The 57,671-nt window shown below is 50.0% G+C and carries 46 protein-coding genes and 1 pseudogene (1 of these 47 running past the window's edge); 20 read left to right on the top strand and 27 right to left on the bottom strand.

Translation table 11 applies throughout. The features are described from left to right. Nucleotides 1-574: the 5' portion of a response regulator gene (locus AC1RVX_RS23395; protein ID WP_493218991.1), read on the bottom strand. It extends 92 nt beyond the left edge of the window; the window shows 574 of its 666 coding nt (coding positions 1-574); its start codon is at nt 572-574; its stop codon lies beyond the left edge, outside the window. A 214-nt stretch (nt 575-788) separates the two neighbouring features. Between AC1RVX_RS23395 and AC1RVX_RS23390 the strand changes: the two genes are divergently transcribed. Both AC1RVX_RS23390 and AC1RVX_RS23385 read left to right on the top strand, forming a co-directional pair. Beyond that, a complete protein-coding gene (locus AC1RVX_RS23390) occupies nt 789-1,841 on the top strand; it encodes a YncE family protein (RefSeq protein WP_493218990.1) in 1,053 nt (350 codons plus the stop codon). After that, nucleotides 1,838-2,605, top strand: coding sequence for a hypothetical protein (locus tag AC1RVX_RS23385; protein WP_493218989.1), 768 nt, complete (start codon nt 1,838-1,840; stop codon nt 2,603-2,605). The genes AC1RVX_RS23390 and AC1RVX_RS23385 overlap by 4 nt, the downstream gene beginning before the upstream one ends. Before the next feature lie 83 nt (nt 2,606-2,688). Here the strand turns inward: AC1RVX_RS23385 and AC1RVX_RS23380 are convergent, their stop codons facing one another. The 8 genes from AC1RVX_RS23380 to AC1RVX_RS23345 form a co-directional block, all read right to left on the bottom strand. Further along, complete coding sequence (locus tag AC1RVX_RS23380) at nt 2,689-3,780, bottom strand: PstS family phosphate ABC transporter substrate-binding protein (RefSeq protein ID WP_493218988.1); 1,092 nt, start codon at nt 3,778-3,780, stop codon at nt 2,689-2,691. Nucleotides 3,781-3,795: 15 nt separating this feature from the next. After that, entirely contained in the window at nt 3,796-4,827 is a 1,032-nt protein-coding gene (locus AC1RVX_RS23375) for a PstS family phosphate ABC transporter substrate-binding protein (RefSeq protein ID WP_493218987.1), read from the bottom strand. Continuing rightward, nucleotides 4,824-5,849, bottom strand: coding sequence for a PstS family phosphate ABC transporter substrate-binding protein (locus AC1RVX_RS23370; RefSeq protein ID WP_493218986.1), 1,026 nt, complete (start codon nt 5,847-5,849; stop codon nt 4,824-4,826). Before AC1RVX_RS23370 ends, AC1RVX_RS23375 begins: the two co-directional genes overlap by 4 nt. Further along, nucleotides 5,849-8,755, bottom strand: coding sequence for a TonB-dependent receptor plug domain-containing protein (locus AC1RVX_RS23365; RefSeq protein WP_493218985.1), 2,907 nt, complete (start codon nt 8,753-8,755; stop codon nt 5,849-5,851). Before AC1RVX_RS23365 ends, AC1RVX_RS23370 begins: the two co-directional genes overlap by 1 nt. 656 nt (nt 8,756-9,411) lie before the next feature. Beyond that, nucleotides 9,412-9,504, bottom strand: a complete 93-nt coding sequence (locus tag AC1RVX_RS23360; protein ID WP_493218984.1) for a group II intron maturase-specific domain-containing protein — start codon at nt 9,502-9,504, stop codon at nt 9,412-9,414. A gap of 55 nt (nt 9,505-9,559) precedes the next feature. After that, nucleotides 9,560-10,039 (bottom strand): RNA-dependent RNA polymerase family protein, encoded by a 480-nt coding sequence (locus tag AC1RVX_RS23355; protein WP_493218983.1) that lies wholly within the window; start codon nt 10,037-10,039, stop codon nt 9,560-9,562. 203 nt (nt 10,040-10,242) lie between these two features. After that, complete coding sequence (locus tag AC1RVX_RS23350) at nt 10,243-11,274, bottom strand: isocitrate/isopropylmalate dehydrogenase family protein (RefSeq protein ID WP_493218982.1); 1,032 nt, start codon at nt 11,272-11,274, stop codon at nt 10,243-10,245. A gap of 77 nt (nt 11,275-11,351) precedes the next feature. Then, a complete protein-coding gene (locus AC1RVX_RS23345) occupies nt 11,352-12,704 on the bottom strand; it encodes a 2-hydroxycarboxylate transporter family protein (RefSeq protein WP_493218981.1) in 1,353 nt (450 codons plus the stop codon). 1,181 nt (nt 12,705-13,885) lie between these two features. Between AC1RVX_RS23345 and AC1RVX_RS23340 the strand changes: the two genes are divergently transcribed. Then, nucleotides 13,886-15,511 (top strand): methyl-accepting chemotaxis protein, encoded by a 1,626-nt coding sequence (locus AC1RVX_RS23340; protein WP_493218980.1) that lies wholly within the window; start codon nt 13,886-13,888, stop codon nt 15,509-15,511. A 205-nt stretch (nt 15,512-15,716) separates the two neighbouring features. Next, nucleotides 15,717-16,725, top strand: a pseudogene (gene istA / locus AC1RVX_RS23335) (IS21 family transposase); the annotation flags it as partial. A gap of 272 nt (nt 16,726-16,997) precedes the next feature. Here the strand turns inward: istA and AC1RVX_RS23330 are convergent. Further along, nucleotides 16,998-17,912: a LysR family transcriptional regulator gene (locus AC1RVX_RS23330; RefSeq protein ID WP_493218979.1), complete on the bottom strand. Its 915-nt coding sequence runs from the start codon at nt 17,910-17,912 to the stop codon at nt 16,998-17,000. Nucleotides 17,913-18,038: 126 nt separating this feature from the next. On the opposite strand from AC1RVX_RS23330, the gene AC1RVX_RS23325 reads away from it, so the two are divergent. Continuing rightward, complete coding sequence (locus AC1RVX_RS23325) at nt 18,039-18,791, top strand: SDR family oxidoreductase (protein WP_493218978.1); 753 nt, start codon at nt 18,039-18,041, stop codon at nt 18,789-18,791. Between the two features lie 94 nt (nt 18,792-18,885). Beyond that, entirely contained in the window at nt 18,886-19,557 is a 672-nt protein-coding gene (locus tag AC1RVX_RS23320; protein ID WP_493218977.1) for a glutathione S-transferase family protein, read from the top strand. 495 nt (nt 19,558-20,052) lie between these two features. Here AC1RVX_RS23320 and AC1RVX_RS23315 read toward each other — a convergent pair whose 3' ends face one another. The 9 genes from AC1RVX_RS23315 to AC1RVX_RS23275 form a co-directional block, all read right to left on the bottom strand. After that, nucleotides 20,053-20,214: a hypothetical protein gene (locus AC1RVX_RS23315; RefSeq protein WP_493218976.1), complete on the bottom strand. Its 162-nt coding sequence runs from the start codon at nt 20,212-20,214 to the stop codon at nt 20,053-20,055. 272 nt (nt 20,215-20,486) lie between these two features. Then, nucleotides 20,487-21,953, bottom strand: coding sequence for a ribonuclease G (rng, locus tag AC1RVX_RS23310; protein WP_493218975.1), 1,467 nt, complete (start codon nt 21,951-21,953; stop codon nt 20,487-20,489). 23 nt (nt 21,954-21,976) lie between these two features. Then, nucleotides 21,977-22,594, bottom strand: a complete 618-nt coding sequence (locus AC1RVX_RS23305; RefSeq protein ID WP_493218974.1) for a Maf family protein — start codon at nt 22,592-22,594, stop codon at nt 21,977-21,979. 23 nt (nt 22,595-22,617) lie between these two features. Next, entirely contained in the window at nt 22,618-23,088 is a 471-nt protein-coding gene (gene rlmH, locus AC1RVX_RS23300) for a 23S rRNA (pseudouridine(1915)-N(3))-methyltransferase RlmH (RefSeq protein ID WP_493218973.1), read from the bottom strand. Nucleotides 23,089-23,186: 98 nt separating this feature from the next. Further along, the gene (gene rsfS / locus AC1RVX_RS23295; RefSeq protein ID WP_493218972.1) at nt 23,187-23,933 is read right to left on the bottom strand and encodes a ribosome silencing factor; all 747 of its coding nucleotides are present in this window, start codon (nt 23,931-23,933) and stop codon (nt 23,187-23,189) included. A gap of 3 nt (nt 23,934-23,936) precedes the next feature. Further along, complete coding sequence (gene nadD, locus AC1RVX_RS23290) at nt 23,937-24,611, bottom strand: nicotinate (nicotinamide) nucleotide adenylyltransferase (protein WP_493218971.1); 675 nt, start codon at nt 24,609-24,611, stop codon at nt 23,937-23,939. Continuing rightward, nucleotides 24,602-25,501 carry an oxygen-dependent coproporphyrinogen oxidase gene (hemF, locus tag AC1RVX_RS23285; RefSeq protein WP_493218970.1) on the bottom strand — a complete coding sequence of 300 codons (900 nt, stop codon included), beginning with the start codon at nt 25,499-25,501 and terminating at the stop codon, nt 24,602-24,604. Before hemF ends, nadD begins: the two co-directional genes overlap by 10 nt. Nucleotides 25,502-25,611: 110 nt before the next feature. Continuing rightward, a complete protein-coding gene (purD, locus tag AC1RVX_RS23280; RefSeq protein WP_493218969.1) occupies nt 25,612-26,886 on the bottom strand; it encodes a phosphoribosylamine--glycine ligase in 1,275 nt (424 codons plus the stop codon). Between the two features lies 1 nt (nt 26,887). Further along, entirely contained in the window at nt 26,888-27,613 is a 726-nt protein-coding gene (locus AC1RVX_RS23275; protein ID WP_493218968.1) for a YebC/PmpR family DNA-binding transcriptional regulator, read from the bottom strand. Between the two features lie 130 nt (nt 27,614-27,743). Between AC1RVX_RS23275 and AC1RVX_RS23270 the strand changes: the two genes are divergently transcribed. Next, complete coding sequence (locus tag AC1RVX_RS23270) at nt 27,744-29,333, top strand: helicase HerA-like C-terminal domain-containing protein (protein WP_493218967.1); 1,590 nt, start codon at nt 27,744-27,746, stop codon at nt 29,331-29,333. A gap of 49 nt (nt 29,334-29,382) precedes the next feature. Here the strand turns inward: AC1RVX_RS23270 and AC1RVX_RS23265 are convergent, their stop codons facing one another. Next, nucleotides 29,383-29,547: a hypothetical protein gene (locus tag AC1RVX_RS23265; protein WP_493218966.1), complete on the bottom strand. Its 165-nt coding sequence runs from the start codon at nt 29,545-29,547 to the stop codon at nt 29,383-29,385. Nucleotides 29,548-29,785: 238 nt separating this feature from the next. Between AC1RVX_RS23265 and AC1RVX_RS23260 the strand changes: the two genes are divergently transcribed. The 4 genes from AC1RVX_RS23260 to AC1RVX_RS23245 all read left to right on the top strand — a co-directional run bounded on the left by AC1RVX_RS23260 (nt 29,786) and on the right by AC1RVX_RS23245 (nt 34,350). Beyond that, nucleotides 29,786-30,703: a DMT family transporter gene (locus AC1RVX_RS23260; protein WP_493218965.1), complete on the top strand. Its 918-nt coding sequence runs from the start codon at nt 29,786-29,788 to the stop codon at nt 30,701-30,703. Nucleotides 30,704-30,759: 56 nt separating this feature from the next. Further along, a complete protein-coding gene (locus AC1RVX_RS23255) occupies nt 30,760-31,734 on the top strand; it encodes a quinone oxidoreductase family protein (protein ID WP_493219083.1) in 975 nt (324 codons plus the stop codon). Between the two features lie 11 nt (nt 31,735-31,745). After that, on the top strand, nt 31,746-31,892 hold the full coding sequence (locus AC1RVX_RS23250; RefSeq protein ID WP_493218964.1) for a hypothetical protein: 147 nt from the start codon (nt 31,746-31,748) through the stop codon (nt 31,890-31,892). A gap of 184 nt (nt 31,893-32,076) precedes the next feature. After that, complete coding sequence (locus AC1RVX_RS23245; RefSeq protein ID WP_493218963.1) at nt 32,077-34,350, top strand: DUF1631 family protein; 2,274 nt, start codon at nt 32,077-32,079, stop codon at nt 34,348-34,350. Nucleotides 34,351-34,444: 94 nt separating this feature from the next. Here AC1RVX_RS23245 and AC1RVX_RS23240 read toward each other — a convergent pair whose 3' ends face one another. After that, on the bottom strand, nt 34,445-35,077 hold the full coding sequence (locus tag AC1RVX_RS23240; protein ID WP_493218962.1) for a DUF4136 domain-containing protein: 633 nt from the start codon (nt 35,075-35,077) through the stop codon (nt 34,445-34,447). Between the two features lie 312 nt (nt 35,078-35,389). Between AC1RVX_RS23240 and pepN the strand changes: the two genes are divergently transcribed. The 5 genes from pepN (at nt 35,390) to ribA (ending at nt 43,049) form a co-directional block, all read left to right on the top strand. Further along, nucleotides 35,390-38,068: an aminopeptidase N gene (gene pepN / locus AC1RVX_RS23235; RefSeq protein ID WP_493218961.1), complete on the top strand. Its 2,679-nt coding sequence runs from the start codon at nt 35,390-35,392 to the stop codon at nt 38,066-38,068. A gap of 164 nt (nt 38,069-38,232) precedes the next feature. Continuing rightward, complete coding sequence (locus AC1RVX_RS23230; RefSeq protein ID WP_493218960.1) at nt 38,233-39,234, top strand: class 1 fructose-bisphosphatase; 1,002 nt, start codon at nt 38,233-38,235, stop codon at nt 39,232-39,234. A 16-nt stretch (nt 39,235-39,250) separates the two neighbouring features. Next, nucleotides 39,251-39,565 (top strand): hypothetical protein, encoded by a 315-nt coding sequence (locus AC1RVX_RS23225; protein WP_493218959.1) that lies wholly within the window; start codon nt 39,251-39,253, stop codon nt 39,563-39,565. A gap of 668 nt (nt 39,566-40,233) precedes the next feature. Continuing rightward, nucleotides 40,234-42,111 carry a dihydroxy-acid dehydratase gene (gene ilvD, locus AC1RVX_RS23220; protein WP_493218958.1) on the top strand — a complete coding sequence of 626 codons (1,878 nt, stop codon included), beginning with the start codon at nt 40,234-40,236 and terminating at the stop codon, nt 42,109-42,111. 305 nt (nt 42,112-42,416) lie between these two features. Further along, the gene (ribA, locus tag AC1RVX_RS23215; protein WP_493218957.1) at nt 42,417-43,049 is read left to right on the top strand and encodes a GTP cyclohydrolase II; all 633 of its coding nucleotides are present in this window, start codon (nt 42,417-42,419) and stop codon (nt 43,047-43,049) included. Nucleotides 43,050-43,071: 22 nt separating this feature from the next. Here the strand turns inward: ribA and AC1RVX_RS23210 are convergent, their stop codons facing one another. The 4 genes from AC1RVX_RS23210 to zwf form a co-directional block, all read right to left on the bottom strand. Next, entirely contained in the window at nt 43,072-43,914 is an 843-nt protein-coding gene (locus tag AC1RVX_RS23210) for an HDOD domain-containing protein (protein WP_493218956.1), read from the bottom strand. A gap of 286 nt (nt 43,915-44,200) precedes the next feature. Next, on the bottom strand, nt 44,201-45,097 hold the full coding sequence (locus tag AC1RVX_RS23205) for an SIS domain-containing protein (RefSeq protein WP_493218955.1): 897 nt from the start codon (nt 45,095-45,097) through the stop codon (nt 44,201-44,203). Between the two features lie 12 nt (nt 45,098-45,109). After that, complete coding sequence (pgl, locus tag AC1RVX_RS23200; RefSeq protein ID WP_493218954.1) at nt 45,110-45,790, bottom strand: 6-phosphogluconolactonase; 681 nt, start codon at nt 45,788-45,790, stop codon at nt 45,110-45,112. Between the two features lie 8 nt (nt 45,791-45,798). Then, nucleotides 45,799-47,259, bottom strand: coding sequence for a glucose-6-phosphate dehydrogenase (zwf, locus tag AC1RVX_RS23195; RefSeq protein WP_493218953.1), 1,461 nt, complete (start codon nt 47,257-47,259; stop codon nt 45,799-45,801). A 287-nt stretch (nt 47,260-47,546) separates the two neighbouring features. Here zwf and edd point away from each other — a divergent pair, with 287 nt between their 5' ends. The 4 genes from edd (at nt 47,547) to ppc (ending at nt 54,818) form a co-directional block, all read left to right on the top strand. Next, entirely contained in the window at nt 47,547-49,388 is a 1,842-nt protein-coding gene (gene edd, locus AC1RVX_RS23190) for a phosphogluconate dehydratase (protein WP_493218952.1), read from the top strand. Nucleotides 49,389-49,431: 43 nt separating this feature from the next. Beyond that, nucleotides 49,432-50,085, top strand: a complete 654-nt coding sequence (gene eda, locus AC1RVX_RS23185; protein WP_493218951.1) for a bifunctional 4-hydroxy-2-oxoglutarate aldolase/2-dehydro-3-deoxy-phosphogluconate aldolase — start codon at nt 49,432-49,434, stop codon at nt 50,083-50,085. 98 nt (nt 50,086-50,183) lie between these two features. After that, nucleotides 50,184-51,818 carry a glucose-6-phosphate isomerase gene (gene pgi / locus AC1RVX_RS23180; protein ID WP_493218950.1) on the top strand — a complete coding sequence of 545 codons (1,635 nt, stop codon included), beginning with the start codon at nt 50,184-50,186 and terminating at the stop codon, nt 51,816-51,818. Between the two features lie 243 nt (nt 51,819-52,061). Next, complete coding sequence (gene ppc / locus AC1RVX_RS23175) at nt 52,062-54,818, top strand: phosphoenolpyruvate carboxylase (protein ID WP_493218949.1); 2,757 nt, start codon at nt 52,062-52,064, stop codon at nt 54,816-54,818. 79 nt (nt 54,819-54,897) lie between these two features. Here ppc and AC1RVX_RS23170 read toward each other — a convergent pair whose 3' ends face one another. Continuing rightward, on the bottom strand, nt 54,898-55,971 hold the full coding sequence (locus AC1RVX_RS23170; protein WP_493218948.1) for an ABC transporter substrate-binding protein: 1,074 nt from the start codon (nt 55,969-55,971) through the stop codon (nt 54,898-54,900). Between the two features lie 305 nt (nt 55,972-56,276). Continuing rightward, the gene (locus tag AC1RVX_RS23165) at nt 56,277-57,653 is read right to left on the bottom strand and encodes an MFS transporter (protein WP_493218947.1); all 1,377 of its coding nucleotides are present in this window, start codon (nt 57,651-57,653) and stop codon (nt 56,277-56,279) included. Nucleotides 57,654-57,671 lie beyond the last annotated feature (18 nt).

Genomic DNA, 57,671 nt, shown 5'->3' with positions numbered 1-57,671 from the left:
CATCGAGCAGGTTGGTGTCAACATCGTAGTGGGCATCCCATATCTTTTCGGCAATCAGGGTGCGTGGCAGGATGCGTCCGATGTTATGCATGAAGATTTCAAGTAATGCAAATTCCCGGCTGGTAAGGTCTATCGACTTACCGTTGACGTGAACAGTGTGCCCAAGGAGATCCAGTTTGATACCGCGATGTTCGAGCACGGTCTCTTTAGTTGTCGAGTGGCGCCTTAATAACGAGCGAACACGCGCCAATAATTCCTCTAAGCTGAAAGGCTTTGGCAAGTAATCATCTGCACCTATATCGAGACCCTTGATGCGATCTTCTACAGTATCGCGTGCACTGAGTATAAGCACAGGTTCGTTGAAACCAGCCTTGCGCCATTCTCTCAACAGATCAAGGCCGTCACCATCGGGCAGCCCCAAATCCAGTACGATGGCGTCATAACTGGTTTCACATAAAGCGTCACGGGCTGAGTTGCAAGTGCCTACCCAGTTTACAGTGTAAGTATGCTCGGACATGCCTTGCTTTAGAAACAAACCTAAACGTTGCTGGTCTTCGACGATCAAAATTTTCATATTGAAACCCCTTTAACACCACGCATAAAACATTTATTGCCGAATTACAGGATCACGACACCAGAATGGTTATCCAGATCGTCACACGTCAACCTGAAATCTTCCTGAATTTTACAGCGCTGAAAGATCATTCATACCACGTTCAGGTTGCCTTCAGGATCAATCACCATGATGCACTGAGACTTGTTATTTATCAAATCATAGGAGATCAACAATGTTTTTGCGACATTCCACAGTTTTTGGCTGTTCACTGGTGCTGTTTGGCTTTCTTGCCGGTCAGGCACATTGTGCGGAGCCACTACAAACCGTACTGCACTTAGACAATCGTGTCGAATTACCTGAATATACAGGTGATTTTGATCATTTCGCAGTGGATGTAAAGGGGAAGCGTCTTTTTTTGGCAGCTGAAGATCACGGAACGCTGGAAGTATTTGACCTTGTCTCAGGAAAACATCTGAAGACGATCAAAGGCGTCGAAACACCACACGGTATCCTTTATCTGGAAGACAGCAATCGACTTGTGGTAACTGACAGCGGTGCTGGCCACACCAAGATTTTTGACGCAAGTACATATCAACTTATAGGTTCTATAAAGCTTAAGCCTGGCGCTGATTCTATGGGCTACGACACCCTTACCAAGAACATGTACATAGTCACTGGTGGGAAAAATGGCAATCTCACGGATTCTTTTTTGGCAAAAGTAAATCCCCGCACCGGGAAGCAAGTCAGTGAATTGAAGTTTGATACTGACAAAGTGGAAGCGATGGCCATCGAAGAAACCGGCAAGCATCTATACATCAATGTAACTGGTAAGAATCACGTCGCGGTTGTCGATAAATCAAACTTGTCTATAGTCAAAACATGGCCCATTGCCGAAGGAAAAATGAATGCGGCAATGGCATTTGACGAAGTCAGTGAGCGCTTGTTTGTCGTTACACGTAAGCCCTATCAACTACTCATTTTGGATACTAAAACCGGTGCAACTGTTGCCAGCTTTGTTGCACCAGAACGTACAAACGAAGCGATTTTCGATAAACAGAATCGCCGCATTTATTTGGCTGGTGACGATTTCATTGGAGTATATCAACAAGACGATGCTGATCATTACCGCGAACTTGCGCGTGTGCCATCGGCCCATGGTGCCAAGACAGCTATTTTCGTACCTCAACTCAATCGTTTTTATGCGGCAATCTCCCCAGGGGAAGGGAAGACTGGTGCTGCATTGCTGAATTACAGTGTTGAACCACTCATTAAGGAAATGAAATGAAGGTGGCCAAACAGAACAACTACAAATGGCTGGGTTCATTGATGATGGTAATGGCTACAGGAATGTTAGCAGCGCCTGCCCACGCTTATCGTCCATTTGATGGCACGGATGCTGGTGTAGCAGAACCTGGCATATTCGAACTTGAGCTTGGCCCTCTGGGGTATGTCAAAAATGGTACAGACCGAACCCTGATCGTACCGTCTTTTGTTGCAAATTTCGGTTTCAACGGTAATACTGAAATTGTATTGGAAGGACGCATCAACCGTCTGTTAGGTGTAAACGATGTGAGATATCAAACCAGTCTCGGTGACACAGCACTTTCGGTCAAGCATCTATTCCGCGCAGGTAATTTGCAGGATGGTGGAAGCGGCGTCAGCATAGCCGCCGAATGCGGCGTGCTGTTACCTGAAATTCACGGCGTGTCAGGGAATGGGGCCACCTGTGCCGGGATAATATCTCATCGCTTCGATTTGGCCACAGTTCATCTCAATGCTGCACTGACGCGAACACGAGCACAGAATGAGGCGCGCTTCCTGGGTTTGATCATCGAGGGAGATGCTGAAGCAAAGGTCAGACCAGTGGCAGAAACATACATCGAAAGAGACAATTCCGGCGGGCACACTGGATCAGTGTTAGTGGGCATGATCTGGAAGCATAGTGAGGAGCTTTCCTTTGACGTCGCTCTGCGTCGTGCCAGTAGCAATGGAGAAAACATCAGTGAGTTGCGCGCGGGGCTCACCTGGAGTTACTCAATGCACAAATAAACGCAATAGCAAAACCTGACTATCGCTGGTTTGATGCAGTTGAAACCAGAGGTAGTCAGGTTTTATTTCCCCCCCAAAAAAAATTATTCTAATTTTTCCAATTGTTCACATACTGTCTGTGGGGGTAAAGGTAAGTAGTTGCCATTGATAGTGACTTCTTGTTGTCCTTCGCGACTTAAGACGTAACGCAAAAATTCTTTGAGTTTCGGTTCTATCGCTATCCCAGGCTTACGATTGAGGTAAATATACAAGTTACGCACTAACGGATAACTACGGTCTTGAAAACTTGCTTTGCTTGCTGTGATATATGGACCACCTTCCTGTGCGGCAAGTGCTAGTGCTTTTATGCCGGATATTTTTTTTGCCTGAGGAGCAATAGACCAGGCAATCCCATATTTGTTGTTGGCGAGTTCCTTGCCGAGCATATGCTGAAGCCCGCCTTCTTGCGTGAAATCATCATCCGAAATCATTTTGCTTCCCGTTTCTACGTATTCGCGCAAATTCGGATTCCATTTATCACTGTTTTTTAGTACTTTCAATTGAAAAAACCGCGCAGTCCCCGACGGCGCATGGCCGTAGGTTTGAATTGCCTTGTCGGCCCATTCACCAGACAAGCCTAATTGCCCCCAGGTCCGGATGTTTTGTTCGTCACTACGTTTGTCATTGAGGTTCCATTTGAAACCGCGCAAACTACCGTTGCGTTCGGCTCCGAAAATTCCATCCAATTGAGCTATCGTCAGGCGCGAAATGGGATTGTCACGATGAACATAAATCACGATTCCTGGTGACTTGCCGTCTACGTCATAGGTGCCAGATGCAACTGTAATATCAAGTGCGTGGTAACCGTATACTTCGAAGAAGGAAAGCAGCTCTGTAATTGCAGGTTCACCACCGTCAGGAGCAAGGTCAGTCTGGCCGGTGACCAATGCAGGAAATGCAGTGTCGCTGCTAGGCAAGGTATCTTGAAAATGTATATCAGGATGGTAATGGCGGAATTGTTCTTCCCATTTTTTTAAAACGCCACCTAATCCGAAACCATAATTACGAATGGTGCCAGAAACCTGTTGCTGCGGTTGGTATTTGGGCAGCTCATTTAGCAAGCATGTAGCGTGAACGGAACAATTTAAATGGAGTAATGTAAGAACCAGCGGTACTTTAAAGCTTAAAGAGGGCATGACGTCTCCACTGTATCAGTCCAGAGTTTTTAATCCATTGCGGATTTCTTTTATATTGAGAGGTAAAAAGGCCGCATCGTTAACAACGGCCTCCATGCCGTCTTTACTTAAAATGTAGCGTAGGAATTCTTCAACTTTTGGATCTACTTCGTGTCCCGGGGGGCGGTTAATGAATGCAGTGCTATAGCGCGTAAGTGGATAGTCGCGGCGCCATGCCATTTCCTTACTGGGGGCGAAGTAGGGCCCACCGTTCTTTTCTGCAAGAGAAATGCTTTTGACATTCGCATTTTCAAAAAGCACATTTGCAAATGCAATACCGTCAGGATCTTTAGCTAGTGCATTCAGGATATAGATGCCGGCATTAATCACATTACCGTCTGCAGTACGGCCATTGTCGAATTCGCGCAACTCTGGATTCCAACGATCACTTTCTTTGAGTACGGTGAGTCTGAAGAAACCCGCCATACCAGTGTCGAAATTATAGCCATACACATGCACTGGTCTATGACGCCAGGAGCCGCTCAAGCCAAGTTGTCCCCAGGTCCGGACAGGATGCTTTGCACCACGCTTACGTTCTACACCGTACAGTGCATCAAGTTGACTCAGGCTTAATTTGGATAAAGGATTTTTCTTGTTCACGTAGACCATCAGCGCAAAGGTTTTGTGCTGGGTTGCATAACTGCCGGAAGTTATCTTGAAGCCCGTTGGTGCATAGCCAAACCAATCTTCAAATGCTTCTATTTCGGGGTGGTAAGGCTCCCGGCCGATGAAAACAATATCTGCAATGTTGGCATACAGTCCGGCCATTGCCGCCTCGGTTCCTTTCATATTGGTCACAAAGCTGACGTCAGGCTGATGTTTTTGAAAACCATCCTGCCATGCCTGCATTAATTCGGGTATATATGGATTTCCCCATATGCGTATGGTTCCACTAACGGTTTGGTGCGCATGGTATGGTGATAGATTGGCCAGATAGTCCGGTTCTTTGCTATAGGCACTGTCGAAAGCGAGCACAATGGCAAACAGCAAAAAGGAGTGTATTTTCAATTAAGCTTACTCCGTTCTTGTGCCAAGATTTCTGGATTCAGAGGAAAATACTTGCCGTCGCGTTCGATGTCAGCCTGACCTTGTGCACTAAGAATATAACGCAAGTATTCTTTAATTGGCGGGGAGATTGTTTTCCCTTGCGTATGATTGATAAACATGGAAACGCTTCGGGTTAAGGGATAACTGCGCTGTGCCACAGATTCACGGGTAGGATAGATGTAAGGACCAATTTCGGTGATTGCCAGTGACAGCGGTTTAACTTGCGCATTTTTATAGACCATAGTTGACACGGCAATTGCATACTGGTCTTTCGCCAGTGCATCAAGAATTTTTTGACCCGGATCTGAGTGTCTGGGCACCGCATTGAATTCACGCAGGTTCGCTGTCCATTTCTGGCTACCACCCATCACAGTTTGCTCCAGGAATTGTGATTCCATTGAGCTAATTGCAGGAATATATACCTTGATGCTCTTGTTTTTCCATGCACCGATAAGGCCAAGTTCGCCCCATGTGTGTATCGGTTTTATGCTACGACGATGGTCTGCACTGATTATTGCGTCCAGTTGAGCTAGCGTTAATCTCTTCAGTGGATTATTGCTATGGACAAATACAAGCAGTGCAGGGTTATGATTTCGTACGTCGAGGCTGCCGGTAGCCACCACAATTTCAAAAGGATCCTGCTTGAAGATAGCCTGGTAGGCATCAAGCTCAATGGAAATTGGGCGGCGTTCAATCAATGCAACATCAGCTGCTCCCGTGTATAAACCACCAATTGCAGTAGAGTTACCTCTGAGGGTGGTTTGAAAATGTATATTCGGCTGCAACTGATGAAGGCCCAATTCCCAAGCGTCCATTAATGACGCCAGATAATTTTCATTTAAGCTGCCGTGCCCCCAAATGCGAATAAAACCACTGACAGGTTTATCTGCCATATATTCAGCCCTGGACTGTGCACAAGCGGTGAGTGAATCAAGAAGCAGTACACCACCAACCAGCAAAAACGAAAATCGTGGATAAGTCATTAGAATTTGGCGTTTGCTGTGAGATAGTACAAACGTCCGATAGGCGAATAACTTGCTGCATCGGCGTTGTTGTCAGTAAATGCCTGTGGAGAAAGAGGAGGCATTTTATTGGTGATGTTGTTGACACCAAACGCAACAGTCCAACCTTTGCCGTATTTGCCCATTAAATGTTCGCCGCTATAGGCAAGACGGATATCCCAACTGGAATATGAACTGACGTCCATAGGTTTTAAGGTGGTACTGGTTTCATACACCAAACCACCAGCACCAAGGTCAGTTACAGCTGACACATAGGTATTACCTATCGTAAGATCCCAGTTATTCTTTTTCCATCCGAAAACCGTATAGAAACGATACTTGGGCAAGGTTCCTTGTACGCCGGTGCCTCCATTGGTTGCAGTGCCAGCGTATTCATAAAATTTCTGATACGGTAAAGCCTGGAATTGATAAGACGAAAAAATTGTTCCTGCGGTGGAGATGGAGAATGCGCCTGCATCGGTAAGCATTTCATATTCAGCATTGATGCTGTATGACTTGACACGTAAGCCACCCAGGTTGGTAAAACGGTCGATTGCGTACACGTTGGTAGCATTGTTTGGGTCGGCTCGCAGATAATTACCTAATTCCCCGGGGGCTGTAAAAGCGATCGCACCTGGCAATCCAGGAAAATTACCCTTTGCCAGATTGGCAGAGAATGGGGAAGCGGAACCTTGCTGATCAACGCTTTGCAGAATATTGGTAAAGCCTATTCCTCCGGGATATCCGCGTTGTGATACGTCGTGGTACTCAGCCCCTAAGGTCAGTCCAGGTACGCTATTTGGCTCCCATGAAAAACTTAAAGAGCGCGTTTGCGATTTGCTGGCCTCCAGCCCGGGGTTGTTGCCATCTTCACCATTGAAACCTGGATTAGCAATACCAAATACCGTGGTAATGACGCTGCTGCCGACGGTACGTGTGTCAGTCGGCCCATACTTGGCGAACAACGTTGGCGCAGTATATGATTTTGAGTATGCGCCCCGAACCGTCAGTTCTGCGCTAAATGGCTGCCAGCGAAAACCTATCTTTGGTACGGTGGCTTCCCCCGCATCGCTGTAACGTTCGTAGCGATAAGCACCGACAAGGTCAAGTGCGTGCAGTCCAGGCAGTGCCCAAGTGGCACTCGTGATAGGTGCACGAAATTCTGCATAGACAGCGTCAACCGTACGGCTCTTGTCAAAGGCGTCTGCATAGGTCCCGCCTATCCATTGCTGTGCGGTGGCACCGGTATTGTTGCCGTTTGGATCGGTATGTGCTGAAAGGCTTTCCTTGCGCGAACTAATGCCTGCAGCAAACCCCAGCTTACCTGCCGGGAGTTTCATCACATAGCCATGTACTGAAGCATCAAACGAATCGAGTTGGCTAGAGGTATCGATCACTTCAGTCCCATAGACATTCGCCAGCGCTGCTACGTTGACTGCTTTACTGCGTGCGAAAGGGTCCAATGCTGGCTGCAATACCAAGGCGTTGTTCTTCGAGAAACCGCTGTATACTTTACTATACGCGCCACCTGCTACAGCATTGCCGTTGGCGTCGTATCCGCCAGCAACAGCGAGTGGAAGATTGGTTTTGTAGATGACATTCGATTGTCTTTGTTGCAAATCGTTTTGGCTGTGTACATAGGCGGCTTCCCAACCCCAACCGTCACCGAGATTGCTTCGTAACCCTATCGTTGCGCGCGAGGCTTCTGCGTCATTATTAAACTGGCGAGGTAGTGGCCAATACGCAAAATTCACACCAGAAAAGTTTGTATTCAGCGGATTTGATGGCGCACCAGCTGGCACCGTCAGCGTCGTAGTGATAGGCAAAAATTGAGTGAAACTCTTGTTTCTTGAAACCTCTACATCAGCAAACAAGCTTAATTTCTTCGGGATCAGGTCGCCAGTCAAGTTCGCGCTGAGCGCTCGCTGTTCTTGCTTTAACAGCAAGGTCTGGAATTGGGAAATATCATAGGTGTTAGCAATGCCAGCAGTACTTGCCGGCACGTAGGTACCGTTTGCAAAAAGGGCTGCAATTGAAGAGCTGATCGCGCTGGCACCTGTTGGATTGTTACTGCCGGGTGTATCAATGCTGGTCGCAAGTATTCCCGGTGATGCCCCGCCTATAGTTCCTGGCACCACAGAAATACGTCCAGTGATTGGTGTAGAGAATGGCCTTTGGCGTTGGTACAGTGGCGTGTTGCTTGATTCGCTGCCCGATACGGTCAGATTAAACGCACCAAGGTTTTTGCCGAGAGTGAAAGAAGTGGATTGTTCTGAATAATCATTCGCAGTAGCATAGCGGCCATTGAGTTCGGCCCCATCGTAATTCGATTTTAGAATAATGTTGACGACACCTCCGATGGCATCCGATCCGTAGATTGCCGATGAACCGTCTGGAAGAACCTCTATTCTTTCAATTGCTGAAGGTGGAATTTGATTCACGTCCACAAAAGCCTTACCGCCAATGCCAGCAATACTGCTGATTGCCAGACGGCGACCATTCACCAAAATTAACGTATCAAGGTTACGCAACTGCACTTGCGAACCGCCTGCAGTGTTCTGGTTGGTGTTGTTGGCATTGCTGCTGCCCGTATTGCCGCGCCCTTGAAATGATGGTATTTGTTTGCGTAAAATATCCAGTAGATTGGAACTAACACCAGTCTTGGCCATCTGTTCGGCATCAACCATTACTACGCTTACTGCAACTTTGTCGGGATCAACTGGCATGCTGGAGCCCGTAACTACGACTTGCTGTGTTTTGGTTTCGCTGGTTCCAGGTTCGGCTTGTCGGTCCTGTGGGGCTGCTATGGCAAAAATCGGGGAACCCATTCCAGTCGCCAACATCAAACTAGCAGTGAACGCCTTTTTCATTTTGGTACGGTTTTTCATTGTGTCTCCTTTTTTATATATTCAACCAATCACGCGGGGTGACAAGCCGTCTACTATTTCGCTGGTGCCATTATTAGTATGGTTTCCAGAATTTTTTTATGTTCTGAATGCGAAGTTGCGCTATAAAACTAAATCTAACCTGAATTGTTTCTGATTTTTTATGATTGATGGATTGATTCATTCCTACACCAGCAGGTGGCTACTAAGCTTTGGATCGACGGTTTTTTAACGAATGAGATGTTGTTTAAATGAGTCAGTGAGTGTTATCTGGCATTGCTTTCATACTGCAACGTGCACGACCAGTGACGTCAACGATGGATCCGGTTATCCGGTTTTGAAATTTCCTGTTGATTCGCACAAGGCATTTCGACGGTGATAGCAGACAGGTTAAACCATTGCTGCAAAGAGTAAATTCGAAGTGTGCGCACTACACCTGCAAGCGGCCTTCTTTGGGACTTTTGCGGAAATAGGCCAATGGAATTTGGTCAGCGACCCCACGCAGAACAGGACTCGACCCTCTCAATTCATCCAGCTTTGGGAAACCATCCCAGTTTCCAATACCCGAAGACATCTTGAAACTTGTGCGCAAGTCGCCGAGAGCGTTTCCATCTTGAGCAAGATTCTTGTAATTACGCATCATCCAGCGAGACAGGCCGTCAATCAATTAAGTGCTTCCACACTGTAAATATTGATGATTTGTAAAATTGGCAATAATATTGATGCCAGCCATAGAGCATAGGATTGAACATGTCCAACAGAATGGCAACGATTTTGTCGCAATTCAGCGGAAGGTATTTCCACGTATCATCTGTTGCGTAGTCTTGTCGACATGTTGATGATGGCGAGAGAGAAGTTCACGTAGACCTGACCATATTTGCCCACCATTTTGTGTCGCCGGAACGTATATCCAATAAATGTGCATTGCACACACGAGACTTTTTCCGGCCGATTGATGTCTTTACAGTATGCGATCTGTGTTTTTGCCGGATGGAGTTCGAACCCACACTGGCCGAAACGCTCGCCTGTCTTTGCCAATACAAACTTGGTTTGGACTAGACTTCGGTAGTGGACCATCCAGTCATTGGCGTCGCGGCTGAATTGTCCACTTGATAGATGGAGGTCTACCCAGCTATCGAAGGTGTGGTGCAGAAACGGATTGACCAGATGATGGGTTGAGGACACCACTGCTTGCAGCGTGCAGCAGGTCTTTCCCACAGGTGTGCCGACCTGCCTTGCATTGATGCTTTCGGTCAACGCTCTACGTACAACAGCAGTCAAGGTCATGCATCCAGTCTTATTCCCAACTACACTACCTCGCCACGCGCCATGGCGATTGCATCATATGCTGAGCACCCGGGCCTATACCATGCGTTTGTCCTGCTGGCATATCAAGGCACCCGGGAAATTTTTGCTATTCAGTCCCTATGAACTAGAAACGGTCCGTTGGAATCTTGACCCTTCAGTCGTACTAAAAACAGGAGCACGGATCATCCAAGCCGGTGAACAATGGCATCCGCAAATTGCCGTGTTGATGCCGTGCCCTTAAGATCACCGGTACGAATTTTGTCCTTGTTCAGCGTTTCGGCGATGGCAGTCCGCAGTCGCTGCGCAAGGTCAATGCGACCAACGTGTTCTAGCATCAGACCTGAAGCAAGCATCAACGAAATTGGATTGGCGATGCCTTTGCCAGCAATGTCCGGTGCAGAGCCATGCACGGCTTCAAATATTGCCGTGTCATTGCCGATATTGGCACCGGGTGCCATGCCAAGCCCGCCAACAAGACCTGCCAACTGGTCCGAAAGAATGTCCCCGAATAAATTTGTGCATAAAAGCATGTCAAACTGCCATGGGTTAAGCACCAACTGCATGGCGCAGGCGTCGACGATCATGTCATTCACCTGCACTTGATTTTCGTATTCCTGCGCTACTTCCCTGGCCGCTTCCAGAAAAATACCGGTCAGGGCTTTCAGGATGTTGGCTTTATGAACAATGGTGATTTTCTTACGGCCATTCTTTACTGCATAATCAAAGGCGAATCGTGCTATTCGCTTACAGCCATCACGTGTATTGACCCCGGTAGCAACCGCGACAGCCCGCGGATCGTCACCAATCGGAACATAGTATTCATGGGCCACATAAAATCCGCCCAGATTTTCCCGTACCAGCACCAAATCAATGTTTTCGTAACGGCCAGGAACCATAGTAAGGGCGGGCCGCACGTTGCCATAGAGCTGAAATTCTTCGCGAAGCCGAACGTTGGAAGATCGGAAGCCTCCGCCGACAGGTGTGGTCAATGGCCCTTTGAGCGCCAGTTTGTTCTTGCGGATGCTAGCGAGTGTTGCGGCTGGCAACGGATCGCCGCAACTGTCGATGCCAGCCATTCCAGCTTGTTGCAAGTCCCAGGCGAATGGCGATCCCAAAGCGTCCAGCACCTGAACGGTGGCCTCGACCACCTCAGGGCCAATGCCATCTCCGGGGATCAGTGTTGCAGGGATTTGGGACGATATAGTATTTTTCATAGATTTTTTTAAAGCTGTTTAATCGAATAAAACACGAATAAAACGGTACTTATTTTTGAAATTTTTTTGGCCTTAATTTATTTCAACTGAGACATGGCAAGCAGAGTGAGCGTTACAGTAATCGCACCGCCAATGCGCGTCGCAATCTGTGCAAACGGCATCATTTGCATGCGGTCAGCCGCCGTCAGAATCGCCACGTCCCCTGTGCCGCCCTGTCCACTGTGGCAGGCATTCACAAGTGCTGTCTCAATCGGATACATGTTCAGCCAGCGGCCAACCACGAAACCTGTAGCCATCAACGTCGCCACCGTCGAAATGATGGTGATGAGATTAAGTATGTTGAATGCCGATACCAATTTGTCCCATGGTGTCATCGACACACCAATGGCAAACAGTAGCGGATATGTCACCGCTGTGGAAAAGAATTTGTAGACAACGAAAGAGCCTTGCTGCAACTGTGGCGACACTGCGCGCGACAGCTTGAAAATCACAGCAATGAACAGCATGGCGACCGGCGCTGGGAAATCGAATAATTTGTAACACATCAGTCCGAACATATAGAGCGAGATTGCCGTAATGCCAGCAGCAGCAATATGATTAATATCCATATGACTGGGAAGTTCTTCCTCTGCCGGTTGCATGTCATCATGCTCGCCCGGCTGCAAACGACCGTTGCCGGTGAGATGTGGGTATCTTTTACCAACAAAGTTCAGCATACCGGCAAGAATGATTGCGGTCAGGCTGCCTAGCATTACCGGGGGCAGGACTTGTGCAAAGACATCGCCCTGTGCCTGATGCAAGATTCCGGAATAACCGATTGACAATGGAATAGCACCTTCGCCAACGCCGCCTGCCATGATCGGAACAACGATATAAAAGAACGTATGGTAGGTCCCCAGGCCAAGCATAGTGCCAACGGCAGTGCCGACAATACCGGCAGCAACAGAGCCAACGGCAAGCGGCACGAAAATCTTGATGAATCCCTTGATGAGAACCGTCCTATCCATACTTAAGATACTGCCGACGATAATCGAAGCAATAAATAGATAAAGAAAATTGGTCGATTTAGTGAAATCGACGACGTTCTTTAAAACCAGAGAAGGCAAGAGATGATTGAATGCCAGATAAGATGGAATGAACGTCGCAAAAATTGCCGCAGCACCGATATTGCGAACGAGGGGAATTCGCTTGCCCAATTCTGCGCAAGAAAAGCCGCCCACTGCCAACAGGGCGATCGATACCGAGATATCGGTTGGCACTTTGCCTGTAGCGACAAATCCCGCTATCAATGCCAGCAACAGCAGGAACACTGGCAACGGTATGATACCGATACGCATTTCCATCAATTTCCACCATCCGTATGGCCAGAATTTTTTGGATGTGTCGTCCTTGGCTTGTGGTATGAATTGCTCAATCGGTATGGTTTTCATTTCATCTCCTTCGATTTTAATATTTTGTACTTCCGATCGAATTAACCCCGTCTTCAAGCACGGAAGCTGCTCAATCGTCTTTGTCAGGAATACATCATCTTAGCTATCCCGTCGTGCCGATGAGACAGCTGCCATGAGTGGGATTTGACCAATCGGGACAGTACTCGCCAGCGCTGCTTGCATTTTCGGTTGCGTTGAATTTTGTCTCTATTATTTGGGACGTATGATCAGCCAAAAATCAAATATCGGCTGCGATTTTCCTTGAGTGCGTATCAGCGCAGATGAATAGTAGACGTGCTTAACTTTCATTTTGCCTACAAATTTTCTTTTTTTGTTCAAAGATGTTGAATAAGGTTCTTCAAATTGTTCAATCAAGAGCGCAAAGTTGTAGGCTATTAGAAGGGTCAGACGCTCTACAGTTGTCAACATAAATACACCGTATGGCGAAAGTAGTAATTGTGAATATCAGGTCAACATGCCCTGGAGCCTACATAAAATGTATAGCAAGGAGACATATCAATGAAGCCTGTGATCGTCAAAATTCTTGAGACCTGTTTACGATCTGTAGCGAGCGTCAGCGGGATCAGGGCAACATTCAGGGTAACTAAGCGTAGCGCAAAAAGCGCAATGTACTCTGGGTACATAAGCATGTTGAGCAGCACATGAGCCCCGGTCACACACGCTAAGCAAGATCGTAAACAGGTTCTTGGGTCTAAGAGGTAATCCTCAGATGCAGCCACGATAATCACAAAGGCAAACAGCGCTTCAAAGTCAGGAAGTACACCACTACCCGTAGAACCAGGTAGCAGGTGTAAGTCTTTGCAGGCCAGCTGTATACGTTTCCTCGCATGAAATGAAAATTGATGTTGGTTGAGGTCAGCCAGGAAGTGTATTCAGGGTGGCTGGCGAGCCTCTGTTCGGTATGAGGGATGAAATTGACGATCGCCTGAGTGGCTCTCGACTTGGACACCTGTTACCCAGGATTTTTCTGCCACGATAACTTTTTCTTCGTTGTTACAGAGGTGTCGGGGTGCTTGACGGTCACTTCGATTTGATGAGCAATCTGTTTTTCATACGCATATGTGTATGAAATCCTGGCCTTTTTTGGGAATCGTCCCGCAGCAAAAAAATGCTTTGGCCGTTTCAATTGTTCGTATGATAAAAATTACAAGGAACGTAACATGTTGAGCAATATAAGTATCAGATCTCGTCTAATATTTGTTTTTACTTTTCTCTCATTTCTATTGATTATTATCGGAGGTGCCGGCTTATATAGCCTGCGGTCGGCCAACACTTCTCTCCAGATTATATATGCTGACCGCATGGTCTCCGTTGGGCGACTGGATAGCGTTATCAAATCGATGCTGGACACACAAGTCAGGTTAGGTCAGGCCATTAGCGGCGACCCTGACCAATTTGGCGGAACCATGGACGCGATTGAAAAGAATGGAGCAGAAAGCAACAAAGTTTGGGCAGATTACGCGGCAACACCCTTAACGCCAGCAGAAAAGGAACTTGCCGACAAGTTTGTCGCGGAGCAGAAAGTGTTCTTTAAAGAGGGATTGAAGCCTGTGATCGCCGCAATGCTCGGCTCTGATGTCAAGCGCGCCGCAGATGTTTATCAGGGTAAGATGACTGAGACCTGGGGGCATGCAAGGGACACAATCAATGCGTTGATCCAGCTACAATTGGATGAAGCAAAAACCGCGTATGAGAAGTCGCAGCGGCTGTATACCATGTTCAACATTGTTTCTATCGGTTCTCTCGCATTGGGGCTGCTATTTTCAATGGTCTTTGGCGTATGGCTGATCCGTAGCGTCTCCAGACCTCTTGAATATGCGGTGCACATTGCTAGCAGTGTTGCAAGTGGAGATCTCTCACAACGCATTGACGTGGCATCACGCGATGAGACCGGAAAGCTCCTGATGGCATTGAAGAACATGAATGATAGCCTGATCCAGACTGTCTCGGGTGTTCGTACTGGAACTGAGGCGATTGCCACCGCTTCCAATCAACTCGCCGCGGGCAATTTGGATTTATCCGTTCGCACTGAGCAGCAGGCGGCTAATCTCGAAAAGACGACATCGTCTTTGGTTACATTGACTTCAACGGTAAAACAAAATGCAGGCAATGCCAAATTGGCGAATAAGCTCGTTCTTGCTGCCTCAGAATTCGCAAAGAAAGGCGGGCAGGTTGTGGGGGAAGTTGTGGGGACAATGGCTGCAATCCGGGAAAGATCTGGAAAGATTGTTGACATTATCGGCGTCATTGACGGCATTGCGTTCCAAACCAATATTCTGGCTTTGAATGCCGCCGTCGAGGCAGCGCGAGCAGGGGAGCAGGGGCGTGGTTTTGCAGTCGTTGCGACCGAGGTGCGTAATCTTGCCCAGCGTTCTGCATCTGCCGCCAAGGAAATCAAAGCGCTCATCAGCGATTCTGTTGAAACGGTCGGTGCTGGCAGCAAGCTGGTCGACGAAGCGGGCGCGACCATGGATCAGATCGTGATTTCGGTCGGACAGGTTGCCGATATTATGGGTGAAATTTCCGCCGCAAGCGAAGAGCAGCGTGTCGGGATCGACGAGATCAATTTAGCTATCGGGGAAATGGACAATGCGACACAACAAAATGCCGCGCTGGTAGAGGAGGCCGCCGCTGCTGCCACCAGCATGCGGCAACAGGCATCTAATCTGCTCCAGGCCGTTAGCGTTTTTCAGTTTGAACGCGACGCCGGGTCAGGCGACATTGCTAGCGTTTCAAACGATAAACGATCCGATACGTACATGCTCACCATGCAAGAAAAAGATTAATACTGACTGACAGGACTGGTCAATCAATCCCAAAGGTGTGGAGCGAATAGCCATGTATTGCGACATGTTTTGGAAGTGAAAATAGCTGCATGTTGCCGCTGACCGAAAATTGACCCACTTAAGAGGGTTCTGCTGATTCAAAACTGACCCAGGTGTTCTGCTTATCCTGCTTAATTTTTAGGCGGGAGACAAAAAGGTGATCACCATGGAAATGTTAGGAAAAATACGGCGGATGCATTTACGCGACAAACTGTCGCTGCACGAAATTGCGAAGCGCACAGGTTTGTCGCGCAACACGATACGGCGATGGCTACGCAATACCGAGGAAGCGGGCCCGCCAGCGTATGTCAGAACCGAAGCCCCCTGCAAGTTGACGCCATTTCACGCAACCTTCATTCAGGCGCTCAAAGCCGATTCCCACCGCACTAAGCAGAATCAGCGCACCGCCAAGGCGCTCTTCACGCTCATCCAGGCGGACTGGTTATGCTGGCGGCTACAGCCAGCTCACCGCCTTCATTCGCGACTGGCGCGGTGCCGAAGCCAATCACTCACACGCCTTTGTGCCGCTGAAATTTGAAATGGGCGAGGCGTTTCAGTTTGACTGGAGCGAAGAAGGCCTGGTGGTAGGCGGAATCTACTACCGGATGCAGATTTTGCATTTCAAACTGTGTGCCAGTCGGGCGTTCTGGTTGGTGGCCTGCCCCAGCCAGGGGCACGAAATGCTGTTCGATGCACACACCCGCTCCTTCAGTGCACTCGGTGGCGTGCCGCGCCGCGGCATCTACGACAACATGAAGACTGCCGTCGACAAGGTCAACAAAGGCAAAGACCGGGTCGTCAACAACCGGTTTGCCGTGATGTCAGCACACTATTTGTTCGACCCGGATTTCTGCAATGTCGCCTCCGGCTGGGGGAAAGGTGTCGTCGAGAAGAACGTTCAAGACAGCCGCCGTCGCATCTGGCTGGAAGCACAGAACCGGAAATTTGGCTCGTTCATCGAGCTCAATGCCTGGCTGAGTGAACGGTGCCAGGCACTATGGCGCGAAGTACGTCACCCAGAATACAAGGAATTCAGCGTGGCGGAAATGCTGGAGCAGGAACGCATTGAAATGATGCCAATGCCCACGCCTTTTGATGGCTATATGGAGAAACTGGCACGGGTGTCGAGCACCTGCCTGGTCAGCATCAGTCGCAATCGCTACTCAGTGCCTTGTTGTTCCACCTGATGTCCAAGCTCTATGAACATACCAGCGTGGTCACCATTATCGCTAGTCAGCAATACGAAAAAATTCAACAACTAGCGATCAAATTGATTGCACATAGCATGAAAAAAGTCGTCGATAGACCTGCCATCAATGTGCTAAAGCTCAGCTTTACAGTGCGTTTAAATTGTTGTGCATTTGATTGGCTACTTTTAAATGATAGGCGGCTTACGCCCCTAAGCCGCCTGTCGCGATATTACTCAGGAAGTGCCCCTTCAGCTTATTCAATCTTTGAGTGCAGGAAAAGGGGTGTTGCTGTTCAAAGCTGGAATCCTGGAAAACACCTCAGCCATGAAATCCATAAACACGACCGCCCGAGTGGGGAGCAGCCTGTTCGCCACATAGACGATTTGCACCGGGACGGGTGGAGCAGCATGACCCGTCAAGATAAACTGCAATCGACCGCTATTCAGCCCTTCCTCAAACAGCCATGCTGGTCCATGTCCTATGCCCAAACCTGCCGTGACCGCAGCACCGACAGCCTCGGGGGAGTTGACCCTGAGTCTGCCGGAGACCGGAATGTCAGTGTCCCTGAAGCGCCAGGTAGCCCCGGATGACAGCAGCGTGTAGATGACGCAGTCGTGGTCGCGTAGGTCATCCGGTGTCTGCGGGATTCCGCGTTTGGTCAGGTAGTCCTTGCTTGCAACGAAAACGCGGTCGTACCATCCCAGACGTCGGGCGCGCAGGGCGCTGTCCTCCAGGTGTCCGATGCGAATGGCGAGTTCGGTCCCTTCATTGACCAGGTCTACGTAACGATCGTTGAGCTGAAGATCCAACGTCAATTGGGGGTACCGCTCCAAAAACGTCGCCACGTGCGGCAACACGAACGCGTGTGCGAGCGCCGTCGGGCAGGCTACGCGCAAGAGTCCTGATGGCTCGACATTGTTCTTGAAGGAAGATTCGGATTCATCCACCGCATCTAGAATTCGCCGGATATCCGCGTAATAGCGCTCACCCTCAGGGGTCAAAGACAGCTTGCGTGTGGATCGGTGGAGCAGACGCGTCTGCAAATAATCTTCCAGCGCCGCCACATATCGACTCACGTTGGGTTGTCCTAGACCTAAGTCGCGCCCTGCAGCTGAGAAGCTTCCGGTTTCTACCGCGCGCGCGAAGCATGTCATTAAAAGAAATCGGTCCATGTTGTCACCATAATTCATGCGAAATTGGCATGGATTATATGCGAAAGCCTGATCTTATCAAATTTTGAGCATGAGTGCATCATTCTCCACATCGACTACATCGGTCGTCATTCATAGGAGAAATCAATGTCGCGCTTGCAAGGTAAACGTACTCTCATCACTGGTGGCACCAGTGGTATCGGGCTGGAAACCGCAAAGCAGTTTCTGGCGGAAGGTGCCCGCGTTATCGTCACGGGCGTCAATCCCGATTCCATCGCAAAGGCTCAAGCCGAACTGGGACCTGAAGTTCAGGTACTGCGCGCTGACTCGGCCAGCGTTGCGGCACAAAAGGAACTGGCACAAGCCATCAAGGATCACTACGGACAACTGGACGTTGCCTTCCTCAATGCCGGAGTATCCGTGTGGCAGCCAATCGAGGAATGGACGGAAGAGATGTTCGACCGCTCTTTCGACATTAACGTCAAGGGGCCTTACTTCCTGCTACAGTCACTGCTTCCGATCTTCGCGAATCCCGCCTCCGTCGTGCTCACCACTTCCGTCAGCGCGCACGCAGGCGCAGACCGCTCATCCGTGTATGCCGCAACGAAAGCTGCATTCCTGAACATGTCGAAGACACTTTCGACTGAATTGCTGGGACGCGGCATCCGAGTTAACGCGGTCAGCCCCGGACCGGTCGAGACACCGCTGTACGACAAGCTCGGCATTCCCGACGTGTACTGGGAGCAGGTCAAGAAAGAGATAGCGGCTAGCATTCCGCTTGGTCGCTTCGGTACGGCCGACGAGGTGGCCAAAGCAGTGCTGTATCTGGCTTCCGACGAGTCGCGCTGGACGGTGGGCACTGAAATCGTAGTTGACGGTGGCCGTCTGCTGAACGGCTAAGCGTCGTACCTTCGCCCACGCACAGGAAGCAGTGGTGTGCCGACCTACAGCACCCCCTGTTTCCTTCTCTTAAACATCTAAACCCCACTTCACTATGACTAAGCTTACTCTGATAAGTCACCCGCTGTGCCCCTTCGTTCAGCGCGCCGCGATCGTTCTTCTTGAGAAGGGCGCTGAATTCGATCGGATAAATGTTGATCTTGCCGCGAAGCCAGACTGGTTTCTGGCACTATCGCCAACCGGCAAGGTGCCGTTGCTCAAGGTGCGCCAGGTCAACACGGATGACGCAATCTTGTTCGAAAGCGTCGTCATCTGCGAGTACCTCAACGAAACGCAAGGCGGCGGGTCTATGCACCCCGTCGATGCGTTGCTTCGCGCCCAGCACCGTGCGTGGATCGAGTTTGCTACCCTGACGTTTGCTGATGGCTGGCAGTTTCTCCACGCTCGCGACTTTTCAACCGCCGACGCCAAGCGTACGGCGTTTCGCGAACGGCTCGGCAAACTGGAGGCGGCTATGAGTGAAGGGCCATTTTTTTCTGGTGCCACCTTTGGCATGGTCGATGCGGTATACGCGCCTCTCTTCCGTTACTTCGGGATTATCGATGCGCTAATCGCGCATCAGATCTTCGATGGTCTTCCGCGCGTTTCGGCCTGGCGCACGGCGCTTGAAGCGCGCGTAAGCGTGAGGGATGCTGTTGTCGAAGATTATGCCGATCTTTTCATGACGCATCTCCGCGAGCAAGGGGCACTGATCGCAGTCACCTAAACACGCATTGACTGTCTATTTGCTTTGGTGCCCGGTGATTCACCGTCTGCAATGTCTGCTGTTGGCCGATGGCGGCCAATTCCTGCTTTGTAGTGTGCTGAAGCGCTCCGTTCATCGTCCACTAAGCACCGTGACACCAAAATAAAAAGGGCTGGGGGAATCACCAGGCTGCTACGGACATACGGCTAGGAGGTGTTGCGCCCTCCCAAAAAACGGGCTATATCGTAATCTTGGAATGATATCGTGCGCTATCGTATATGGCTTCAAAACTCAGTCGAAGCATTTATGTATAAGATTATTTTCAGGGTGTACAGTTTTTGCGTGTGGGGAATAAAAGCGAGTAGGCCAGTGATAGTGCTCAAAACCAAATTGAGTCTCTCTTACAGCAAGTCTTGCCCCAAGCTTTATGCCACGAATTAGAACAATTTGAGCTGATTTTCCGTTGGCAATATTTGTGGAGTGTCCAAAACACAAGATGCGCATCAGCGGGTAAAATCAAGATCCGCCATTTGTCAAAGACAGTTCATTTAGAAATTTTATTTCCGGATTGATCCAGTCTCCCAATCCAAAATCTTGAGATTTATGTTTTTCATTTTCTAATACTTTCCTCAGTTCGTGGCTACGTTTGATATTTGCAGCAGAAGGTTTTTTATCCATAGATATAACCTCCCATGAGATTGGACTTGCGTTGAGCGTTTCTTTCATTTTATCGTAGGCGACACGATAACTTTTGCTTAAACGCAAGAATAACCAAGCCCAATCATCTGCGGTAAAAAGATGTTCTTTCTCAGAAAGTGCAAAAGGACTTTTGTCTTTTAATAGCGGAAGGGGCAGTTACCCATTTATTTTGTTTCGTGCAGATGTATTCATTATTGTTATAAGATTTGCAGCTAGATTTGTAGCTTGATAAAAATTTATTTACCTTTCTATCACATCAAAATAATATCGTACTGTTCCTGATGAAACACATTCTCCACTTGCAGTGAAATCGGCTTGCCAATGAAGTCACCAAGCATGGCCAGATGCTGGGATTCTTCTTCCAGGAACATATCAACCACGACTTGCGAAGCCATGATGCGGAATTCACGCGGGTTGAATTGTTTGGCTTCGCGCAGCAGCTCGCGCAGGATTTCATAGCAGATGGTACGGGCGGTCTTGACCTGGCCTTTACCATTGCAGGCAGGGCAGGGTTCACACAGGACGTGGGCCAGTGATTCACGGGTGCGCTTGCGCGTGACTTCGACCAGGCCGAGGGCAGAAAAGCCGGATACGGATAGCTTGGTGCGGTCGCGTGATAATGCCTTGTTCAATTCTGTCAGTACGGCGGCTTTGTGCTCTTCATTCTCCATATCAATGATGTCGAGAATGATGATGCCACCCAGATTTCGCAGGCGCAGCTGGCGGGCGATGGCGTGGGCGGCTTCCAGATTGGTTTTGAAGATAGTGTCATCGAAATTGCGACCAGCGACAAAGCTGCCAGTGTTGACGTCGATGGTGGTCATGGCTTCGGTCTGATCGACGATCAGGTAACCACCTGATTTCAGATCCACGCGACGGCCCAGCGCTCTTTCGATTTCTTCTTCGACGCCATGCAGATCAAATAGCGGGCGTTCACCGATATAGTGCTGCAATTTGCCAAGTACCGACGGCATGTAACGAGTCGCAAATTCTTGCAGCATGATGTAATTTTCGCGCGAATCGACTTGTATGCTGCTGGTTTCTTCGTTAACGAAATCACGCAAGACACGTTGTGCCAGGTTCAGATCCTGATACAGCAAAGTGGTCGGCGGCTGAGTCTTGGCCAGTTGCAGTATGGTAGACCAGGTCCGGCGCAGATAATCGACGTCGGCTTTCAGGTCTTCGTCAGAGGCATCTTCTGCCATGGTACGGACGATGAAACCACCTTTTTCGTCGCTTTGCTGGAGGCTTTGCACTTTTGCACGCAAGGCTTCACGTTCGGCTTCATTCTCAATTTTTTGTGAGATACCAATATGTGAATCTTGCGGCAGATAGACTAGCATGCGGCCAGCAATCGAGATTTGTGTTGAAAGCCGGGCTCCCTTGGTACCGATAGGGTCTTTCACTACTTGAACGGTCACTGATTGGCCATCGAACAAGAGTTTTTCGATCGGAATCAGCGGCGCATTGGTATTGCCGTCTTGCGGGCGGGCGTCCCAGATATCGGCCACATGTAAAAAGGCAGCACGTTCCAGCCCGATATCGATGAAGGCAGATTGCATGCCGGGTAAAACCCGCACGACTTTGCCCAGATAGATATTGCCGACCAGGCCGCGTGACAAGGTACGTTCTATATGGAGTTCTTGTACTGCACCCTGAAACATCAGGGCAACCCGGGTCTCTTGGGGAGTGATATTGATGAGGAGGTTTTCGCTCATGGACTTCTCAAAGACTTTAACTGTTAGGGAATAATGATACCGGCCTGACGTAATAACTGGCAGGTTTCAAACAAGGGTAATCCCATGATGCCAGAATAACTGCCTTTGATGTGTGAAATAAAACGGGCAGCTCCGCCTTGTATGCCATAACCTCCAGCTTTGTCATAGGGTTCATTACTCTGGCAATAGGCCAGTATTTGTTGCTCGTCAAGGGGGGCAAAGCTGACATCCGAACATTGTGTTACGGCGACACTGCCCTTGCTGGAATGTACAGCGATGCTGGTCAATACCTGATGGGTTTGCCCGGATAGCAGTTGCAGCATGCTGACTGCCTCTTGCAGATCAGCGGGTTTGCCCAGGATTTGCTGGCCCAGCACCACCGTTGTATCTGCAGCCAGTACGGGGCGTGGCAGCAATTTGCGCATATGCATGGCTTCCCAGGCTTTGTCTGCTTTTTCTTTGGTGACGCGACTGACATAAGCTTCCGGTGCTTCACCAGGCAAGACAATTTCAGTCACATCTGGTCCGCGCGGCGGGGCATCGCGTAATAATAGCAAGTCAAAATCTATGCCAACCTGGTGCAGCAATTCACGGCGTCTGGGGCTTTTGGATGCGAGATAAATTTTATTTTCGCGGAGCATATTCTTGTCCTTGCGTGTTTTGATCACACTCTGTGGTAGGGGTGGTTCTGGGTAATTGACCAGGCACGATACAGCTGTTCTGCCAGCAGCACCCTGACCATGCCATGTGGCAGTGTCAGGCTGGAGATGCGTATCAGCGTATCGGCTCTGGCCTTGAATTCAGCATCCAGGCCATCGGCACCGCCGATGACAAAAACAACATCGCGGCCTTCTTGCTGCCATTGTGTCAGGTTTTGCGACAGAGCGACGCTGGTCCAGTCTTTTCCTCGTTCATCGAGGGCGACAATACGGGCATTCTTGGGAATGACAGCTTCGATTTTTGTACGTTCCAGTGCCATCACAGTTTCTGCAGTTTTGCTGCCCGAACGTTCTACTGGCTTGATTTCTTTGAGCAGCACACGGCATTCCGGCGGCATACGCTTGGCGTATTCCTGAAAGCCGGTTTCTATCCAGGCTGGCATTTTGTGGCCGACGGCGGCGATGATTAATTGCATGTCTTATCGTATCTTGAAACTTGGTCTGCTTAATTTGCTGAATCTGCTTAAACAAATGGCTGCACCAGGCAGCCATTTGGATCGGATCTTTAACAGAATTATTCCTCTGTTTTTTTACGGGCTGGCGCGCGTTTTGTTGGTGCTGCAGCTGCTGACGCGCCACGTTTTTCGGCTGCCTGTTTGGCTGAAGCCACTGCGGTCTTTGTCGCTGCCACTTTGACACGGCCGCCAGTCGGTATTTTGGCTGGTTTGGCTGGCTTGGCTGCGCCATCGGCGGCTTTGCGAGCTGCAGGTTTACGCGCAGGCTTGGCATCGGCTTCGCCGGTTGTCTTGCTGACGCGTGGCTTGCGTGCCGGTTTCTTTTCATCATCCAGCGTGGTCTGGATCGCCATCATGTCATGGGTGACTTCCAGTGGAGCAGCCTTGCCAGCAGTTTTACGTGCAGCGCGTTTAGGCTTGTCACTTTCTTCTTCAGCATCAGCTTTTTTAGCGGAAGTACGCTTGGCTGCGCCAAATTTCACGGGTTTATCGCCCCAGAGTTCTTCCAGACGGTAGTAGGCACGGATGGCCGGTTGCATGATATGGACGACGATGTCACCCAGATCGACCAGTACCCACTCGCCGGTTGCTTCACCTTCCATGCTGACGATAGTGCCACCGTTTTCCTTGACTTTGTCACGTACCGAGGCTGCCAGTGCCTTGGTTTGGCGGTTGGATGTGCCTGACGCGATACAAACGCGGTCAAACAGGCTGGTCAGATGGGTGGTTTCGTATAATTGTATGTCTTGTGCCTTGACGTCTTCCAGAGCGTCAATGACCAAGCTTTGCAGTTTTTTAATATCCATATTTTATTGGTAAATAGTTTGTTGTTGTAAGTAGTCTAGCACCTTGTGCGGGACTAGCAATCTTGTTGTCGGGTTATGCTGTTTTAATTCTGTACGTAGTTGGGTAGCAGATACATCTTGTGCAAGGTTTCTTTCCAGGTAAGTGCCACCGGCTGGTCGTGAGCGCATTTCCATGGCACTGACGGCATTTTTCTTCCAGATATCAGCAATGTCGGGACTGCTGATATCCAGGCTAAAACCAGGGCGGGAAGCAGCACAAAGATGTGCTACATCAAGCAAGGCTTGCCAATTGTACCAAGTATGCAAATTTTGCAACTGATCTGCCCCCATGGCAAAGACCAATGATGCCTGCTCACCAACTTCAGTACGTAGCTGGTGTAAGGTGTCTATGGTGAAATTACTTTTGCCCTGTTCTGCCCGGATAATTTCCTGCTCGTCTATCCTGACAGGGCAGAGTTGCCAGTCTTCAAAAGCCAGTTCCAGCATGGCTAGCCTTTGTTTTGTCGTTGCCTGGAACTCATTTTTTTGCCATTGCTGACCAACCGGGATGATGCGTAATTCATCCGGCCGTAAAGCCGATGCCAGGCTGTGGGCAAGGGCGATATGTCCCAGATGTACGGGATCAAAGCTACCCCCCAATACCAGGATGCAAGGATTTGCAGCAGTGTCTATACCCATTCCTTGTGTACCAGAAAGTCCGTTGCCAGTTTTGCTTCCGGGCTGCCAGCCTCCGGTTTCCAGTCATAACGCCATTTGACGATGGGTGGCATGGACATCAGTATGGATTCTGTCCTGCCACCAGATTGCAGACCGAAATGCGTACCACGGTCAAATACCAGATTAAATTCCACATAGCGACCACGACGATACGCCTGGAAATCCCGCTCACGTTCGCCATATACCAGGTCTTTACGCCTTTCCAAAATCGGGCGATAAGCAGGGATAAAGGCATCACCGACGCTGCGCATCATAGCAAAACTGCCTGCAAAGTCGACTTCATTGAAATCGTCAAAGAAGATACCGCCAACGCCACGGGCTTCCTTGCGGTGTTTCAAATAAAAATATTCGTCACACCATTTTTTGAAGCGGACATGTAAATCTGCCCCAAAAGGTTGGACTGCATTTTTACAGGTTTGATGAAAATGCACTGCATCTTCTGTAAAACCGTAATAAGGTGTCAAATCCATACCGCCGCCAAACCACCAGACATCTTCCTGCCCTTCGGCATGGGTGGTGAAAAAGCGTACATTCATATGTACGGTAGGGGCATACGGGTTGCGTGGATGCAAAACCAGTGATACTCCCATGGCTTCCCACTGACGACCCGCCAGTTCAGGGCGGCTGGCAGCGGCAGATGGCGGCAGGTTTTTACCCATGACATGTGAAAAATTCACACCACCACGTTCAAATACCTTGCCTTCTTCTATCACGCGCGAAATACCACCCCCGCCTTCAGGGCGTTCCCAGCTATCGGTGATGAAAGTATGGCCGTCAACTTCTTCCAGAGCCGCGACTATACCAGCCTGCAGGCCCAAGAAGTAATTTTTAACCGCGAGTGTATCTGTCATTCTGCTATCTACTCTAAAAAACGCAAGGGGCTGGACCCAGTATCGTGTCCAACCCACTTTAAAAGATCTATGGCGTGCTATGTTGCTCTGATAATGTGTCTGATCAGGAATTAATGTTTGCGGTTGAGCGCACGCCAGCCTATATCGTGGCGATACTGCATGCCATCGAAGTGAATTTTTTCAACCGTATCATAGGCGTGTTTCTGCGCCTGTTTGACTGTATCGCCCAAACCAACCACGCATAAAACCCTGCCACCACTCGCACTCAAGGTTTTTTCATTCAATGTGGTGCCGGCATGGAAGGTTACGGTTTCAGCAGTTTCTGCAGGAATGCCAGTAATCTTGTCACCCTTGCGCGGGCTGTCCGGGTAACCAGCGGCAGCCATGACGATGCCCATGGCAGTACGTCTGTCCCATTCCAGTTCAACGGTATCGAGCGTGCCATCCACTGCATGCTCCATGACATGCAGAAGGTCGGTTTTCAGGCGCGCCATGATGGGCTGGGTTTCAGGATCACCCATGCGGCAATTGAATTCCAGCGTCTTTGGGTTGCCCTGGTCATCAATCATCAGACCCGCATACAAAAAGCCGGTGAAGACAATACCATCCTTGGCCATGCCCTGCACCGTAGGTACAATGATTTCACGCATCACGCGTGCGTGCAATTGCGGTGTGACAATAGGGGCAGGGGAGTAAGCACCCATGCCGCCAGTGTTAGGGCCTTCGTCATTGTCCAGCAAGCGTTTATGATCCTGGCTGGTAGCCAGCGGCAGAATATTCTTGCCATCCACCATGACGATGAAACTGGCTTCTTCGCCAGCCAGAAATTCTTCAATGACCACGCGGGCACCGGCATCACCCAGCTTATTGTCAGACAACATCATGTCAACGGCAGCATGCGCTTCTTCCAGCGTCATGGCGACGACCACACCTTTGCCGGCGGCCAGGCCATCAGCCTTGATGACGATAGGTGCGCCCTTGGCATTGATATACTCATGCGCTGGTGCCAGATCGGAAAAGGTCTGGTATTCAGCCGTGGGAATCGCATGCCTGTGCATGAACGCCTTGGCGAAATCCTTGGAGCTTTCGAGCTGTGCCGCTTCTTTGGTCGGGCCAAAAATTTTCAGGCCACGGTCACGGAAAATATTCACAATACCGGCAGCCAGTGGTACTTCCGGGCCGACCACGGTAATGCCGATATTTTCTTGCTCGGCAAAATCGGCCAGTGCGGCAGGATCGGTAATGTTGATGTTTTTCAGGCGTATATCAGCAGCTGTGCCACCATTGCCTGGGGCTACAAAAATGGTTTGTACACGTTCAGATTGAGCGAGTTTCCAGGCGAGGGCATGTTCACGGCCACCAGAGCCGACAACGAGTAATTTCATCTTAATCTTCTATGATGGCGTTGGTGAATACTTCTTGTACATCGTCGAGGTTTTCCAATGCATCCAGTAATTTCTGCATTTTGATACCTTCATCACCGGCAAACACCGTTTCAGTACTGGGTTTCATGACCACTTCAGCAACTTCGGCTTTGAACCCGGCTTTTTCCAGGCTGGCACGCAAATCAGACAGGCTGAATGGTGCACAGATGACTTCAATACCGCCTTCGTCATCAGTGACCACGTCGTCAGCACCGGCTTCGAGTGCGGCTTCCATCAGTGCATCTTCATTGGTGCCAGGGGCAAAGAACATCTGGCCACAATGCTTGAACAAAAAGGCAACAGAACCTTCGGTACCCATATTGCCACCGAATTTATTGAAGGCATGGCGGACCTCTGCCACCGTACGTACGCGGTTGTCAGTCATGCAATCAACCACAATGGCTGCACCACCTATGCCATAACCTTCGTAGCGCACCTCTTCGTAATTTGCGCCTTCCAGTGTGCCAGCGCCACGCTGGATTGCACGCGTGACGTTTTCCTTTGGCATATTGGCATCTGCTGCCTTGTCTACTGCCAGACGCAGACGCGGGTTGGAGTCAACATCCTCACCACCCATGCGTGCTGCAACCGTGATCTCCTTGATCAGACGCGTCCAGATCTTGCCGCGTTTGGCATCGGTTGCTGCTTTTTTATGCTTGATATTGGCCCATTTACTATGTCCTGCCATGATCGCTCTTTCCTGAATTGACAATAGCTCACCCTGAGGGCGGCAATTTTGCCTGGCTTGGTTTTATAATGAAGACCACTATTTTACCATAGTGGTTACGCCCGAATTCTCCAAATCATCCTTCAAAACTATGTCAAAACCACTGTTGATCGCTAAAAATCCTGAAATCGACCTGAATTTACTTTCTGACTGGGCCAACCGGCATGGTTGCATCACAGGTGCAACCGGTACCGGCAAGACCGTTACGCTGCAGGCCATGGCACAGGCATTTTCTGATATCGGGGTGCCGGTATTCATGGCGGATGTCAAAGGCGATTTGTCAGGTATGGCCAAGCCAGGCAGTGCCAACAGCAAGACGCAACAGCGTCTGGCCAGCTTGCAACTGGCTGAACCGCAATGGACTGCTTGCCCCGTCACTTTCTGGGATGTATTCGGCAAGCAAGGGCACCCGGTGCGGGCTACCATATCTGACCTCGGTCCTTTGTTGTTGGGGCGCATGCTGAACCTCAACGATACCCAGGAAGGCGTTTTGCAACTTGCCTTCAAGATCGCTGATGATCACGGCTTGTTACTGCTTGATACCAAAGATTTACGCGCCATGCTGCAATACCTGGCCGAGAATGCTTCAGCATTCCAGACAGAATATGGCAATATTTCTGCCGCCAGTGTAGGCGCAATACAGCGCTCCTTGTTGACCATATCCGAGCAGGGTGGTGAGCAATTCTTTGGTGAGCCCATGCTGAATCTGGACGACATGATGCAGACCGATGGCAATGGCCGTGGCTACGTGAATATCCTGGCGGCTGACCAATTGCTGCAATCACCGCGTTTGTATTCGACTTTCCTGCTGTGGATGTTGTCTGAACTATATGAGCATTTGCCAGAAGTGGGGGATGTCGATCAGCCGAAAATGGTGTTTTTCTTTGATGAAGCGCATTTGCTGTTTGATGAGGCGCCCAAGGTCTTGCTGCAAAAGATTGAACAGGTGGTACGCTTGATACGTTCCAAAGGTATTGGCGTGTATTTTGTGACGCAAAACCCGCTGGATATCCCGGATACCGTGCTGGGCCAACTAGGCAATCGTGTACAGCATGCCTTGCGTGCCTATACCCCGCGTGACCAGAAGGCGGTGCAGGCTGCGGCAGAAACCTTCCGCCCCAATCCAAAGCTGGATACGGCAGCGGTGATTGCTGAACTGGGGGTGGGCGAAGCTCTGGTTTCCTTCCTGGATGAAAAGGGACGTCCAAATATCGTGCAACGGGCTCTGGTCGTACCGCCTGCCTCGCAGATTGGAGCCATCACTGATGAAGAGCGTCAGCAAACCATGTGCAATTCCATCGTGGCAGGTGTATATGAAACAACCATAGATCGTGACTCTGCCTATGAAAAACTGAAAGGACGTGTTGATACACGCGCTGCAAGTGCAGAATCACAGCCGGCAGGCGATCACGCAGATACGAATGCCTGGGGAAATATGCCGGCAAACACATCGCCAGCAGTGGTGCGTCCGCCAGCGCAGCAAGAAAATGCGTCAGCAAGCAGCGGTGTTGTCGGAGACACGCTAAAAAGTGTCTTTGGCAATTTGATGGGGGGCGGCAGTGGCCTGCGTCGTCGTGATAATGTAGTGGAAACCATGGTCAAATCAGCTGTCAGGACCATGGGATCTCAGGTAGGGCGTGAAATTATTCGTGGGGTACTCGGGTCTATCCTGAAGAAATAAGGCAGGAAAGGGGGGGCTAATAAAACCTCTCTCCGTCCAGAAGGAAGGTTTACTCCTGCTGCCCCGAATTGGCCAGGCGTTTGAAAATGCTGTTCAAATCTGACGCATGTTGTTTCACGGCAGTGGGTTTCTGGCATGCCTGTGGCGTCTCGGCTTGCGCACGTTTAGGGCGAAGGACGGGTTGGTCCGCGTATTGCAATCTTGGTGTGTACATTTGATGCTCCTTACCAGTGCTTGTTAACCATAATGCAAAGTGTAATGAAATTTGCATGCATTAATGGTTACACAAAGTCAAATTAGGAGGGCAAAACCGTGCCACGGTGTAAAAGATTGTCAGTTCTTTTCCGGAGGGGAATTAAAATGCCTGAATTCGTCACGGAATGAGAAAATAAAGTGTGACTGAGTGATTCTGAAGGCACAGAAGTATCGAAAGGTTTTAATCAAATTTATTTATGCATGCCAATAATCCTGCTTTACTTGCCCGACAGTCCTACCTGACTGGTCTGGCGATTGCTTTGACTGGTGCCATACTTTTTTCGACCAAAGCCATCGTCGCCAAGCTCATTTATCGCTATAACGTTGACGCAGTTACTTTGATTTGTTTTCGCATGGCATTTTCTTTGCCGATTTTTGCTGGCGTTGCTTTGTGGCAAATGCACAAGGCAGGCAGCCTGAGTAAAAGGGACAGGCTAAGCCTGATCGGCCTGGGCTTGATTGGCTATTACCTGTCCTCTTTCCTGGATTTTCTGGGTTTGCAATACATTACAGCAGGTCTGGAACGACTGATATTGTTCCTGACGCCTTCTTTCGTTTTGCTGATTTCAGTTTTCTTTTTGAAGCGCGCGGTCAGCCGGCTGGAATGGATGGCTTTGACAGTCTCTTATCTGGGCATCGTGCTGGTGTTTTTTCATGACCTGAAATTCGGTGGCAGCAATGTCATGCTGGGTTCGGCGCTGGTGTTGGGGGCGGCAGTTTCTTATGCGATGTACTTGATACAGTCAGGCCAGCTGGTGCAAAGACTGGGCTCCTTGCGCCTGGTATCTTATGCAATGTGTGTTTCCAGTGCTGCCTGCATAGGTCAATTCTTTGTCCTGCGCCCGGCATCCATGCTGGTGCAGCCGCTTGCTGTATATTCTCTGTCAATGGTGAATGCTATTTTTTGTACTGTATTGCCTGTGTTTATGACCATGATAGCAGTGAAAAAAATTGGCGCCGCCACTGCGTCACAGGCAGGAATGATAGGGCCGGTATCAACCTTGTTTTTAGGCGCATATTTTCTGGGGGAACCTATCACGGCCTGGCAAATGGCAGGTACAGTGCTGGTCATGGGGGGGATGTATTTGTTGTCGGCAAAGAAAACTTCAAGTTAAACCGGTGCATCAGATGCAGCGTAGAACAGATTTATAATCAGGAGCCAGACATGGTAATGGTAAAAGCAATCCGGATGCAGCAAACCGGCGGTCCAGAGGTGATGGAATATGTCGATGTTGAACTAGGGGAACCTGGTGCTGGTGAGGTACTAGTGCGTCACAAGGCATGCGGCCTGAACTTTATTGATGTGTATTTTCGCACCGGGCTTTATCCGCAGCCTTTGCCTGGCGGGCTGGGTATGGAAGGTGCAGGCATAGTCGAAGCAGTAGGCCCAGGTGTGACATACGTGCGCGTCGGTGACAGGGTTGCCTATGCTGGCAGACCAACTGGTGCTTATGCCGGGGCACGCATTATGCCAGCCGATAACTTGGTGCGTCTGCCTGACAGTATTGGTTTTGAAACTGCCGCAGCGATGATGTTGCAGGGTTTGACGGTGCAATATTTATTTCATCGTACTTTCCCTTTGCAGGGGGGCGAAACAATATTATTCCATGCCGCCGCAGGCGGTGTCGGTTTGATAGCATGCCAATGGGCACGCGCAATAGGCGTCACCATGATCGGCACCGTTGGTTCGGATGAAAAGGGAGAATTGGCCAAAGCCCATGGCTGTACCCATGTCATTAACTACAATAAAGAGAACTTTGTTCAGCGCGTTCGTGAGATAACAGATGGAAAAGGGGTATCTGTCGTTTATGATTCAATCGGCAAGGACACCTTCATCAATTCGCTTGATTGCCTGGCGCCACTGGGTATGATGGTCAGTTTTGGTAATGCTTCTGGTCCGGTGCCAGCTTTTAGTCTGAATGAACTGGGTTCACGTGGCTCGCTGTTTATCACCAGACCGAGTTTGATGAGCTATACCGCCAAGCGTGATGACCTTGAACAAATGGCCGCTCAGTTGTTTTCCATGGTGGAAAGCGGCAAGATTAAAATAGATATTCACCAACGCTATGCCCTGAGTGAAGTTGCCCAGGCCCATCGTGACCTGGAAGCACGAAAAACAACAGGTTCTACCATATTAATTCCATGATGCAAGATAATATGACACAAGTTACCCCGCCAATGAAGAAAGCAGATGGACATAAAAATGACAGCCCCAAATTTGGACGCCTGCTGGCGGTTCTGATTTTTGCCGTCATGCTGATAGTCATCATTACCTTTGCTTCTGAGGCTTACTATACTAACTAATACAGGTTGAATAAGTAAAAAGTAGATTTGCTAGCTTTTTGCTAATTATTTTTGTCACTTTATACACCATGTTCAGACAATTCGGACCGTGAGCAGCATACATCTGGTGGTGCATGGCGCAATTGATTTGTGTGCCATGTTACTGCAGTTTTATCAACTATCCTGATTACAATAAAAACGAGCAATGGACACCCTTCCACTGAATACTGCTAAAACCAGCGAATTTTCCAGCTCCAGTCGTTTGCTGATATTGCAAAGTCTGGTGCCGATAGCGACTAATCTGGTGTCTTCACAACTGGAAGCATTTGCCGGTCGCCTGACCGAAGCCTTGTTCAAGTTGTCGGATCAGACTGTCAGACCAGAGGAAGTGGCAATCAGTTTTCAGGCGTATCAGCAACTGAAACGCAATGGCACCACCTTCTATCGGCTGGTGGCAGGGCAGATCAATGCTGCCCTGGCCAAGGAAGTCAGCGTGGTGAATACGCGAAAGCGTGTCAGAACCGATGAAGGAAAACAGGATTTTTCTCTTGTCAGCTTTGAGGAGATGGAAAGCAAGGTACTCAGCCGTAACCTTAGCCAGTCGCTGGAAGTTAATAATGCTGAGCAATTGGTGGCGCTGAATGTGCGTATAGGACATGTCTTGCGGAGGACGCCCATCAGCGTGTCGCAAAACCCGTTTCGTCCTGAACTGTTTGTCAAGGCGGTACATCAGGCCTGGATGGAGCTGGAGCCAGATCCCGAAACTCATCATCTGATTTTGCGCTTGTTGCAACCAGAATTATTTTTGCAACTGGGGGCGATTTATAGGGAATTGAACCAGGCTTTGATAGAGCGTGGCATTCTTCCTGATATTAATGACGGATATCGCAATAAACAGAAAAAGAACATACATTCAGCAACGGAAGATATCAGTGACCGTGACCCCTACCTGGAAAATAAGTTAAGGAATATTTTTTCTGGCACATCCACACCTGCTTCTTTCAGCAATACTGTTAGTGGCGGTGGCGGTGGCGGTGGCGGTGGCGGTGGCGGTGGCGGTGGCGGTGGCGGTGGCGGTGGCGGTGGCGCAGACGGCATCCCATATGCCAGTGGCCAGCAGGGTGGTGGTGGCTCAGGCGTTGGTGGCGGTGGTTTTGCCGGGGATGGCAATGTCGGTGGTGGTGGGATGCACGCCCCCGATATGGTTACCATTGATCGTCAGTTTTTTGACTACCTGACCAGCGTGCAAAGAAATTTCTCGACCAATCCCATGCCTATGGACACGGCGCATTTGCGGCAATTGTCGCAGCAGCCGAATGCCGAAAGCCTGACCCATATTGATCAAAGCACCATCGAGCTACTGGCGCGGATTTTTGATTATGTGTTCAACGATTCCAGTATTCCTGCTGATATCAAGGGGCTCATAGGTCAACTGCAGATACCCACGCTCAAAGTGGCATTGTTGGATAAAGATTTCTTTTTCAAGGAAAGCCATCCGGCCAGGGTACTGATAGATACGCTGGCAAAATCCAGTGTGCTGCTGAATAGTGATACCACGACAGAAGACCCGCTCTATCAGATGATAGAAGGCATCGTCGAACGGGTACAGCAGGATTTCGATCAGCAGATAGAATTGTTTTCAGACGTTGTTGCCGACCTTGAAGCCTTTTTGAAGGACGAGGAACAGCAGACTGAAGTTGCTATCAGCGAGCCAGTCGCAGTCGCCCTGAAGCAGGAAAAAATGCGACTGGCACGTGAATTTGCCGAAAATGATGTCGCCATCCGGGTAGAAACGGGTGAAGTTGCCGGTTTTCTGGAAGTGTTTTTGAAAGAGCAGTGGATACGTATCCTGACCATTGCCCATAACGTCAAGGAAGAAAAGCCCAACGCCCTGGAAAATGCTTTGCGGACGATGGATGACCTGATCTGGAGCCTGAAGCCGAAAAACAGTGCCGAAGAACGCAAGGAACTGGTCAGCAAATTGCCCGCCATGCTGTCCTTGCTGAACGCCTGGCTGAATGCGATTAAATGGGATGAACCTGACCGTGTTCTGTTCTTTTCCAAACTGGCCGAGCGGCATGCTGCCATTGCCCGTGCACCGCTGGAATTTTCACCGCGTCGCCAACTCGAAATTGCCGTCAACATCGCACAAAGAGCCAGTGAAAGACGCCTGAATCGTCATGTACAGGATCAGATAGAGCAGCCAGTGGATGAATGGGCGCGTGTCATTGAAACCATGGAACGTGGCATCTGGGTTGATTTTACACGGCCAAATGGTGTGACTACCCGTTTCAAACTGGCCTGGGTCAGCCCCAAGCGTACCCGTTATATCTTCACCAACCGTCAGGGACATGATGCATTTTCTGTATCGAGTGAAGAGTTGATTACCCAGTTCCGCGAAGGTAACGCGATACAGATCGTCGCCGAATCGGTGGTGGATCGTGCCCTGGTTGAAGCACTGAGAGACCCTCCAGCCTGATTGGCTACAAAAACCTTCAAAAATGCCCCTGGATTGCATGGCATTCAGGGGCATTTTCATTAGTTGCAACTATGGGTTGCAACTAAGGGCCTTGCTATTTACCCATCTTTATTTCAACTTCAGTAGTGCTGCCATTTTTACCCGGGAAGTCTTTCAACGCGCTATCCATCATCCATGGCATGAACGTCGATATTTCCGGTTCAGTTTGTTCTGAGCTTACCTTGATATCAGCCAGTTTTTTTGCTGGACTGATTTCTTCTATATGGATTTCCAATTGATGCAGGAAACTGGCACGCAGGCTGAAATCTGTCCAGTAGCGTGGGTATCCGCCCCAACCCCAGTAAGGGTAGGGATAAGCAAAGCGGGCACGATAAAATCCCCGGCGAAAATGCACATCCCAGAATGGATCATAAATTGCGGGATGCCATAACGGCGAATACTGAATTTCCCGCAGCGTAGTGCCGTATTTCATTCCTACCTTCATCGCAGGCGTGGCACCGGCGCTGATTTCCTTGAAGCCCAGAACCTGCAGGCGGGTACGAAGCATATCTTCATATAATTTATGCTCAGGATTGTTTTCCTGTCCGGGGTCACGTTCAAAGATATACGATTTATCGGCTGCTGCCGGCCATTCATGGAATACGCTGACCTGGCTGCTGAAGGTTGTCGCACAGCCACTCAGTAAAACACTACAAGCCACAGCAAATAGCATGGCAATTTTTTTCATGGTGCTACTCCTTGATAGTTCAGTTCTTGTTCCGTCACTTCATGATATGCATCATCGCGCAAACGTGTTGCGATTTCTGTAACGTGTTGTAACGACTTTGTGACCGTCGGTAAGAAGCCGCGATCTCCCAGTTTTCTTGAAATTTTTAGCGTATCTCAGCAAAAAATCCACAATCTAGCCAAATTTTATTTGTTATTGCAAAGTAATTATGACTGCTTTTGTGCCTGTGTACACACAGCTTGGTAAAATGGCAGTCTTCGCAGAGTTCATAAGACTTTGCCATTCCATTTATTTTCGCGAGATATTCAATCCATGCGCAACGATACTGCCAGCAAACCACAGACTATTTTCCGTAAAGACTATGTTGCCCCAGGTTTTTGGGTGGACACGGTAGAGATGGGTTTTGACCTTGATCTGCAAGCCACCCACGTGGCAACGCGCATGACCATGCGCCGCAATCATGACAGTAAAGAGAAAGACCTGGTTCTGTTTGGTGAATCCCTGAAATTGCTGCAACTGCGCATGAACGGCGTGAACCTGAAGAAAAGCGCCTACAAGATAGAAGGCGAGACCCTGCGCATTGCCAATGCGCCGGATGACGTCACGCTGGAAATTGAAACCCTGATCAACCCGCAAAAAAATACTTCGTTGTCCGGCCTGTATGCGTCGAATGGCAATTTCATCACCCAGTGCGAGGCCGAAGGCTTCCGCAAGATCACCTGGTTCCCGGATCGCCCCGATGTCATGGCGAAATACACCGTCATGCTGCGTGCAGACAAGAAAAAATTCCCTGTCCTGCTGAGCAACGGTAACCTGATTGCCGAAGGCGATCTGGGCGATGGCCGTCATTTCGCCAAATGGGAAGACCCGTTCAAAAAACCTTCCTACCTGTTCGCGTTGGTAGCTGGCAAGCTGGTATGTCAGGAAGAAAATTACAAGCTCAAATCTGGTCGCAAGGCTCTGTTGCAAGTCTGGGTAGAAGAGGGCAACTTGGACAAGACCCAGCATGCCATGGATTCCCTGAAAAACAGCATACGTTGGGATGAACAGCGCTTTGGCCTGGAACTGGATCTGGATCGCTTCATGATCGTTGCCACTGGCGACTTCAATATGGGCGCGATGGAAAACAAGGGTCTGAATATCTTCAATACCAAGTTTGTGCTGGCCAATCCATCCATCGCTACTGACGTGGATTATGCAGGCATAGAATCCGTAGTCGGGCATGAATATTTCCATAACTGGACCGGCAACCGTGTCACCTGCCGCGACTGGTTCCAGTTGTCACTGAAAGAAGGCCTGACAGTTTTCCGCGACCAGGAATTTTCTGCTGACCTGGTTGGCACTGCCACCGGTCGCGCAGTCAAACGTATTGAAGATGTGCGGCTGCTGCGCCAGGTACAGTTTTCGGAAGATGCAGGTCCTATGGCCCATCCTGTACGCCCTGATTCTTTCGTCGAAATCAATAACTTCTACACCGTCACGATTTACGAAAAAGGTTCGGAAGTCGTGCGCATGTATTACACCCTGCTGGGGCACGATGGTTTCCGCAAGGGTATGGATCTGTATTTTGAACGTCATGATGGCCAGGCAGTTGAATGTGATGACTTCCGTGCCGCCATGGCCGATTCCAGTGGCCGTGACCTGACCCAGTTTGAACGCTGGTATAGCCAGGCTGGTACACCGCGCGTCAAGGTGGAAACAAGCTATGATGCAGAAGCGCAGATTTATGAAATCAAACTCAGCCAGTCTTGCCCGGCTACCCCAGGGCAAGTAAGAAAACTGCCTTTCCATATCCCGGTGGCGATGGGTTTGCTGGGGGCTGATGGCAAGGACATGGCATTACATTGCGCTGGTTACGAAGCCCATGCGGGCGCAAGCAGCCTGGTATTGGAGCTGACAGAAGACAGCCAGACCTTCCGCTTCAGCAAAGTCAGCAGCAAGCCTGTGCCTTCGCTGCTGCGCAATTTCTCTGCACCTGTGGTGCTGGAGATTGATTACAGCGATGAAGAACTGGGACTCTTGCTGGCAAACGATAGCGACCCGTTCAATCGCTGGGAAGCGGGCCAACGTCTGGCCACACGTCGCCTGGTAAAACTGACGACTGCCGTACAGCAAGGCGAAGAACTGACGCTTGACAGCATGTTCATTGAAGCCCTGCGCGCCACCCTGAACGATGCCAGCCTGGACCCGGCTTTCCGTGAACTGGTGTTGACCCTGCCTTCCGAAGCCATGATTGCGGAAGAATTCAAGGTCGTTGATCCGCAGGCTATTCATACTGCGCGCCAGTTCGCCCGCGCCACCCTGACCGAACATCTGCGCGCTGATTTGCTGAGTGCTTATGAAGGTCACCTGACTCCTGGCAAGTACAGTCCAGATGCACAATCCATGGCCAGACGCGGTTTGAAAAATCTGGCTCTGTCGTATCTGCTTGAATGGTCGGACGATTCCACTTTTGACCTGGCGAAAACCCAGTTTGATGAAGCTGAAAACATGACAGATCGCCTGGCGGCACTGACGGCCCTGACTAACTTCAGTGGCAAGGACAAGCATGCCAAAGCAGCCGCCAAAGCCCTGAACCAGTTCTATAAAGATTTCAAGAAAGAAGCCCTGGTCATCGATAAATGGTTCATGTTGCAGGCAACTGCACGTACTACCGATGTCGCCAAAGTGCGTGAGCTGATGAAACACCCGGCTTTCACCTTGAACAACCCCAACCGCGCGCGCAGTTTGACTTTTGCTTTCTGCAATGCCAATCCGGCACGCTTCCATGCGGCTGACGGCAGTGGTTATGCCTTGTGGGCAGAATTGGTGATTGCCCTGAACAAGCTTAACCCGCAAGTGGCAGCTCGTCTGGCCCGCAGCATGGATCGCTGGAAGAAGTATCCAAAGAATTTGCAAACCCATATGAAGGCAGCTCTGCAAAAAGTGGCTGACACCAAGAAGCTGTCGAAAGATGTGCTGGAAGTGGTCAGCAAGGCGCTGGCGTCCTGAAAACCTGTTTTTGATCTTACTGCGCGAGCGTGATCGGGGCTCATGCGCTGCTCTATTTGTTGCCACTGAGCCCGCTGACGCTCGCTACAGATCGTAAACAGGTTTTGAACGACTTATTGAACAAGCTATTGACAAGAATTACTGAAAAAAATCGAGAGAACAACATGAAACGTGTAAGCCTGACCCAGTACCTGGTCGAAGAGCAGCGCCTGAATAATTCGATACCGGCGGAATTGCGCCTCTTGATCGAAGTGGTGGCGCGTGCCTGTAAAACCATCAGCCATGCCGTAGGCAAGGGTGCCCTGGGTGAAGTCCTGGGCACCGCTGGCAGTGAAAACATCCAGGGCGAAGTGCAAAAGAAACTCGACATCCTGTCGAATGAAATTTTGCTGGAAGCGAATGAATGGGGCGGCCATCTGGCTGCCATGGCATCGGAAGAAATGGAAAGCATCCATCCCATCCCTAACCGCTATCCCCAGGGCGAATACATGCTGTTGTTTGATCCACTTGATGGCTCCAGCAATATTGACGTCAATGTCTCCATCGGTACTATCTTTTCGGTATTGAAGGCACCAGAAGGTATGGGCAAGCCTTCCGAGCAAGACTTCCTGCAACCAGGCAGCAAGCAGGTCGCCGCCGGTTATGCTGTGTATGGCCCACAGACCGTGCTGGTGCTGACCACAGGCAATGGTGTGAACTGCTTCACCCTGGATCGCGAAATGGGTTCATGGGTACTGACACAACGCAATATGCAAATCCCGGAAGATACCAAAGAATTTGCCATTAATGCCTCCAATACCCGTCACTGGTATCCACCAGTCACGCGTTATGTCGATGAAATGCTGGCGGGCAGTACCGGTCCACGCGGCAAAGAATTCAACATGCGCTGGATCGCCTCGATGGTTGCCGACGTACACCGTATCCTGAACCGTGGCGGCGTCTTTATGTACCCAGCAGACAAGCGTGAACCAGACAAGGCAGGCAAACTGCGCCTGATGTACGAAGCCAACCCCATGTCCTTCATCGTCGAACAAGCTGGCGGCGCATCCACAGATGGCAAGCAGCGCATGCTGGATATACAACCAGAAAAACTGCATCAGCGTGTGGCGGTGTTTTTGGGTTCAAAAAATGAAGTGGAGAGAGTGACGCAGTATCATCAGGAATAATCAGCTGGAAAAAAATATGTCTCAACAAGTTGGTGATCTGGAAGCTGAAATCATCTTGCGCAAAGCAGAGCGCAGGGTGAAAGCGAAGGCGATTCTTTACAGTAATTATCGACGTGGCCCCAACAGGGGATTGGTTGCACTGGCAACGGTAGTGGCGCTTTACTTGTTGGATACTCTGCCCATCCCACCCTTGCTTGTGGGTTTGCTTGTTTGTTTGGTCAGTGTTGTAGTCGGTATTAGTCTTGAGCTTTCTATTGTCCACAAAAAATTGAATGCTGCTATTGAACTACTGCAATTGCAAGAAACGACAAATAACGATATCTCGAAATAGTTAAATTTGACATGTTTGTATCGTGAAAAACGCGAAGTATGAGCTTCGCGTTTTTTATGTCTGGAGAGTTTCTAATAAAAACTTCTCACCATTTAGGTTAGGGTGCAGAGAATTGCAGTATGGTGGTAAAGCGCAAACGAAAGCCTGCTCTGAGTATTTGCAATGGAAGGCTTCTTGATACCTTCATACGTAAATTGCGGTTGCAGGCCGGTGGTAGACCGGCGGCTACATACCTTTTTGCTTCGCCAAAAAGGTATGCCAAAAAGGCGACCCAGGCGTCGTCGCCCCTGCGGGGTTCCCGTTTGTGCACTACAAAAAATGGGAAGGTCCGAAACTCGCTTCGCTCAGACACCGGCCCTTCTCTTTCCATTTTCTGCAGCGCACAAACGGCGTCGACACATGGGAACTGCCAAAGTCAAAAGCAACGTCAATGCGGCCAATAGTCAAGTTTTAGACGCTTGACTGATTAGCGACTGAGACGCAGAAAACCTAAACTTCACGTTTTCTCCTGCCTTTCTCTGTGTCTCTGTGGTGAGCTTTTTGGTCTTGAAAAATTAATTAATACTTTTTTCGACCTAATTGTCAATAAATTCAATATTTGACATATCGTTCTACGCAAGGCAATCTCTCATATACTATTTTCATCGTTCAACCTCTGGAGTGTCATCATGCCCGTTTACCGTTCCCGAACCACTACCCATGGCCGCAATATGGCGGGTGCCCGCGCTTTGTGGCGTGCGACTGGTATGAAAGATGGTGATTTCGAAAAACCTATCGTTGCCGTCGTCAATTCCTTCACCCAGTTTGTGCCTGGTCACGTGCATTTGAAAGACCTGGGGCAGATGGTGGCGCGCGAGATTGAAGCGGCTGGTGGTGTAGCGAAAGAATTCAATACCATTGCCGTGGATGACGGTATCGCCATGGGTCATGGCGGCATGTTGTATTCGCTGCCTTCACGCGAATTGATTGCTGATTCGGTCGAATACATGGTCAATGCCCATTGTGCTGATGCCATGGTGTGTATCTCTAACTGCGACAAGATTACCCCCGGCATGCTGATGGCTGCCATGCGCTTGAATATCCCGGTCGTGTTTGTATCCGGTGGCCCTATGGAAGCCGGCAAGGTGCTGGAGACATTGCATCCGAAGCAGACTGGCGAGCAAAAAATCATGAAAATTGATTTGGTCGATGCCATGATCAAGGCAGGTGACAGTAAGGTGTCTGATGAGGAAATCGGTCGTATCGAACGGTCTGCCTGCCCGACCTGCGGCTCTTGTTCCGGCATGTTCACCGCAAATTCCATGAACTGTCTGACAGAAGCGCTTGGTTTGTCACTGCCAGGTAATGGCACGATTTTGGCCACACATGCAGACCGCAAGGAATTATTCCTGCGCGCTGGTCGTCTGGTCGTGGAATTGGCCAAGCGCCATTATGAGCAAGATGATTATTCCATCCTGCCACGCTCGATTGCGAGCAAGGCGACCTTTGAAAACGCCATGGCGCTGGACGTATCCATGGGCGGCTCTACCAATACTGTCTTGCATTTGCTGGCAGCGGCGCATGAGGCGGGTGTTGATTTCAAGATGGCTGATATTGACCGTATCTCGCGCAAGGTTCCTTGCCTGTGCAAGGTCGCGCCGATGACCGATAAATACCATATTGAAGACGTGCATCGTGCTGGTGGTATTATCTCTATCCTGGGTGAACTGGCACGCGCCGGTTTGCTCGATACCACTCGTCCGACAGTGCATAGCCCGACCATGGCTGACGCAATTGCGCAAAATGATATCGCTGTGACAGATAATGCAGCGATACGCAAACTGTTCAGCGCTGCACCTGGTGGCGTGCCTACCCAGACTGCATTTTCACAAGACAAGCGTTTTGACAGTCTGGATACTGACCGTGAAGCTGGCTGCATACGCGACAAGGCGCATGCCTATTCACAAGATGGTGGCCTGGCTGTGTTGTATGGCAACCTGGCAGAAAAAGGCTGTATCGTCAAAACCGCTGGTGTTGATGAAAGCATTTTGAAATTTACCGGCAAAGCCCGTGTGTTTGAAAGCCAGGATTCTGCAGTCGAAGCCATCCTTGGTGATACCGTGCATGAAGGTGATGTCGTCATCATCCGTTATGAAGGCCCTAAAGGCGGCCCCGGCATGCAGGAAATGCTGTATCCGACTTCGTACATCAAATCCAAAGGCTTGGGCAAAGCTTGCGCGCTGTTCACTGATGGCCGTTTCTCTGGTGGCTCATCCGGTCTGGTGATTGGCCATGCTTCACCTGAGGCAGCTGAAGGCGGTACGATTGGTCTGGTCGAAGAGGGCGATATCATAGAAATCGATATTCCTGCCCGAACCATCAACCTGAAAGTCAGCGACAGCGATCTGGCGCAGCGCAGGACAGCTATGGAAGCGCGTGGCCCACAAGCCTGGCAGCCAATCGACCGCGACCGTTATGTTTCGCAAGCCTTGCAAGCCTATGCTGCCTTGGCAACATCGGCTGACCGTGGAGCTGTCAGGGATATTACTCAGTTGAAGCGTAAATAAAAATTGGCTTGTGAGTAACAATCAGGTTGTCATGGTCTGATTGTCAAATTCCAGGGCGTTATGGATAAAATCCGGCGCCCTGTTTTCATTTGTCGGGCCTGAATTGGCCGTGGCTTTCCTGGTCGCACTTGCTTTCTTGCATGCTGACCATACATACTTACCAGAGCTTGAAAATAACACGATCGTTCACTGCATGAAGTAGGAAATGCGTGCCTCGTTTATACTCTGGTCTGGGCCGTCATTTTTTAAATGCAGCCATGGCAGAATAGCAAGCAATATTCATAAAAAGAATCCGCGAGAATTGTATGTTAAGCAATGACCAGCCTGTCGATCTGAAGGAACAGGCACTGGAATACGTTACTTCCTGTAATTTGCCCATGAGTTGGGCGACATTTCGTATGCATGCCTTTGTCGAAACGGCAACTGGCAAGGAACATATCGCCCTGACTCTGGGTGATGTGGCTGATGGCCAGCCAGTGCTGGCACGTATCCATTCCGAATGCCTGACTGGCGATGCCTTGTTCAGTCAGCGCTGTGACTGCGGCCCGCAACTCGAATTGGCTTTGCAAAAAATTGCCCATGAAGGGCGAGGTGTCTTGCTATATCTGCGTCAGGAAGGTCGCGGTATTGGCCTGGTAAATAAGGTACGTGCCTATCACCTGCAAGATGAAGGTGCTGACACGGTAGAAGCCAATCAAAGACTGGGTTTTGCGGCTGACTTGCGTGACTACAGCCTGTGCGACCCCATGCTCAAACATCTTGGTATTACTTCAGTCAGACTGATGACGAACAATCCGCGCAAGATAGCAGCAATGGAAGGCATGAAGATCACGGTGAAAGAGCATGTGCCGCTGATTATCAAGCGTAATCCATTTAATGAGCGCTATCTGGCTACCAAGGCCACCAAGCTTGGACACCTGATACAGCCGGAACTGTAAGACGCTTTACAGTCTGTATGGCTCAGACTTCAACCATGTCCTGCAGCTTTTCAAATTCGGTGGCGGCTTCACTCAAGACTTCATCCAGCAAAGCCTGATCCAGACCCAGGCTTTCCCATGACTGCCCGGTGATTTCTGGTGGTGCCAGATCCGGGGTGGTTGTTACGCCCAGTGCATGGGCTATACCATCTGCAACATGGATGATGGTTGCCAGAAAGCCCAAACCAGGCTTTTCTGGGTGATGATGACCAGAAATGGCTTTGATCATCATTTCCGAAAAATTCCACTGTATAGCCAGCGCTTCGCCTATCACAGCATGGTCAACATCGATCAGACTTTTTTCAGTTTCATATTGTGTTTCAGAATGTTCCAGCCTATGGGCCAGCACAGCTTCATAAGATGAGGTGTACGAAGTCGCCAGTACCAGGGCACCTATGTCATGCAGCAAACCTGCAGTGAAGGCGACGTCGGTATTGAAATTCAGGCGTCGTGCCAGGATTTTGGCGACAATGGCAACTGCATTGGAATGACGCCAGAAATCCTTGTGACTGAAACCACGACAATTGTTTTCCGGGAAGCATCCAGACAGCGCCGCTGTCATCACAATCTGCTTTACTGTACTCAGGCCCAGCAGAGAAATCGCCTGTTGCACTGTGGTGACCTTGATCATGGTCGAGTAATAGGCAGAATTTGCAAAACGCAAGGTTTTGGCAGTCAGTGCAATATCAAGACTGACCTTTTGCGCCAGCTCATGTACATCCAGTTTTTCGTTATCTATGTTATTCAGCAATTCCATCACGATTGCCGGCAAGGTGGGCAGGTCTTTAACGCTGTCGATAATCTGGGCAAGTGAAATGCGGTTCATATGGCTTTTCCTACAATGCAGATTCCCATAGATTGCCAGAAATTTGATAATTAGATATGCATTTTTCTTACGTGTGCCAATTTGTTACACAGAGAGCCATAAAGTTGGGCAATTGAATTGATTGGCTCGAAGTCCTGGCCAATTTCGGATAAGGTAAGCGTTTTGTCGGGAATGGAACTTGCCAACAAGATAAAGGCAAGCGATTTTAGAGAGTGTTGGCCAGGAAGGGACTCGCGGAGATAGTACTTAAAACTGCTACCAGGTTAATCTGAAATGCACTGAGGTATCAGCCAATTTTGGGTACCAGGCGTTTTTCACTGATGCTGGCCTTGGCTCTTTCCAGCATGTCGATGGCGGCTGGGCCGCGTAGCAGGGTGACGGCGACTGCCAGTGCATCGATATAAGTCAGATGCGCGAGGCGTGAAGTCATGGGGGTATAGATATCGGGATCTTCTTCCACGTCGACGCTGATGTGCACGTCGGCCAGTTCGGCCAGTGGGCCGCCGCTGGCACACAATACCAAGATCTTGGCGCCAGCTTCCTTCGCCAATTGCACGCTATTGATCAGGTCACGTGTGCGGCCTGTGCGTGAAAAGGCGACTACAACACAATCGCTGTTCAATAAAGTAGCCGACTGCGCCTGCAAGTGGGCATCGCAAAATACCGTCGTGGGTATGCCAAAGCGGAAAAATTTCAACTGTGCATCAATCGCCAGCGCACCGGAATAACCAAGTCCGTAGCATTCTATGCGGCGCGCACGCGCCAGCAGGTTGACTGCGGCTTCAAAGGTGGCGGTATTGGCGTTGTTGCGTGCTTCCATCAGAGTGGCGATAGTGCGGTCAAATACCTTGGGCAGGACATCACGCACATGATCGGCCTGGTTGACGTCCAGATGCAGGTAAGGGATGCCGGTTGCCAGGCTTTTGGCAAACGCCAGTTTAAAGGTTTTGAAACCATCAAAACCCAGGCTTTGTGCAAAGCGGGCAACGGTAGGTTCACTGACGTCGCAAGCTTGTGCTAAAACACGTATCGACATCTCCAGCGCATCGTGTGGCTTTTGCAGCAGGAATTCTGCCACCTGGCGCTCAGCACGGCTCAGGGCTGTGCTGGCATTACGTATGCGTGCCAGCAAGCCTTTTTCAGGCGGGCTGTTGGGTTTGTTGTCAGAAAACGGGTTTGCCATATATGTTTTGGTTTACGGGCACCAGAAAACATCTATGGTACAGCCTGCTTCACGCAATAATGAAGCAACCGGCAGATTATTTTCTATCGCCTGATCCAGCACCTGCCGTTTTTCCGCACCGGTAATCACCAGCCAGATGCGTTTAGTGTTCAGCAGGCGCGGCAGGGACAGTGACATACGGCTTTGCCGGGTTTGCGGATGCACTGCTGCCAGGCAGGCGAGATCATCATGTTGAGTGGGTGCACCAGGGAATAGGGAGGCGATGTGGCCATCTGCACCCATACCCAGCAAGACTGCGCTGAAAGCCTGGGGCAATTGTTCATTCAGCCTGGCATTGATGGCCTCGGTAGCAACTTCAGGTGTACTGGCTGCATTTTTCAGCGACACCAGTTGCCAGCGCTTGTCCGTGGCCGATGCTGACAAACAACGACGGAACAGGCCTTCATTGCTTTGATTGTCCTGATCCGGCACCCAGCGTTCATCGGTGGCAACCAGTTTAATCGGCTGGTGTTTATCGATGTCGGCTAGCAACTGGTCCAGGCGTTGATAGACAGGGGCGGGCGTAGAGCCGCCAGCCAACGCAAAGCTGGCGTTGCTGCCAGTGGGTGTTGTCTGTATCACATCCAGCCATTGTTGGCTGAGGGCTTCGCTCAACGCCGCGAAATTTTCGAAGGTATGGTATTTCATATTCATTTTATCGCTTAGCTTTCCACGAATTCTTCACCCCAGGCGGCGCCATGCTGGGCCAGCAGATAGCTTGCAGCAGAGGGCCCCCAGCTACCGGCGATGTAGGACTTCAAACCTTCGCTGTCGTTTTGCCAGGCGCTCATGATAGGGTCTATCCAGGCCCAGGCAGCGCTCAGTTCATCATCACGCACGAACAGGGTCAGGTCGCCATGCATGGCATCGAGTAACAGACGTTCGTACGATTCCACGCGGCGTGAATTCGATACTTCTGCAAAGTCCAGATTCAGGGCCACGTCAGACAGCCGTATGCCTTCACCTGGTTCTTTGGCTTTCATGTACAGTTGCACGCTTTCTTCCGGTTGTAGCGAAATCACCAGGCGGTTTGAACGTAAAGGTCCTTGGGATTTACCAAAAATGGAGTAAGGAATAGGCTTGAAATTAATCGTGATTTCAGCACTGCGGCTGGCCATGCGCTTGCCTGTACGCAAGTAAAAAGGCACACCAGCCCAGCGCCAGTTATCAATCTCGGCACGTATGGCAACAAAGGTTTCGGTGCGGGATGCTTGTGGTACACCAGGCTCAGTCTGGTAAGCGATGACGGGTTTGCCGTCAACTGCACCAGCACGGTATTGACCACGTACAGTTTTCTTGCTGACTTCATCCGGCGTGAACTTGTGCAGGGCACGCAAGACTTTCACTTTTTCATCACGGATGGCATCCGGGTTGGCATTCACTGGTGGTTCCATGGCGACGATGGATACCAGTTGCAGCAAATGGTTTTGTACCATGTCGCGCAGGGCACCGGTATGGTCATAAAAATCACCACGCGATTCCACGCCGACCTGTTCGGAGATGGAGATTTGCACATCCTGTATCCATTTGCGGTTCCACAATGGTTCGAGGAAGGAATTGGCAAAACGCAAGGCCAACAGGTTTTGCACCATCTCTTTACCCAGATAATGGTCGATACGATAAATCTGGTTTTCGTTCAGGTAGGTACGCAGGGACTGGTTAATTTCTTTGGCAGACTGAGCATCACGACCCAGCGGTTTTTCCACTACGACGCGGGCATTGCCTTCCACCAGGCCGTGCTTGGACAATTGTTCGACCACGGGGATAAAAATGTCCGGGCCAGTCGCCAGGTAAAACAGAGTGGCGTTTTCAGGGGTGGTATGGAGGCTATCTTTCAATGCAGAAAAATCATCCGGGATGCGTGCATCGATTTTTGAATAATGGGTAGTCGCCAGAAAGGCTGCGTGTTTTTCTTCTGTCGCGCCGTCTACGTTGGCGGCATACGATTCTATGGCGGCAGCGACGCGCACACGGAATTCTTCATCAGACAATTTTTCGCGGGCGGCACCGATGAACTTGAAGTTCTGGTCCAGCCTGCCATTCACAAATGCGCTGTACAAAGCAGGGATGATCTTGCGCTTGGCAAGATCGCCAGTGCCGCCAAATAAGACAAATGTGGTCATGCTGACTCCGTGTTGTGTTCTGGTTAAAACAAATAATTCTGCTTAAAACAAGTGTAGCGCCATAAATGGTCTACATTGAAGATAAGGATTTATGTTGATTATGCCAGAAAATAATCAAAAATGTAGTTTCATTACGATAAATTTGATGTTTTTGCTTAAAATATTGGCTAAAAAAGAAAATACTGAAAGTTTGTTACAGAAAAATTCGATTTATGCTATCTTTATGGGTATCGCATCAGTCTTGCAACAGCTTTCTTATTTTCGCCCCAAGGGCTCCAGGTGTTTACATGACAACATCCCCATCCACAATGCTGCACCCTGTTATTGACAAGGTTACCCAGCGTATAACTGAACGCAGCAAAAACCTGCGCAGTGCTTATCTTACCCAACTGGAAAAAATGCGTGGCCGCGGTCCGCGTCGGGCCAGCCTTTCTTGCGCCAATCAGGCACACGCCAATGCGGCTATGGACAGCGGCACCAAGATTTGGCTGAACCAGGCACAAAAGCCAAATATCGGTATCGTCACTGCCTATAACGACATGCTGTCGGCGCATCAGCCTTATGAAAACTATCCGGCACAGATACGCCATGCTGCTTTGCGCTTTGGCGGCACTGCCCAAGTGGCTGGTGCCGTACCTGCGATGTGCGATGGGGTGACGCAAGGTCGCCCCGGCATGGAATTGTCTTTGTTTTCGCGTGATGTGATCGCCCAGGCAACTGCGGTGGCGTTGTCGCATGATGCGTTTGACGCTACCCTGTGTCTGGGTATCTGCGACAAGATCGTGCCTGGCCTGTTGATCGGTGCGTTGGCTTTTGGCCATTTGCCGACCATTTTTATACCAGCCGGCCCTATGGGTTCTGGCTTGTCGAATAAAGAAAAAGCTGCCGTTCGTGAACGCTATGCGCAAGGCAAGGCGACCAAGGAAGAATTGCTGGCTGCAGAAAGCGCGGCATATCACAGCGCCGGCACCTGTACTTTCTATGGCACGGCCAACAGCAACCAAATGTTGCTGGAAGCCATGGGCCTGCATTTGCCTGGTGCGGCCTTTGTTCACCCATCTGATCCTTTGCGCAGTGTATTAACTGATGCGGCGGTGGAACGTGTTTTGCAATTGACTGAGCAAAGCGGTAACTACAAACCTATCGGCCAGCTGGTCAATGAAAAAACCATCGTCAATGCCGTCATCGCCTTGCTGGCGACAGGTGGTTCCACCAACCACACTATCCACTGGATAGCGGTTGCCCGCGCTGCCGGTATTATCATTGACTGGCAGGATTTTGATGAGTTGTCTTCCGTCATTCCTTTGCTGACACGTGTTTATCCAAATGGTACTGCCGATGTGAATGCCTTTGAAGATGCAGGCGGCCCGGTTTTTGTGATCCGCGAATTGCTGTCTGCCGGTCTCATGCATGCTGATGTCATGACCGTATTCGGCAATGATGGCTTGAACTCACATACCAACCGTCCGGCACTGACTGAAGACGGCAAAGTTAAATGGGAAGCCTTGCCAGCAGAATCAACTGACACATCTGTCGTACGCAATGTGACTGATCCATTTGCACCTACCGGTGGTCTGCGCTTATTGCATGGCAATCTGGGGCGTGCCATCGTCAAGGCATCCGCCGTACCAGAAGATGCATGGATCATCAAGGCACCTGCCAAGGTGTTTGAATCGCAAGATGCTTTGGTCAAGGCGTACAAAGCAGGCGAATTGAATATGGATTTTGTCGCCGTCGTGATTTTCCAGGGACCGCAGGCGAATGGCATGCCTGAGCTGCATCATTTCACACCTGTATTGGGCAGCCTGATGTCAGCTGGCTACAAGGTAGCGCTGGTGACGGACGGTCGCATGTCTGGCGCATCTGGCAAAGTACCAGCAGCCCTGCATGTCAGTCCGGAAGTGGCACAAGGTGGTCCGCTGGGCAAAGTACGTGACGGTGATCTGGTGGAGTTGAATGTACATACCGGCGAATTGCGTGCCCTGGTGGAGGCTGATGTCTGGGCCCAGCGTACCGTGCGTGAACTCGACAAAGAGCCGACCTTTGGTTATGGCCGTGACCTGTTTGCCGCGCAGCGCCGGGTGGTGACGGCTCCTGAGCATGGCGCATCAACACTTTTCATCGATTAATACCGGAAACCTACATAATTATCCCTGAAAGAGAAACAAGATCATGAGCCTCAATATCAGCATGAGCAAGCGCAACATCATCGCCCAACTGGAACAAATCCGCGTGCTGCCTATACTGGTCACCGATGATGTGGATCAGGCTATACGCTGCGTAACAACTCTGGCAGAAAATGGTTTGCCAGCGGTGGAAATCACGCTGCGCACGCCGAATGCCATGACGGTTTTGCGTGAAGTGGTAAAAGCATGCCCGACAGTGACTGTTGGGGCAGGCACTATCCTGACACAAGCACAACTGGAAGCAGTCAAGGCGACTGGCGCTGCTTTTGGTATCAGCCCCGGTATCACGCCGGTGTTGGCCAAGGCCGCTGCTGATTCCGGTTTGCCTTATTTTCCAGGTGTCGGTGGTGCCAGCGACTTGATGCTGGCGCTGGAACACGGTTTTAATGTCGTCAAATTATTCCCTTCTGATATCGTCGGCAGCACCAAGATGGCCAAGGCCCTTGGCGGACCTTTCCCTGACGTGAAGTTTTGCCTGACAGGTGGAGTGACCGTGGAAGCGACACCAGCCTTGTTGCAGCAATCAAATATCTTGTGCGTAGGTGGATCATGGATGTGTCCTGCTTCACTGATCAATACCGGTGACTGGGCAGCCATAGGTGCCTTGGCAGCGGCAGCAGCAGCAGCGGGCAAGAAGTAAATATTGTCACGAATGCAGACTAATGACAGTCTGTATTCGTACTGGTTGATATGTTTTAGCAGTTTTCGTAAATCACTTTTCGCAAATTAAGCAAGATCATGGCTACTTCCGTTTCCCGTACTCCGCTCTGGTGTTTGTTGCAGCAACGTGCTACCAATATGCCCAGCCTGAAAGAATTGTTTCGCGCAGATCCGCAACGTTTCACGCATTTTTCTGCGTCCGCTTGCGGCATCATGCTCGACTATTCCAAGCAGCGTATCGACACGACCGCCAAGCTGAACTTGCTGGCATTGGCCAGACAGCAAGATGTGGAATCCCGTCGTGATGCCATGCTGCGCGGCGAGGCAATCAATCAGACAGAAAATCGCGCCGTTCTGCATACGGTCTTGCGCTTGCCTAAAGGCGAAACCTTTCATTTAAATGGCGATAATATTGCCGCCGATGTACATCAGGTGCTGGCGCAAATGCGTACTTTCAGTGATGCTGTCAGGGAAGGGCGCTGGTTGGGTTACACTGGCAAAGCCATACGCACCATTGTCAATATCGGTATCGGGGGTTCTGACCTGGGGCCGCAGATGGCCTGCATCGCTTTGGCACCCTGGTCACAGAAAAACCTGTCACTGCATTTTGTCTCCAACGTTGATGGCCGCCATGTGGCGGATGCGCTGGCGAATGCTGATCCGGAAACCACCTTATTTGTAGTGGCATCAAAAACCTTCGCCACCATGGAAACCTTGACCAATGCACGCACCGCGCGTGAATGGATGTTGTCGCATGGTTGCCCGGTTGATCAGATATGTCAGCATTTTGTGGCACTGAGTACCAATGTGAAAGCTGCAGCTGACTTTGGCATTGCACCAGAAAATGTTTTTCCGTTCTGGAACTGGGCCGGTGGCCGTTATTCGATGTGGAGTGCAATTGGCCTGTCGATTGCCCTGTATGTAGGCGCAGACCGTTTTGAAGAAATGCTGGCTGGCGCACATGAAATGGATTTGCATTTCGCCCAGGCCCCGCTGGAACAAAACCTGCCAGTGCTGATGGCATTGATCGGTGTATGGAATATCAATTTCCTCGGTCTGCAAGCCTTGTCGATTGCGCCCTACCATCAGCGCATGACTCGCTTGCCAGCATACTTGCAGCAACTTGAAATGGAAAGCAATGGCAAGTCAGTCACGCGTGAAGGCCAGCGTGTTGATTACACTACTTCCCCGATTTTGTTTGGCGAAGCTGGCACCAATGGCCAGCATGCTTACTTCCAGTTATTGCATCAGGGCGCAACCATCATTCCTACTGATTTTATCGTCGTGGCAGACGATGATGCCGGGTTGCCCGGTCATAATCAGGCACTGCTGGCGAATTGCTTTGCCCAATCCAAGGCCATGGCCTGGGGCAAGAGCATGGAAGAAGTGCGTGCAGAGCTGGGTGATTTACCAGAAAAAGTATTGGCACCACGCGTGTTTGAAGGTAACCGTCCAACCTCGACAGTCTTGCTGGATTCTTTGACGCCACGTTCTTTAGGCGCGTTGATTGCCTTGTATGAGCACAAGGTTTTCGTTCAGTCCGTGATCTGGGATATCAATGCCTTTGATCAATGGGGAGTGGAGCTTGGCAAGTCCCTCGCACAGCAATTGATCAGCCTTGATCCAAGTGCAGTCAAGGAAGATTATGATAGTTCCACCAAAGGTTTGTTGCAGGCAGTGGGGCGCAGCCATAAATTGAAGAAAGCTGCATAACGTATTGCGTTCAGGCAAGCAGCTTGGCTGGGTGTTGTGTGTAAGCCTCAGCTTGACTGATATATCGCGTTCCAGATTTTAGGATAAGCATGCTGTCAAGTGGCGTGCTTACTCTGTGTGCTTGTGCTCGTCTGTATTTAAATATATTACTCGCGAATACAGTACAAGAATTTTCATCCATCCGTTTCCATCCTTACCGTAAAATTTGTCAGCATGAACGCCCACCTACACCCACAATTAAAAATGAACGATATCAGTGATGACAAAGACCAGAGCCTGCGTGAAGACATACGCAGACTAGGGCGCATATTAGGCGACACGGTAAGAAACCAGCATGGCGATGAAGTATTCGATCTCATCGAACAGGTGCGTCAGAACTCCATACGTTTTCGTCGTGATGCAGATGAAGCCGCACGTGCGGAACTGGAAACAACATTGGATACCTTGACCAATGACCAGACCACGCAAGTCATACGTGCCTTCAGTTATTTCTCGCACCTGGTGAATTTGGCAGAAGACCAGCATCATATACGTCGTACCCGCGCCCATTTGATCGCAGGTTCAGCGCCGCGTCAGGGTAGCCTGGCGCATACGATAGAAGCCTTGTACAACACTGGTCATAGCAGCCAGCAGTTAATGGATTTTTTCCAGACGGCGCAAGTGTTTCCGGTATTGACTGCCCACCCTACCGAAGTACAGCGCAAGAGTATTTTGAATTGCCAGATGGTGATTACCCGTTTGCTGGATGAACGTGACCGCATGCAATTAACACCAGAAGAGTCGGCAGCGAATGACGAAGCACTTGGCCGTGCCGTCTTGACACTGTGGCAGACACGCATGTTGCGCACGTCCAAATTGTCGGTACTGGATGAAGTGGAAAATGGTCTGAGTTTTTACGACTACACCTTCTTGCGTGAACTGCCGCAGTTGTATGCAGGGCTGGAAGATTTATTGGCGAGTAAAGATGCCGCACTGACGCAAGCTGAATTACCCAGTTTCATGAAAATGGGGAGCTGGATAGGTGGTGACCGTGATGGTAATCCTTTCGTCACAGCCACCGTGCTGGAAAAGACTCTGGCCATGCAAGCCACCCGCGCCTTTAAATTCTATCTCGACGAATTGCATACCCTGGGTTCGCAATTATCGATGGCAAACCTGCTGGTAAAAGTTTCTGATGATTTGCTGGCGCTGGCACAACGTTCGCCCGACCATTCGCCACATCGCTCTGACGAGCCTTATCGCCTGGCTATCAGCGGTGTTTATGCGCGTCTGGCCGCTACGTACAAGCAGTTGCTTGACCTTGAGCCCGTCATTCATCCTAGCGGCATTGCCGAACCTTATGCGACAGCAGAAGAGCTGGCTGCAGATCTGGATGTCGTCCATCATTCCCTATACGCAAATGGCTCTGCGGCGATCACGCGTGGTCGTTTGCGTCATTTGCGCCGTGCAGTCAAGGTGTTTGGTTTTTATCTCGCACCAGTGGATTTGCGACAAAACTCTGACGTGCATGAGCGTGTAGTTCACGAGTTGTTGCAGGCAGCCAATCCAGAGTTGAAATACCTGGATTTGAACGAAGATCAGCGTATTGAGATCCTGATCAAGGAAATCAGTTCCGCCCGTCCATTGGCTTCACCTTACCTGACGTATTCTGAAGAAACACAATCCGAACTGGCGATTTATCGTGCGGCCTGCACGGCACAAAAACGCTATGGTAAAGGTGCAGTACCAAATTGCATTATCTCCAAGACTGATGGTGTGTCCGACATGCTGGAACTGGCCTTGCTCTTGAAAGAGTCTGGTCTGCTGCACCCGTCTGAAGGACGTGTTGACGTCAACATCATCCCGTTGTTTGAAACCATTGGTGACTTACAAAACAGTGCGCCAGTCATGGATCGCCTGTTTGGTATTCCTGCCTATGCACGCTTGCTGGCCAGTCGCCATAATGCGCAAGAAGTGATGCTCGGTTATTCTGACAGCAACAAGGACGGCGGCTTTTTGACTTCGGGTTGGGAATTGTACAAGGCTGAACTGGATCTCATCGAAGTGTTTGCCAAACATCAGGTAAGACTGCGTTTGTTCCATGGTCGTGGTGGTTCAGTTGGTCGCGGTGGTGGCCCCAGCTATCAGGCTATCCTGGCGCAGCCAGCCGGTGCGGTACAGGGGCAAATTCGTTTGACTGAGCAAGGTGAAGTGATCACGGCCAAATACGGTAACCCTGAAGTGGGACGCCGTAATCTGGAAGTGTTGGCAGCGGCCACCATGGAAGCCAGTTTGCTGGCACATACCGAACCTGCACCACGCCCTGAGTTTTTATCGGCGATGGAAGAATTGTCTGATCATGCCTTCAAAGCCTATCGCAATCTGGTCTACGAAACAGAAGGTTTTGAACAATATTTTTGGGAATCAACCGTGATTTCCGAGATTGCCGGTTTGAACATAGGCAGTCGCCCCGCATCACGCAAAAAATCAACAGCGATAGAAGATTTGCGCGCCATCCCTTGGGTATTTAGCTGGTCGCAATGCCGTTTGATGTTGCCGGGCTGGTTTGGTTTTGGCAGCGCTGTACAAAGCTATTTGAAAACACATCCGGATACTGGCATGCAGACTCTGCAAGCAATGTTCAGGGAATGGTCTTTCTTCTCAACTGTGTTGTCGAATATGGAAATGGTGCTGGCCAAGAGTGATATCGGTATCGCCAGCCGCTATGCCCAACTGGTGAAAGACGAGTCTTTGCGTGAGCGCATTTTCCCGCGCATCCAGGCAGAGCATGAAACAACGATAGACATACTGAAGTCGATTTCCGGCCAGGATGAATTGCTGGCAGCTAATCCCTTGCTGGCGCGTTCGATACGCAACCGTTTTCCTTACCTGTCGCCTTTGAACCATGTGCAGGTAGAATTGCTGGAACGTTATCGTAATGGAGATGAAGATGAACGCGTGCGCCGTGGCATCCATTTGTCCATCAATGGTATCGCTGCTGGCCTGCGGAATAGCGGCTAACCATCAGCCTTCCCTTAATGTGAAAAAGCCTCACTTGCAAAATGTAAGTGAGGTTTTTTTTTGACCGGTAAAGCCAGGTTTAGAACAGCAAACCACCGCCTTTGCGGAACAGCGCCATGTCGACAAAACTGGACATGCGATGCGTGCCATCGGAAGTCATTACGATAACGCCTCCCAGGTCAATGATGTTCTTTTGAGCGGCCAAAGACTGTATAGCATCACGTCCCGGTTTAGCCATTTGTATGCCCTTCACCAGGGTTTTGGCGACCATGAAGCCCTCAAAGGTCAGTGAAGATAGCTCTTCATCCCTGAACTTTTTCATCATATTGCTGTGGTCCATCTGTATCAGGGTTTTTTTGCTGAGTGGATTGGGTACTACCTGAGAAAATACAGTCCATTCCAGCGCGGTAGGCCCGGCCACTTCTGCCAGCCGTTCCAGATTGATCAGGGACATGCCAGCAACGAAAGTACGGGGCGCGTACTTCCTGAATTCTTTCAAGAAAATGCCGGTACCCAAAGTATCAGAAATGGCAATCACGATGCCCGGATTGGTTTTGGCCAGTACGGCGGATTCCCTTGCCATATCTGCCGGTGCACCGCTGATGTGGACGATGCCACTCATGAGCATATTACGTTTGCGCAGCTCGGTAATCACATATTGGTACATGTCCTGATTCAGCGTAGAGTCCTGAACCGCGATACCCACACTCTTGATGCCTAATTTGTCAAAATAGGAAAATATGTATTGCATCTCTTGTTCGGGACTAGGACGCCAGAACAGGACGCGGGAATTGTAATTTTTTGCTGATGCTACCAATGGCGCAAACAGGGTTTGCCCACTTTGTGCAAATTTTGGCGCAGCAAGCACGGCGTCAGTGACGGCTGCCCCAATGCCACCCAGCAGATATTCCACCTTGTCTTTTTCTATCAGTTCAGTCACTGCCTGGGCAGATTGTGCTGGCACGCCCTGATCATCGCGCACCAGATATTTGATGCGGCGCCCACCTATGCCACCTGCGACATTGATGCTGTCAAAATAAGTAGTAATGCCGGCGACGTAGTCACGGCCAATACTGCCATTTGGTCCGGACAAATCGATGGCCTGACCTATGATGATTGCATTGGTCTGGGCCTTGGCTGGTGCGGCAAACATGCCCAAGAGTAAGCAAACGCAAAAAAAGCATTGTCTGAGGAAAGAAACCATCCTGAATAACCTATTATTTATTGCAATGCAACAATTCTGTCATGAGAATGTTACGACCCAATGACGATGCACCATTTGGGTTATATTTACAGGTAATATGGTTATACTTTTCCCTTCGTTTTAAACTGGTGGGTAAATATCCGGTTTGATAAGTTGATCAGGCAGCGGAAAATTCTGATTGCCGGATACAGGCTAAAGAATGGTCTTCATCCGTGAGGCAATTTCAGTCGCTACCCGGATGAAGACAAGCCTTGTTAGTTGAAAGACGGAGAGGGGTTGCCGCTTTCTTTGGTATCAAATGTGACGCGCTTGATTTCGCCGACAATAACCAGGTAACAGAAGATGGCGACGGCAGCATTGGCTGCCACAAACACCAGTGCGCCAGCGAATGAGCCTGTGGCATGAATAATATATCCAATCACGATCGGCGTCGTAATACCTGCGACATTGCCAAAAGTGTTGAATAAGGCACCACTCAAACCACCAGCTTCTTTGGGTGACGTATCCGATACGACAGCCCAGCCAAGTGCGCCTATCCCTTTACCAAAGAAAGCCAGGGACATGATAGCGATCACCAGTTCATCGGTGGAAATAAAATTGCACAAGATCATGCTCATGGATAAGAGCAAACCGATGACAATAGGTGTTTTTCTTGACATGGAAAGCGACCGGCCTGATTTGATCATGCGATCAGAAATGAATCCGCCCAGCATCCCGCCAGTGAAACCGGCGATCGCCGGTATGGCGGCAACGAAACCTGCTTTGAGGATAGTCATATGTCTTTCATTGACGAGGTAAACCGGGAACCAGGTCAAAAAGAAATAGGTCAATGTATTGATGCAGTATTGACCAATGTAGACACCTAACAGCATGCGGTTGGACAGCAATTGTTTGATAATGGAAAACGTATCAACGTGATCTGTTTTTGCAGACTGATGGACAGTCTCCAGATCAATCAGGGCACCTCCTGCTTTTATATAGTCCAATTCCTCTGCGTTGATGTCTGGATGATTCTTGGGATCATAGATGGTGAACTGCCAGACGACTGCCATCACAATTCCTAGTGCCCCCATGACGTAAAACACACTTTGCCAACCCCAGTTATGCACGACCCATCCCATGAAAGGGGCAAAAATGACGGTGGCAAAATACTGCGCTGAATTGAAAATTGCTGCTGCCAGCCCGCGCTCACTGACTGGGAACCAGGCGGAGGTGATGCGGCTATTGCCTGGAAAAGAGGGCGCTTCAGCTGCACCAACCAATAGTCGGAGGACAAACAATAAAGTGATCGCCGCAGCCCCGGAAAGGAAGCCAACCGTTCCCATCATGAGCGTAAAAAACGACCAAAGAAAAATACTGAAAAAGTAAGTTATTTTTGAACCAAACCGGTCAAGTAACCAACCACCTGGTATTTGCGCCAATACATAGGACCAGGCAAATGCCGAGAAGATGTACCCCATCTCTATCGACGAAAGGCCAAGCTTTTTGCTTAATTCCGGGCCAGCAATCGAAATAGAGGCCCGGTCAGCATAGTTGATCGTAGTGACAAGAAACAAGATCAACAAAATACTCCACCGTATGCGTGTTGCGTTGCCGGTATTGTTGTCTGATGGTGACTTTAAAGCAGTCATGCGGTCTCCAATTATTAA

The sequence above is a fragment of the Undibacterium sp. GW821-FHT11B02 genome (assembly GCF_058808955.1).
The sequence above is the reverse complement of the archived record's forward strand: the minus strand, read 5'-3'. Positions and strand labels throughout refer to the sequence as shown.

What these genes read in the sequence shown, in the direction of transcription:
- AC1RVX_RS23225 (WP_493218959.1), top strand. Translation starts at nt 39,251, where the DNA reads ATGTCTCAACAAGTTGGTGATCTGGAAGCTGAAATCATCTTGCGCAAA.
- AC1RVX_RS23360 (WP_493218984.1), bottom strand. Translation starts at nt 9,504, where the DNA reads ATGTTCAATCCTATGCTCTATGGCTGGCATCAATATTATTGCCAATTT.
- AC1RVX_RS23325 (WP_493218978.1), top strand. Translation starts at nt 18,039, where the DNA reads ATGTCGCGCTTGCAAGGTAAACGTACTCTCATCACTGGTGGCACCAGT.
- hemF (WP_493218970.1), bottom strand. Translation starts at nt 25,501, where the DNA reads ATGACAGATACACTCGCGGTTAAAAATTACTTCTTGGGCCTGCAGGCT.
- AC1RVX_RS23385 (WP_493218989.1), top strand. Translation starts at nt 1,838, where the DNA reads ATGAAGGTGGCCAAACAGAACAACTACAAATGGCTGGGTTCATTGATG.
- AC1RVX_RS23350 (WP_493218982.1), bottom strand. Translation starts at nt 11,274, where the DNA reads ATGAAAAATACTATATCGTCCCAAATCCCTGCAACACTGATCCCCGGA.
- AC1RVX_RS23230 (WP_493218960.1), top strand. Translation starts at nt 38,233, where the DNA reads ATGAAACGTGTAAGCCTGACCCAGTACCTGGTCGAAGAGCAGCGCCTG.
- AC1RVX_RS23315 (WP_493218976.1), bottom strand. Translation starts at nt 20,214, where the DNA reads ATGGATAAAAAACCTTCTGCTGCAAATATCAAACGTAGCCACGAACTG.
- AC1RVX_RS23245 (WP_493218963.1), top strand. Translation starts at nt 32,077, where the DNA reads ATGGACACCCTTCCACTGAATACTGCTAAAACCAGCGAATTTTCCAGC.
- pgi (WP_493218950.1), top strand. Translation starts at nt 50,184, where the DNA reads ATGGCTACTTCCGTTTCCCGTACTCCGCTCTGGTGTTTGTTGCAGCAA.
- AC1RVX_RS23270 (WP_493218967.1), top strand. Translation starts at nt 27,744, where the DNA reads ATGTCAAAACCACTGTTGATCGCTAAAAATCCTGAAATCGACCTGAAT.
- AC1RVX_RS23165 (WP_493218947.1), bottom strand. Translation starts at nt 57,653, where the DNA reads ATGACTGCTTTAAAGTCACCATCAGACAACAATACCGGCAACGCAACA.
- AC1RVX_RS23275 (WP_493218968.1), bottom strand. Translation starts at nt 27,613, where the DNA reads ATGGCAGGACATAGTAAATGGGCCAATATCAAGCATAAAAAAGCAGCA.
- AC1RVX_RS23170 (WP_493218948.1), bottom strand. Translation starts at nt 55,971, where the DNA reads ATGTTTGCCGCACCAGCCAAGGCCCAGACCAATGCAATCATCATAGGT.
- ilvD (WP_493218958.1), top strand. Translation starts at nt 40,234, where the DNA reads ATGCCCGTTTACCGTTCCCGAACCACTACCCATGGCCGCAATATGGCG.
- AC1RVX_RS23240 (WP_493218962.1), bottom strand. Translation starts at nt 35,077, where the DNA reads ATGAAAAAAATTGCCATGCTATTTGCTGTGGCTTGTAGTGTTTTACTG.
- nadD (WP_493218971.1), bottom strand. Translation starts at nt 24,611, where the DNA reads ATGGGTATAGACACTGCTGCAAATCCTTGCATCCTGGTATTGGGGGGT.
- eda (WP_493218951.1), top strand. Translation starts at nt 49,432, where the DNA reads ATGAGCCTCAATATCAGCATGAGCAAGCGCAACATCATCGCCCAACTG.
- rlmH (WP_493218973.1), bottom strand. Translation starts at nt 23,088, where the DNA reads ATGCAATTAATCATCGCCGCCGTCGGCCACAAAATGCCAGCCTGGATA.
- ppc (WP_493218949.1), top strand. Translation starts at nt 52,062, where the DNA reads ATGAACGATATCAGTGATGACAAAGACCAGAGCCTGCGTGAAGACATA.
- AC1RVX_RS23370 (WP_493218986.1), bottom strand. Translation starts at nt 5,849, where the DNA reads ATGACTTATCCACGATTTTCGTTTTTGCTGGTTGGTGGTGTACTGCTT.
- edd (WP_493218952.1), top strand. Translation starts at nt 47,547, where the DNA reads ATGACAACATCCCCATCCACAATGCTGCACCCTGTTATTGACAAGGTT.
- zwf (WP_493218953.1), bottom strand. Translation starts at nt 47,259, where the DNA reads ATGACCACATTTGTCTTATTTGGCGGCACTGGCGATCTTGCCAAGCGC.
- pepN (WP_493218961.1), top strand. Translation starts at nt 35,390, where the DNA reads ATGCGCAACGATACTGCCAGCAAACCACAGACTATTTTCCGTAAAGAC.
- AC1RVX_RS23345 (WP_493218981.1), bottom strand. Translation starts at nt 12,704, where the DNA reads ATGAAAACCATACCGATTGAGCAATTCATACCACAAGCCAAGGACGAC.
- AC1RVX_RS23210 (WP_493218956.1), bottom strand. Translation starts at nt 43,914, where the DNA reads ATGAACCGCATTTCACTTGCCCAGATTATCGACAGCGTTAAAGACCTG.
- AC1RVX_RS23260 (WP_493218965.1), top strand. Translation starts at nt 29,786, where the DNA reads ATGCATGCCAATAATCCTGCTTTACTTGCCCGACAGTCCTACCTGACT.
- rsfS (WP_493218972.1), bottom strand. Translation starts at nt 23,933, where the DNA reads ATGGATATTAAAAAACTGCAAAGCTTGGTCATTGACGCTCTGGAAGAC.
- AC1RVX_RS23330 (WP_493218979.1), bottom strand. Translation starts at nt 17,912, where the DNA reads ATGGACCGATTTCTTTTAATGACATGCTTCGCGCGCGCGGTAGAAACC.
- AC1RVX_RS23340 (WP_493218980.1), top strand. Translation starts at nt 13,886, where the DNA reads ATGTTGAGCAATATAAGTATCAGATCTCGTCTAATATTTGTTTTTACT.
- AC1RVX_RS23255 (WP_493219083.1), top strand. Translation starts at nt 30,760, where the DNA reads ATGGTAAAAGCAATCCGGATGCAGCAAACCGGCGGTCCAGAGGTGATG.
- AC1RVX_RS23250 (WP_493218964.1), top strand. Translation starts at nt 31,746, where the DNA reads ATGACACAAGTTACCCCGCCAATGAAGAAAGCAGATGGACATAAAAAT.
- pgl (WP_493218954.1), bottom strand. Translation starts at nt 45,790, where the DNA reads ATGAATATGAAATACCATACCTTCGAAAATTTCGCGGCGTTGAGCGAA.
- purD (WP_493218969.1), bottom strand. Translation starts at nt 26,886, where the DNA reads ATGAAATTACTCGTTGTCGGCTCTGGTGGCCGTGAACATGCCCTCGCC.
- AC1RVX_RS23265 (WP_493218966.1), bottom strand. Translation starts at nt 29,547, where the DNA reads ATGTACACACCAAGATTGCAATACGCGGACCAACCCGTCCTTCGCCCT.
- ribA (WP_493218957.1), top strand. Translation starts at nt 42,417, where the DNA reads ATGTTAAGCAATGACCAGCCTGTCGATCTGAAGGAACAGGCACTGGAA.
- AC1RVX_RS23205 (WP_493218955.1), bottom strand. Translation starts at nt 45,097, where the DNA reads ATGGCAAACCCGTTTTCTGACAACAAACCCAACAGCCCGCCTGAAAAA.
- AC1RVX_RS23355 (WP_493218983.1), bottom strand. Translation starts at nt 10,039, where the DNA reads ATGACCTTGACTGCTGTTGTACGTAGAGCGTTGACCGAAAGCATCAAT.
- AC1RVX_RS23320 (WP_493218977.1), top strand. Translation starts at nt 18,886, where the DNA reads ATGACTAAGCTTACTCTGATAAGTCACCCGCTGTGCCCCTTCGTTCAG.
- AC1RVX_RS23390 (WP_493218990.1), top strand. Translation starts at nt 789, where the DNA reads ATGTTTTTGCGACATTCCACAGTTTTTGGCTGTTCACTGGTGCTGTTT.
- AC1RVX_RS23305 (WP_493218974.1), bottom strand. Translation starts at nt 22,594, where the DNA reads ATGCTCCGCGAAAATAAAATTTATCTCGCATCCAAAAGCCCCAGACGC.
- rng (WP_493218975.1), bottom strand. Translation starts at nt 21,953, where the DNA reads ATGAGCGAAAACCTCCTCATCAATATCACTCCCCAAGAGACCCGGGTT.
- AC1RVX_RS23365 (WP_493218985.1), bottom strand. Translation starts at nt 8,755, where the DNA reads ATGAAAAACCGTACCAAAATGAAAAAGGCGTTCACTGCTAGTTTGATG.
- AC1RVX_RS23380 (WP_493218988.1), bottom strand. Translation starts at nt 3,780, where the DNA reads ATGCCCTCTTTAAGCTTTAAAGTACCGCTGGTTCTTACATTACTCCAT.